Raw genomic sequence first — 57671 nt, forward strand, 5'->3', positions numbered from 1 at the left:
CGCCCGCCATGAACAGGAAATCGGAGCTTGCGACCGCTTGATATGTGCGGGGCAAGGTGCCGGCCCATTGGCCGGATGAAAAGGCCGGCATCACGCGATCATCAGATCCGGCACCATCGAAGGCGAGCGGCGCAATGCAGCGCCGGGCTGCGGCCTCGACCTCGTCAGCCGCATCGACGAATTTGCCGCCGATGCCATGCACATGCATATGGTCGACGCCTGCCAGACGGTACAGTGCCTGATAGGCGTCAAAGGCCATCCCGAGCAGCGGATGCCGCGACATCGCGCCAAAGCCGTTGCGATGGCCGTGGATTGCCAGATCGGTGTGGTCACGAACGGTCTCCATGCCCGACAACCCGCACCAGTTGAGGCTGGCCATGACGCAGGAACCGCCCTCCGCCCTGACCAGGTCGGCATGGCGGCGCATCGCATCGGTTTCATCGGTAATGTTGAAGGCCATCATTACATCTCGGCCGCTGCGATCGCGATAGGCCCGGATCCGCGCCATCACGGCAGGCACCCGCTCGGCAATCGGCGCGTGGTCGGGATTGGCGCAGACCTCGTCATCCTTGATGAAGTCGACCCCGGCTTCGCAGAGCGTTTCCACCAGATCGGCGATCTCGTCGGACCGCAGGCCGACATTGGGCTTGATGATGGTGCCGAACAGCGGCCGGTCCATAACGCCGAGCCGGGCGCGGGTGCCGGCGATCCCCATTGACGGCATCTGATAGCGCGACCGGTAGGCTTGCGGGATACGGAGCGAAAGCAGCTTGAGGCCGGTGATCTCGCCGATGTCATAGAGATTGCCCGCAACGGTGGCTGCCAGGGTCGGCAGGTTGCTGCCGATATTGGCAACAGGAAAGGCGATCCGGACCCGCGCCCGGCGATAGGGCCCGAAGACGGCCTTCCGTTCGAGATAGGCGCTTTCCAGGCTCGGCTCTTCCACCGGATCAAGTTCGGTGACCTCGAGCACTTCGGCAGCGGCACGGCTGCGCAGCTCGTCGGTCTCGCCGGCAACCCGGACAAATGTGCCGCTCGACTGCTCGCCCGCCATCGCGGCCGCGACGCGGGCCGGATCCATCGGCGTCTCGACAATGTAGCTGGCCTCGATGTTCTCGTTGTTCATGCCGGGCTCAGATCGTCGCCAGGTCGGGGAAGGGCCGCACCGGATCGCTGCCATCCCAGTTTTCGGATGCGGCACGAATCAGGTCGAACATCCGCCCTTTCGGTCCCACCACTTCAGACAGCTCAATCACCGTTCCCGGATGCGCCTCCTCGGCGAAATAGGTGAAACGGCCATTCTTGCCGACGCAGCCGCTCATCTTCTCGGTAAAGCCCTCGCCGAGCATGCGCGCCAGATCGGCATCAAAATTTTCGGTCCAATAGGCCACATGCTGCAGCCCGCGATTACCAGCGCGCATGAAGTCGCGATACATTGACGGCGCGTCGTTGCGGGTCTGGATCAGCTCGACCTGGACATAGCCGGAATTGGCCAGCGCCACCGAATTGTGCACATCATAGGACTTGCCTTCGAAACGGTAGTCCTCGATCGGCACCCGCGGATTGTAGAACCAGGGGCCTACGCCCATCACCCGCGACCAGTGATCCATGCCCGCTTCGATGTCGTCGACAACATATCCCAGTTGCCTGATAGGTCCGAGAAACCTGCTCATGTCTGCCTCATTTCAAAAGATAATTGGGAAGCCAGGTTGAAAGGGCCGGAACGGCCGAGACAACAATCAGCGCGAGAAGCAGCGGCACCAGGAAGGGCAGCACGCCGCGAATGACAACCGGCACCGGGATCCTGGTGACGATGGAAACCATGAACAGGCTCATCCCCACCGGCGGCGTCAGCAGGCCGATCATCAGGTTGAGCACGAAGACGATGCCAAGCTGCAGCGGATCGACACCGGCCAGGGTCAGCGCCGGCGCGATGATTGGCGCGATGATCAGGATGGCGGCAATGGATTCCAGCACCATGCCGACAACCAGCAGCAAGATATTGACCAGCAGCAGCAGCATGAAGGGATCATCGGTCAGGCTGAGCAGGATCTGGCTGGCAATCATCGGCACCCGGTCAAGCGTCAGTACCCAGGCAAACAGGGCCGCCGCCGACACGATGAACAGGATATTGGCGGTCGACTCTACGGTTTCCCTGAGACAGGCGATCATCTTGGTCATGGTCAGGCTGCGATAGATGAAGACACCGATCAGGCAGGCATAGGCGACGGTGACGCCCGCCACTTCGGTGGGGCCGAAATAGCCGCTCAGCAAACCGCCGATCAGCAGCACCGGCGCCATCAGCGCGGGGAAGGAAATGACGAACTTGGTGGCAACAGCCTTGACGGTCGGGCGCACGGTGTCGCGCGGCAATCCCTTGACCCGGGCCATGATCGCCACCTGGATCATCAGCAATGCGGTCAGCAGCAGCGCCGGGATGATGCCCGCCACCAGCAGCTTGACCGCGGACACATTGGCGACGCTGGCATAGATGATGATCGGGATCGAGGGCGGAAAAATCGGACCGATGGTGGCCGCGGCAATGGTCAGGCCGGCGGCGAAATCCTCGCGATAGCCCTGCGCCTTCATCTGGTTGATCTGCACCGCGCCCAGCGCCCCGATGTCAGCGAGTGCTGCGCCGGAAATGCCGGAGAAGATCAGGCTGACCAGCACGCTGACCTGCGCCACCGCCCCGCGGATACGGCCAAGCAGCAGCCGCACAAGATCGAACAGATGGGTGGTGACGCCCATGGCGTTGAGGAGATTGGCGGCAAGAATGAACAGTGGCACCGCAAGCAGGGGCGAGCTGTCCAGCGCATTGAGCGCCCGCTGGGCCAGCACCGAAACCGGCAGATTGTTGGTGACAATGACAATCGCCGAGGAAAGCCCCAGCGAGACCGCTACCGGCGCGCCGCACACCAGCAGCGCCAGAAAGATGGCAAGGAGAATGAGGCTCATGGCAGCATGTCCTTGTCGGCCTGATTCGGCCCGTGAAGAATGTCGGCAATGCGGAAGAGGGCCGCGCATGCGATGAGAACCGTCCCGATCAAGGCCGCTGCGTAATAGCCCCAGTTAGGCATGCCCATTGCCGGGGTCAGGAATTTGCCGGCCCGCGGCAGGAATGCGGCAAAGCCCCAAAGCGTGAAACCGGCAAAAGCCAGGGTGGCCAGTTCCTGCGCCACATGCAGGCTGCGGCGGGCGCGACCGCCCAGCATGTCGGGCACCACGGTGACCGCCACCATCTGGTGATTGAGCACCAATGCGGGGATAGCGAGAAACACCAGACCGATGCAGCAGAAACGCGCCAGTTCATCGGCCCAGGGCAGGCCCAGATCGAAGATGTTGCGCGCCACCACCTGCACCGCGATCAGAGCCGCCATCAAGGCGAGCATGGCGATGCCGATTGCAGTACCCGCATCAGCCAGCCGCGCCATTGCGGCGCGGCCACTTTTGGTATGTTGACGGGGCATCCCCGATCCTCCGGCCGCGACGATCAGGCGACCGCGGCAATCTTGGCATAAAGGTCGCCGAATTTCTCGCCGAAGCGTTCATCGACCAGCGCCTTGACCGAGCTGCGGAATTCCTCGAGCTTCAGACCGTCGTCTTCGCCGATCACGGTCATGCCGAGATCCCGCAATTCCTGGGTCTCCGATTCTTCCTTGTCGAGAATGGCATTGGTCGCCTTGATGCGGGTCTCTTCCGCCGCGGTGGTGACGGCCTGTTTCTGCTCGGCCGACAGCCCCTGCCAGACATCCTCATTCATCACCACCATCTCGGCATTGGACATGTGCCCCGTCAGCATCAGGTGCGACTGCACATCATAGAGCTTGACCGAGAGGACGACATTGACCGGGTTTTCCTGACCGGCGACGACACCTGTGGCCAGCGCGGTGGGGACTTCCGACCAGTCGACCGGCACAGCAACCGCGCCCATGCCCTCGACGGCGGTGGTGTAGATCGGAAACGGAACCGCGCGGATTTTCACGCCGGCCAGATCGGCGGGTGCATACACGGCCTTGTTGGCGGTCAGGTTGCGGCGGCCAAAATAATGGGCATAGATCACGCGCACATTGGCAGCGGCAATCAGGCCTTCATTGAGTTCCTGCATCACCGGCGAATTGACATCGGTGACCTTCAGCAGGTGGTCGACATCGCGATAGAGGTAAGGCGTGTCGAGTGCGGCAAACGGCTCGTAAAGCGAGCCGATGCCGCCAGCGGTATTGTGCGACAGCGCGATGCTGCCGAGCGAGACCGCTTCGGCCAGTTCCTGCAGCTTGCCGAGTTGTGACGCCGGAAACACCTCAACCGCGATGTCGCCACCGGAGGACTGGCCCAGCGCTTCGGCGAACCAGTCGGCCTGGGCGCCGGCGACCGATGCGGGCTCGTTGTTGTGGCCGTAGCGCAGCGTCAGCGAGGGTGCTGCCTGCGCCAATCCCGGCATCAGCGCCAGGGCGCCGGCCCCCAGCCCCATGCCAAGTGCTGTGCGACGGGTGATTTCGGTTGAACGGATCAACGATTTGCGTTCTGTCATAGTGACCTCCCATGATTTGTTTTGAGGTGTACGCCACCTCCGAAAAACTTCGTCTCTCCCGAAAACACGAAGCTTGACAGAAGGATAGGAACAGATATTTGGGGCGTCAAACGCGATTAAATGATGGGTTTTGATGTGTTCGAGCAGACTGCACCGAGCAAGCGTGCGCCCCAGATGACCGATGTCGCCGCGGCGGCCAAGGTCTCTATGGCAACGGTGGATCGCGTGCTCAACCGGCGCAAGGGCGTCAAGCAGCGCACCACCGAGCGGGTTCTGCAGGCCGCGCTTGATCTCGGCTTTCTCACGGCTGGCGAATTCGAACTGATCGCCACGCCGCGCCCGCCCAACATCGTGTTCCTGCTGCCCGCAGGCGCCAATCCCTATCTGCGGCTGCTTGGTGAAAAGCTGCGGGTGCGGGCTGCCGCCAAGGGCCGCGATGCGCCGTCAATCCGCTGCATCTTCATCGAAAGTTTCAACGCGCGTGCGCTGGCCGATGCCCTGCGCCACCACGCAGCCTGGGCCGATGGCATCGCCTTCATGGCGATCGACCATCCGGAAGTGCGCGAGGCGGTCGAGGCAGTGACATCGGCGGGCACCCGTGTGGTGACCATCGTTTCCGACCTGCCGCATCCGGCGCGAATGGGCTTTGTCGGACTCGACAACCAGTCGGCCGGACGGACGGCCGCAATGCTTCTGGCCCGCTTCAGCAAGAAGACCAGCGGAAGCCTGGCGCTGGTGGCGGGCTCGCGCAATTACCGCACCCATTCCGAACGCGAGGCCGGGTTTCTGGCGTTGCTCGAGGAGATGTATCCCGACCTGCGCGTGGTCGGGGTGCGCGAGGGTCATGACGATGCCGGCGAGAATTACCGCCACGCCATGTCCCTGCTGCAGCAGCACCCGGATCTGATCGGAATCTACAATGTCGGCGGATCATCCAACGGCATCGCCCGGGCGCTGGTCGAACTGAACCGGGCGGGTGATGTGTTGTTCATCGGCCATGGGCTGACGGCCGACACCCGCAAGTTCCTGATTGACGGCACCATGGATGCCATCATCGACGCCAATCCGGACACCATATTGTCAAATGCCATCAGCCTGCTCTGCGCTCCACCCGGCCAGATGCTGGCCGGCCATGGCCAGAGCGCCTCGCGGATGGACATCTTCTTTCGCGAAAACCTGCCGTCGGGAACCGGCGTCCCGCTGTCCTGACCGTTCTATGGCGGCGTCCTATACGGCGATCAGCACTTCGACGCCGCGTCGCTCGAATTCCTTGGCGTCGGAATCGGATATGCCGTCATCGGTGATGAAGGAATGCACCAGCTCCAGCGCGCCGAGACGGGTGAACGAGGTGCGGTTGATCTTGGTCGAATCCGCCACGAGATAAACATGGCTCGCCGCCTTGATCATCGCTTCCTTCAATTGCAGGTCGGCAAAGCTCGGATAGGTCAGGCCCGCATCCAGCGCCACGCCCGCTGTCGCCAGGAACAGCTTGCCGGCAAAAATGCTGCGGAAATATTCGACCGACTTGTCCCCCGACAGCGACAGCGTCGGCGCCTTGAACTGGCCGCCGGGCATATGTACCGCAAATCCGGGGATGGTGCCGAGGATCACCGCGATGTTGAGCGCATTGGTGATGACGGTGAGATTCTTGCGCGCGCCAAGTCGGGTGGCGATCTCGGTCGTCGTCGTTCCGGCATCGAGAATCAGGGTTTCGCCATCGGCAACCAGATTGGCACCATAGGCGCCGATCTTGCGTTTCTTGTCCATATTGACCTGGTGATGCAGCACGAAGCCCTGCATCTGACCGCGCATGGCATTGAGAAAGGCGCCGCCATGTTCGCGGGTGATATGGCCTTCCTTTTCCAGCCGCTCGAGGTCCTGGCGGATCGTGGCTTCAGAAACCTGGAACGCAGCGGAAAGATCGCGGACGCGGGCCGAACCCTCCTCCTCGATCCATTCGAGAATTCGACGTCGGCGAGGCTCGGACAACAGGCCGGCCATGTTTGCGTTGCGTTCTGTGTCCGGTTGTTCCTGCAAGCTTTAACTCCTTGAAATCGGACTGCCTGACCCGAATGACCAACTCACTTAGATTCTAACGCCTACAAGAGCAACATTTGATCCCGATTTCCGCCCTATCGGCTTTGCGCCATCTCCTGCGCCAGAGCCACCTTCGTCTGCAGTCGGCTCTGTGCCTGGTCAATGACCACCGCCGCGATGATCACCAGACCCTTTACCACCATCTGCCAGAAGGACGACACTCCCATCATGACCAGACCGTCGGACAGGATGCCGATGACGAACGCGCCGATGATGGTGCCGACAATCCGGCCCCGCCCGCCGGACATCGATGTGCCCCCCAGCACCGCGGCGGCAATGGCGTTGAGCTCGAAGAATTCCCCCGTGGCCGGGTGCGCGGCCCTGAGTTGCGATGCGATGATCAGCCCAACCACCGCCGCCATCAGCCCGGCGAACATATAGACGAACATCTTCACCCGGTTGACCCGGACGCCGGACAGCGCAGCACCGCGTTCATTGCCGCCGACCGCATAAATCTGTCGGCCCAGCGGCGTGCGCGTGGCGATATAGGACGCTCCCAGCGTCACCGCGATCAGCATCCAGATCATCACCGGAAGGCCTAAGAAATTGCCGGTGCCGATCAGGGGGAAGGTGTCGGACCCGTATTCGGGATTGCCGTTGAGATTGGGGAAGGTCCGTCCGCCGGAAAACAGCAGCGCCGCGCCGCGGGCGACATACAGCATCCCCAGGGTGGCGATGAACGGCGCAACATTGAGCCTGGTGATCAGGATCCCGTTGATCCATCCGACAAACACGCCGGCCAGGCAGACGATTGCGGCGATCTCGAGCGTGTTGAACTGGATTGACCATCCCATGCCGATATCGATCCCGTTCAGCACCAGCCAGCCGGCGACCATGCTGGTCAGCCCCACCACCGAGCCGACCGACAGGTCGATGCCGCCGGTTATGATGACAAAGGTCATGCCGATGGCCAGAAAGGCATTGATCGCGACATGCTTGGAAATCAGGATGGCGTTGGCCGTGCTGAGGAAGTTGGGCGCCATCAGCGAGAAGAAGGCGAAGACCAGCAACAGCGCGACCAGCGTCCGCGCCTTGAGCAACAGCAAAAGCCAGTCCCGGCCGGATGCGGATTTCGGTCCGGCATGTTCACTCGCTGACATCATGACACTTTCACCTTGTTCTTGCGTGGCGAGGCGGCGGCGATCACATCGGCAGCCCCGGCGCCCTTGTTGAATTCGCCGCTCACACGACCGTCGGCCATGACGATGATGCGGTCGGACAACGCCAGCACCTCCTCGAGGTCCGACGTGACAAAAATGATGCCGATCCCCTCGGCGGCGAGCGCGCGCATCTTCTGGTAGATTTCGGCCTTGGCACCGATATCGATCCCGCGGGAGGGCTCGTCCATCAACAGCACCTTCGGTCCGGTCATCAGCGCCTTGCCGATGACCACCTTCTGCTGGTTGCCGCCCGACAGCGATGAAACCGGATTGGCGGGGCTGGCGACCTTGACGGTCATGCGCTTGATATATTCCGCGGCGCGCGCCGCCTCCTCGCGCAAGCTCAGATGAATACCGTGGGTGAATTGCGCCAGCGACGACAGGGTGATGTTGTCGCGCACCGACATGATCTGGATCAGGCCGTCGCGCTTGCGGTCCTCGGGAACCAGAGCGATGCCGCGCGCGATGCGTCCGGCGACATGTTTTTCGTTCATCTCGACATTGTCGACAAAGAAACGGCCCTTGGAATCGGGATGCTGCGCCATGATGCATTCGAGAAATTCGGAGCGTCCGGCGCCCATCAATCCGTACAGGCCGAGAATTTCACCGGCGCGAACCGACAAAGAGACATGCTCGACCATGAAGCCGCCACCCAGCTTGGGCAGGGTGATGTCCTCGGCGCGAAACACTTCGGCGCCGAATTCCTGGTTGTGCGATTGCGAGAAGTCCTTCGACTTCCCCCCGATCATGGTCTCGACGATCCAGGGAATGTCGACACCCTGCATCGGCCTGGATCCGGTTATTTCGCCGTCCCGCAGCACGGTGATGTAGTCTCCGACCCGGATGAGCTCTTCCAGCCGGTGGGAAATATAGACGATCCCGACGCCTTGCGCCTTGAGCTCGTCAATGATCCGGAACAGCACCTCGACTTCCGCCGCCGACAGTGCCGAAGTGGGCTCATCCAGGATCAGGATCCTGGCGTCCTGCGCCAGGGCTTTGGCGATCTCGACGATTTGCTGCTGGCCGATCCGCAATAGACCCAGCGTGGTGTCGGGATCGATGTCCTGCTCCAGCCGCTGCATCAGCACCCGGGTGCGCTCGGCCACGGCATCGCGGTCGATATCCACCCCGAACCGCACCGGCTCCCTGGCCATGAACACGTTTTCGCTGACACTCATGTCCGGAAACAGGTTGAGCTCCTGAAACACGATGCCGATGCCGTTGGCCACGGCGTCATCCTTGGTGCGGAACACCACCGGACGGCCATCGACCTTGATCTCGCCTTCGGTGAGCGGCTCGACCCCGGCAATGACCTTCATCAAGGTGGATTTGCCCGCGCCGTTTTCACCGACAAGCACATTGACCGCACCCATGCGGATATCGAAATCCACATTCTTGAGCGCCACTGTGCCGGGATAGACCTTGGTGGCGCCGCGGATGGTCAGTCCGACCGGGTGAGCGTGAGGGACTTCCGCCAGCGTCATGGCATAACGTCCAGACGGGTCGGCGTCAGGATCATCGCTTCGTCTGCCTTTTTCAGCGGCACCACACCGATGAAGGCCATCGAGCGCCCGATCAGGTCCCCCTCGGGCAATTCCAGCATGGCGGAGATGCGATCATTGAGCGCCCGGCCGAGCTTGGCGAATTCGATCTGGTCACGGAAATCGTCAAAATTGTAAAAGGGCGCGAAGTCGCGCAAGGCATTGCCCCGGATCACCGGACCGAGCTGCACGGTGATATCGGCAGCGCCGTCGCCGTCAATGTCCAGATCGGCGATACGGGCGCGCGATTCGAGATTGGCGGAAACAACCGTGCCCGTATCAGTGACGGCGAAATTCCAGGCAGCCCCTGCCCCCGATCCGCGGTTCCCATGCGCTTCCCCGGCCGCATCCAGCCCTTGCGCCAGAGCCGCTTTCAGAGCGGCAAAATCCAGCGCCTTGTCCTCTACCCAGGGCAAAAGCTGCGTCTCGAAAGTATCGGCGATGCGCTGTTCGGTCCGGACATTGTCCCCGCTTGCGCCGGCAGACACGGCTTGTTCACCATCGGCCGGGTTCTTGACCAGCTTGCATCCGGACAGAGCAAAAACGGCTACGGCACATAGGGTGAGAAGAGGTGTACGCATCATCATGCTCTCTGTCGTAACGGTGTGAAATGCAGCACGGCAAGCGGTCAGCCGCCGGCATGTCATTTCATGGGCCGACTCATCCACCGGCAGCGCGACAAAACCAAAACCGGAGCGCGGATGCACCGCGCCCCGGCAAAGTATGCTTCGCTTTAGTTGGACAGAGCAAATGTCTCGAGCTGGGCAGCGTTGTCGCCATTGATCAGCACGCAATCCATCAGCTGCTTTTCATCCAGCCCGGTCGAGCCGGTCTTGATGTACTGGTCTGCCTGTTCGACAGCCAGCTGAGCCTGCTGGTAGGCGGGCTGCAGCACGGTGGCCTTGATGCCACCGGCCAGGATCGAATCCCGCACGTCGTTGGAGCCGTCGAAGCCCACCACGATCACGTCGTTCTTGCCGGCGGCCTCAAGCGCTGCGCGCGCGCCCATGGCCATGGTGTCGTTGCCGGAAATCACGCCCTTGATGCCGGGATTGGCCTGCAGCATCGATTCCATCACCGTATAGGCTTCGGTCTGCGACCAGTTGGCCGTCTGACGAGCAACCATCTTCAGATCCGGATACTGGTCGATGACGTCGTGGTAGCCCTGGCTGCGGATACCGGCATTGGTGTCGGATTCCTTGCCGACGAGCTCGGCATATTCGCCTTCTTCACCCATCAGCTTGACGAACTCTTCTGCACCGAGCTGGGCGCCCTGATAATTGTTCGACACGATCTGCGACACGGCAACGCCGGTAGCGGTGATTTCGCGGTCGATCAGGAATGAGGGAATACCCGCATCCTTGGCCTTCTGCACGGCTGCGACGGACGCGTCGGCGCCAGCATTGTCGAGAATGATGGCGGCTACCCCGGCTGCAATCACCGTATCGAACAGTTCCGATTGCTTGTTGGCGTCATCGTCATGCACCAGCACCATGGTGTCATAGCCCAGTTCCTTGGCCTTGGCCGCAGCACCGTCGGCCTCGGCCTTGAAGAACGGGTTGTCATGGCTCGGCGTGATGATGGCGATGGTGGCAGCCGAAGCGGCAAAGCCCGAAGCAGCCCCGAACACGCTCATGGCCATGGCGGTGATAAGCAGACGTCTCTTGATATTCATGATGTAACCTCCCTTGAAAATCGCACCCCCTCCGGGTGCAACTTCTGGACCGGAATTCGGCATCAATTTTTGTTTGTTGTCAATATTTATTTCGTTTGCTGCGGTTTTTATCAAAAACCCAGAACCATTCGAAACCCGGCGGAATCGGGCATCTCTGACATTATGGCATTCTTTTCAAATGGATAACTTGAGTTCAGACGACTTTTGGCGAAGCCATCCGCGTCAGACACCCCGGATGATGGGACAGCAAAATTTACATGCTTGCGTCAAAGCGCGCTATTCGATAGCATTCGAAAACATACGAAAGCCGCCACCATCATGGGCTGATGGCAATCGCGCCGGCATTGTGGTATCGGGAGGACCAGATGATACGGACTGTAAACCGCAAGATTTCGCTTGGCGTTGTGATCGGCAGCCGCGCCTTTTTCAGCCCGGCTCCGTGCATTGATGCACGCACGCAAATCCTGGCGCAACTGGAAAAACTGGGAGTTGATGCAATCATCATGCCCGTCGAGGCGACCGCGAACGGCGCCGTTCAGTCAATCCCGGACGCCAAGCTCTATGCCGAATATTTCAAGAGGCACCGCGATAGCATTGACGGGCTGGTGATCTGCCTGCCCAATTTCGGCGACGAGATCGCGATTGCCGAACTGATCAACCGCACCAAGCTCAACGTGCCGATCCTGCTCCAGGCCTCCAATGACGAACTCGACAAGGTGGATGTGCATTCCCGGCGCGACGCATTCTGCGGCAAGCTCTCGGTTGCCAACAATTTCTGGCAATATGGCGTTCCGTTCACGGAAACGACCAATCACACCTGCGACATCGATGGTGATGAGTTCCTGGGCGACCTCGACCGGTTTGCACGCGTCTGCCGCACCACCTACGGGCTCCGGAACGCGCGCATCGGCGCCATCGGCGCACGCACGGCGCCGTTCCAGACGATGCGGTTTTCGGAAAAACTGCTGCAGCAATCCGGCATCACCGTCATCACCGCCGACCTTTCGGAGCTGATAGGAGCGGCAGAGGCCATCGGCAATGACGACAGCGATCTGGTAACCGGGCTGGAACGCATTCGCAATTACGGCCGCATTCCGGCCCATATCCGGGAAGACCAGGTGCGCAAGCAGGCGAAGTGGACACTGGCCGTCAACCGCTGGATCAACGAGAATGAATGCGATGCCTCGGCAATCCAGTGCTGGCGCTCTCTGCAGGACAATTTCGGCTGCGCCACCTGCCTGACCATGTCGATGATGGGCGAGGACCTGATGCCGTCAGCCTGCGAAGTCGACGTGATGGGAGCGGTGTCGATGTATGCGCTGACGCTGGCCTCCAGCGCGCCGGCCGCCATCCTCGACTGGAACAACAACTACGCCGACCATGTCGACAAATGCGTCTGCACCCATTGCGGCAACTTCCCCAAGAGCTTTCTCGGCGAAACGCCGGAAATCGGCGAACTCGACGTTCTCGGCGAAGTCATCGGCCGCGAGAAATGCTTCGGCGCCGTCAAGGGCAAGGTACAGGCCGGCGACATGACCTATTTCCGGCTCTCCTCGGATGATCGCAACGGCATGCTCAAGGCCTATCTCGGCGAAGGCGAATTCACCGACGATCCCTTCGGCATGGACGGCGGCATTGCAGTGACCCGTGTCAAACGGCTGCGCGAGCTGATGCGGTTCGTCACCCAGAACGGCTTCGAGCACCATGTTGCCATGGTCCGCGGCCACCATGCCGATGTCGTCAACGAGGCCATCACCCGCTATCTCGGCTGGCCCGCTTATCACCACAACGGCACGCCCGAAGCCGAGCTTTTCTTTCCAAACCGCAAGTGAGACAGGCGTATGACCCGCGCACTGAAAACCGACAACTCCCAGACCCTCATCCGCGACAAGGCGCTGTGGATGCGCCAGCATGCCATGAGGATGGTCTATGACAAGCAGCTGGGCCATCTCGGCGGCGATTTCTCCGCCATCGACGTGCTGGCGACGCTCTATTTCGGCGTGCTTCGTTATGACCCGGCGCGTCCGGAATGGACCGAGCGCGACCGCTTCGTAATGTCCAAGGGCCACGCCACCGGCGCGCTCTACACCGCGCTTGCAGCAGCGGGATATTTCCCCCAGGACTGGCTCGACACCTATATGCAGCATCACTCGATGCTCAACGGTCACCCCAACCGCCAATATCTGCCGGGAGTTGAAACCAATACCGGTCCGCTGGGTCATGGCTTTCCGGTGGCTCTGGGCATCGCCATTTCCGGCCAGATCGCCGGGGCCGACTATCGCACCTATGTGCTCACCGGCGACGGGGAACAGCAGGAAGGGTCGAACTGGGAAGCGGCCATGACCGCCGGCAGCCGCAAGGTCAGGAACCTGACGCTGATCATCGACCGCAACCGGCTGCAACAGGGCGCACGCACCGAAGACACCAATGGCCTCGACCCGCTCGACGACAAGTACCGCGCCTTTGGCTGGCATGTCGTCGAGATCGACGGACATGAGTACGGGCAACTGCTCGACACGCTCGGCGCACCGGTGGGAGACCGCCAAAAGCCGCTCTGCGTGATCGCCAATACGGTCAAGGGCAAGGGTGTGTCATTCATGGAAGATCAGGCGAAGTGGCACCACGGCGTTCCCAATGCCGAGCAATTCGCGCAAGCAATGAAGGAACTGGTCTGATGGCCGTCGCTCAAGCAACCACCGCCCCGGGTTTCGATTGCCGCAAGGCCTGGGCCGAAACACTTGAACAGTTGGCCGCGTCTGATGAGCGCATTGTCGTCGTGGTCAATGATTCGGTCGGCTCGTCCAATCTCGGCGGTTTCCAGACGAAATTTCCCGACCGCACCGTCAATGTCGGCATTGCCGAGCAGAACATGGTCGGCGTCGCCGCGGGTCTCGCCAATGGCGGCAGAATTCCGTTCGTCTCGGCTGCGTCGTGCTTTCTCACCGCGCGGGCCATGGAGCAGATCAAGGCGGATGTCGCCTATGCCGGCTTCAACGTCAAACTGGTCGGCCAGTCCTCGGGAATCGCCTATGGCGAACTCGGCGCCACCCATCACTCGATCGAGGACTTCGCCTGGCTGCGTGCGCTTGGCCCGATCACCGTGATTGCACCCTGCGACGCCTGGGAAACGGCCGAAGCGGTCAAATGGGCAGCAGCTCATGACGGACCGGTCTATCTGCGCCTGTCACGGATGAAGGTCCCCACCCTGGATCTGCCGGACCGGACATTCACTCCCGGCCAGGCGGAACTGCAGCGCTCAGGCACCGATGTCACCATCATCGCCAATGGCACGACGGTTCATCTTGCGCTGGAGGCGGCTAAGACCCTGGCCGAAGAAGGCGTCTCCGCCCGCGTGCTCAACATGCACACGATTTCGCCGCTCGACACCGACGCGGTGAGCGCCGCAGCGCTGGAAACCGGTGCGATCGTTACCGTGGAAGAAGCGCTGGATCGCGGCGGACTCGGCGGGGCCGTTGCCGAGCACACCTCGGCCACTGATCCCGTACCGGTTCAGCGCGTCGGATTCCCGGGCTTCATGCCGACAGGGTCGATCGCCAATCTTTTCGAGGAATTCGGCCTGAGCCGGGAAGGTATCGCCAGCGCGGCGCGCATCGCCATCCGCCGCAAGGGAGCCTGACCCGATGCTGGTGCTGGCAATCGATCAGGGAACGACCAACACAAAGGCGCTGATCGTCGACGAGACCGGGCACATCCATGCCCATGCCGCCACGCCGTCACGCACCGACTATCCGCATCCGGGATGGGCCGAACAGTCGGCCACTGCCATTTGGGAAGACACGCGGTCCGTCATGGACGCCGTCGCAGCGCAAGCCGGCGGCCGCAGCATTGACGCCATCGCCATTTCCAACCAGCGCGAAACCATCGTGGCCTGGGACGCGCAGACCGGCAAGCCTGTCGGCCCGGCGATCCTGTGGCAATGCCGCCGCACCGCTCCCGAATGCGCAGCACTGATTGCCGCAGGGCACAATGATGCGGTGGAACTTGCCACCGGGCTCGGCATCAATCCGATGTTTCCCGCGTCAAAACTGGCCTGGATCATCAACAACCGCCCTGGGGCCAGGCAGCTTGCCGAGCAGGGCCGCCTGCGCGCAGGCACGGTCGACAGCTGGCTGCTGTGGAATCTGACCGATGGCGCGGTGTTCGCGACCGACCATTCCAATGCCTCGCGCACGCAATTGTTCGACACCTCAACCCTGGCATGGAGCGAAACCCTTGCCGAAATTTTTGGCACGCCGACCGCCTGTCTGCCGCAACCGCTGGCCTCGGATGCGCGCTTTGGCGAGACCGCAGCCGGGGTGACCGGCCTGCCCGCGGGCATTCCGATCCACGCGATGATGGGCGACAGCCACGCCGCGCTGTACGGCCACGGTGTCCGCGCGCCGGGCACGGTCAAGGCCACCTATGGCACCGGCTCATCCCTGATGACGCTGACGCCGAAGCGGACCGCATCCGCCCACGGGCTGTCGGGCACCATTGCCTGGACGGACACGTCCGGCACCGCCTATGCACTCGAGGGCAATATCCTGGTCTCTGCTCAGGCAGCCTCCTTCATGGCAAACCTGCTCGGCATCGGCGATGCCCGTGCGCTGTCGGACCTGGCCCGGACTGTCGACACGTCAGACGGCGTGACATTCGTGCCGGCCCTGTCCGGTCTGGCCGCGCCGCACTGGAATGACCACGCCACCGGCACCGTGGCAGGCATGACCCACGGCACCACGCCGGCGCATGTTGCCCGGGCGACTTTCGAGGCGATCGCCATGCAGATTGCCGATGTGTTCGAAGCCATGCAATCCGATGTCGGCCTCACGCTGGATGGCTTGCGCACCGACGGCGGGGCCTCGTCAAACGAATTTCTGATGCAGTTGCAGTCGGACCTGCTGCAATGTCCGGTGGAAAGTGCCGTTGTCGAGGAGGTCAGCGCGCTCGGGGCCGCGGCAATGGCCTTCGGTGCGCTCGGCGCCACCTGGCGCGCGGACACGCGCAGCAAGCACTTCGATCCCGCCATGGAACCGGCAGCCGCGGCAGCACTGCGCGCCACATGGCAGGACGCGATTCGGCGCGCCTGCAGCTAGCGCGCTCTCGCAGCGCTGGGCTTGAGAGCCACGCGCCAGGACGGCGCGTGGCTTGATATGACGGTCAGCAATTGGCTGATCAGGCGGCTTCCGCCCTGGCGTCGGCGTCGACGAGCTCGCCATTAAGAGCACCGATCTGAGCCGCGGCATCGGCAGCTTCACGGCCCTTCTGCACGAAATGCGTGGTGAAGAAAGCTTCATGCTCGCCCTTCGGCTGGAAATGATGCGGGGTCAGCGAGACCGAAAACACCGGCACTTCGGTCTTGAGCTGGACTTCCATCAGGCCGGTCACCACTGCCTGGGCAACGAAATCATGCCGGTAGATGCCGCCATCAACGACAAGTGCCGCCGCGACGATGCCGTCATAATCTCCGGTTCTTGCCAGCTTCTGCGCCAGCAACGGCATTTCGAAGGCTCCCGGCACATCGAACGCTACGATATCAGCGTCCAGACCGAGTTCCGTGATGCGCGCCTTGAAGCCGACCAGTGCCTGGTCAACAATATCGGCGTGCCAGCGTGCTTTGATGAAAGCGAATTTCAGGGATTTTGTCATTGCTCGGATCCTTTCATAAATGACAAGATCCCAGAGCGCACGAGCGTTCGGAACAGATCGGAAAACCTGTTGCCGCACGTCCCATTCTCTACCATCCGGACTATACCGTCGGCTCCGGAATTACACCGGATCTGCTGACCTTTCAGACCCCTGAAAGCGCTCGCGGGCTATACCGCCGGTGGGGAATTTCACCCCGCCCTGAGAATGCGGATTTGTTAGCTGATCGGCATCCGCGCGTCAACGCGGTTCTCGCCGGGACGGGACATGGGTTGGGCAGCGGATCTTCGGAACCGCTCTCCATCGAACAGGTTCTGCCATCGTCAGAATCAGCGAAATCCCTGTTGGGAATCACGCTTCAGCGGTAGACAGCTCCGGCAAACATAAATATGAATGATTTAATCATGTATTCTAGACAACCCCGTCCCGCTCAACGGTCGAAAGGGTTGCCAGCACAGGTTTGAGTATCCTTATGCACCTCCCCCAAGTCCGGAAGCACTTCCTTGTCCGGAGTCGGACACGTCAGTCCAGCCACGACAAACCCAGGCCGGATCGGGCGCAACGGACGGGGCGATCGACTCAAGTGCGCTGTTTCGAAATCGCCGGGAAATCGCCATATCCCATGACGGCTCGCTCTACCGGTTGCGCATCACCCGGCAGGGCAAACTCATCCTCAACAAATGATGTCGGATCGTACCACTGCAGCATTGCAGCCGACCCTGCGCGGATATGAAAGCCGGGCGCGCCATGTGCTGAGCACGGACCGGGCCGCCTATTTCTTTGGCGGCGCTGCGGATGAATTGACACTTGAGGCCAATCAGCGCGCCTTTTCGGAGATCGAACTGCTCCCGCGTGCGCTTCGCGACATGCGCGGCGGCTCGGCCGGCCTGACCCTGCTTGGCCAGCCAATGGCGCATCCGGTTCTGGTGGCCCCCGTGGCCTATCAGAAACTGGTTCATCCCGATGGCGAAGCGGCAATGGCAATAGGCGCCGCCGCCCAGGGCACCCATATGGTGCTGAGCACCCAAAGCAGTGTCGATGCAGCCGAGGCCCGCAGGGCCGGTGCCTACTGCACCTGGTTTCAACTCTACTGGCGGCCCACGCGCGAGGACAATCTGCGGCTTGTGCAGCGGATGGCCGATCTGGGGTACACCGCAATCGTGCTGACAATCGACGCGCCGGTGCAAGGAGTGCGCGATCGCGAGACCAGAACCGGCTTCCGCTTGCCTGCTGACATCTCTGCGGTCAATCTGGAGAACATGCGGCCGCCGCAATTTGCGCCGCTGGGAGACGACGAATCGATCCTGTTTGACCGCATCGCCCATATCGCCCCCGAATGGGCCGATGTGGAATGGCTTTGCGAAAATTCGCCGCTGCCGGTGATTCTCAAGGGCATTGTGCATCCGGGGGATGCGCACAAGGCGGTCCTGGCCGGCGCGCGCGCCATCATCGTTTCCAATCATGGCGGCAGGGTTCTCGACACCATACCGGCCAGCATCAGATTGCTGCCTGCGGTGGTCAAGGCCTGTGACGGGGCGATTCCCGTGCTCATGGATGGCGGCGTACGACGCGGCACCGACATCCTGAAGGCGCTGGCTCTCGGGGCGACGGCCGTGCTGGTCGGCCGCCCGGTGATTGCCGGCCTGGCCGTCGCCGGCGCTGCCGGTGTCAGCCATGTCCTGCGTCTGCTGCATGACGAATTCGAGATCGCCATGATGCTGACCGGTTGCCGTACGTTGAACGATATTACCCCCGACATCCTCTACCGGCCGGACCAGCCTTAACCGCCTGATTGCCTATCGGAACGAGTAGCGGATTGGCGCCAGCAGCGTGAAGCTGTCGCCTTCGAGATAGCTCGGCGGTGTCGGCAGCTTGCCGATTTCAGTGAACACCGCGAGGGCCGCCTCGTCGAGCACCGGCCAGCCTGACGAGGTCTCGATCTGCGACGACAGGATCGACCCATACTGATCCAGCGTGAACCGCACCCGGACTTCCCCTTCGATCCGCTTTTGACGCGCCAGCGAAGGATATTTCCGCACCTTGCTGATCCTGAGCACGATATCGCGCTGCCATTCCCGCACTTCGGCCTTTTGTTCGGCGGTCAGCCCCTCGCCCGTGGCCTGGGTGGTTTCGGCGGTTTCTTCGGCAGCAACGGCAGCAACCGAAGCATCCGCCGCATCACTTTCCTGGGCACCGGTGGTGCTGGCCTGCTCGACATCCTCCGGCTTGTATTCGGTGGCGATCTCGTGCGCGAGTTCCTCGGTATCCTCGACCGGTTCCGGACTGGCCACGCCGAATTTGAGGCTTTCATCCTCCACATCATAGGGAATCTGGCTCAGCATCGGCTCTTCCGCCGCCTTGGCTGGATCGACGACTTCCGGGCTTTCGGTGATGGTCGGTGCCTCGGCCGATTCAGTCGCCTCGGCGCTGTCTTCGGCCATATCCGCCGGTGCCGCGATCAGGTCGGAGAGGTCGAACATGATAGCCCCGGTGATGCCGGCATCCACCGGCTGTTCGACAGCCGCAACAGGCTCATCCCGCAGGGCCAAATAGGACAGCCCGCCATGCAGGCCGACACTGACGACCGCCGCGCATGCCCAGAACCAGATGCCGGAAGCCGACCGCTGGTAGATCAGGCTCATGGCTGCGGCCCTGTTGCAGGTGAAGGTTGCGCCGCGCCGGGAGCCGTGCCGGCTTCGTCCGGCACGGCGTTTTCATCCAGCCCCACCAGTCCGATCTTCAAGAACCCGTCGGCCCGCAGGATGTTCATCACCCGGATGAACTCGCCATAGGGCACGGATTTGTCCGCACGTATGTAGATACGGGTGTCCCGCTTCTGCAGTGTGGCGATGCCGACATCGACGTAAAGCCGCTCGAAGGTCGTGCTGGTCTCGCCGACCGAAAGCTGAAGATCCTCGGCGATGGTGATGAACACCGGCTTGAGCGGCCGTTGCGGCGGTTCGGCGACAGCTACCGGAAGCTCGACCGGAATATCCACCGTCGACAGCGGCGCCGCGATCATGAAAATAATCAGGAGCACCAGCATCACGTCGATGAAGGGCGTGATGTTGATGTCGTGGTTTTCCGACAATTCGTCGTCGTCAGCAATCCTGCCAGCCATGGCCTTTACTCCGCAGCCTCGGCAAGGTCGGTGACCTCGGCACTTGGCATCGCGGGTGCAACCGTCCTGACGCCTTGGCCCGCAAGATCGAGATCGCGGGACAGCGTGCGCTCGACCAGCGCCGCCGCATCGGCAAGCATCACCTTGTAGCCGCCAAGCCCGCGCGCAATCAGATTGTAGAAGATCACCGCCGGAATTGCCGCCACCAGCCCGATTGCGGTGGCAAGCAGTGCTTCGGCGATCCCCGGCGCCACGACAGCGAGATTGGTGGTGTTGCTTTCGGAAATCGAAATGAAGGAGTTCATGATGCCCCAGACCGTGCCGAACAGGCCGACAAAGGGCGCGGTCGAGCCGATATTGGCGAGAATGCCGGTGCCCGCCATCATGCTTCGCGCCGCCCCGGCCTCGATGCGTGACAATTCGGAAGACACGCGCTCCTTGACGCCGGCCTTGTCGAGCCCGCCGGCGCTGCTGCGCTCACGCTCGCGCAGGGCGGCATGCACCATGCGGCCGACAATTCCCTTGCCGTTGGCAAAGAGCGCCTGCACCCCGGTCAGGCTGCCATGGGCGTCGAGACGACGAAAATTGCGCTTGAGCGTGGCGCGCTGCCACAGCAGATCAAGCGTCTTGGCAAAGAAGATGATCCAGGTCAGTACCGACGCAAAGGCCAGCGAGATCATCACCGCCTTGACCACCCAGTCGGCGGCCATGAACATGCCGATGGCGCTCAGTTCGTCTTCGCCTGCCTGATGCAGCCAGGCCGAAAGACTTGCAACAATGCCGCCAAGCAAATTGCCCTGGACAGCGCTCTCTGCGGCTTCCTGCGCAACAGCCTGTCCTGCCAGCAGCACGAGTGCGGTCACCACCCCAAATCGGATCAGTTTCGTCTTCATTATTCTCAGGCCTCTGCCCATGTGCGGATCAGGTTGTGATAAATACCGGTCAGCCGGACGACTTCGCTGTCTCCCGTCCCCAGGCGCACGGAAAGAGACTGAATCGTCTGGTCAAGATCGAACAGCATCGTGCGATGCGCGTCCGACCGGATCATGCTCTGCAACCAGAAGAACGAGGCGACCCTCGCGCCGCGGGTGACGGGCACCACCTGGTGCAGGCTCGTCGCCGGATAAAGCACCATGTGGCCGGCTTCCAGCTTGACCTCCTGGGCGCCGTAATGGTCCTCGACGATCAGTTCGCCGCCATCATATTCGTCCGGCTCGCTCAAAAACACCGTCATCGAAAGATCGGTTCTGAGCCGCTCCTGGGTGAGGTGATTGAGGCGGATCGCGTTGTCGACATGGACCCCGAAGGTTTCCTGCGTCTCATAGCGGTTGAACATCGGCGGCAGGATTTTCAGCGGCAGCGCCGCTGACAGAAACAGCGGGGTGGCAGAGAGTTTCTGCAGCAGAAATTGACCAAGCTTGTGGGCAGCATCGCTCGTCACCGGCAATTGCTGGTTCCGCTTGACCTCCTCCGACTGGACGCCGGCGGTCTTTGCGCCTGACTCCCACTCGGCCGCGTCAAGCACCTGCCGGAAGTGCCGCACTTCATCCTTGCTCAGGACGTCGGGGATCGTGATCAACATCTGGCTTATCCCATGATAGGCGTTCCGGACGGTGACCCGCCCGGAACGTTGTGTCGTATCAAGCCTTAGAACTTGGCTTTCAGGTTGAGCGAAAACTCGCGGCCCGGCGCCACATAGGTGAATGGCGAACCGGAGCGGTAGGCGGTGTCGTAGTAGGTTTCATCGGCCACATTGGTGACGTTGAACTGCAATTCCGCATGTTCCGAAAACTCGTACTTCGCCAGCAGGTCGAAGGTCGTGTAGTCAGGCAGGGTATTGCCGTTTGCCGCCACGCTTCCGAGCTTCCGTCCGCCGGCATAGGTTACCCTTGCGCCCAGTGTCAGCTTGTCATTGAACTGGTAGGTTCCCAGAAGACTGAACTGCTGATGAGCGATATTGGCAATGTCCTTGCCGATATCATCGGAGCTGATGCTGTCCACGATCTTGCTGTCCATCAGCACGGCGCCGCCGAACAGGCTGATCCGGTCGGTCAGATTGCCCGACACGCCGACCTCGATGCCCGTCATGCTGTATTTCAGCGTGTCGAGATACTGTGTCGGAGCCGGACCGCCGCGGCCATCGGGATCATAGTCTTCACGGGCATCGGACTTGACCGTGTGGAAGACAGCAGCCGTCAGCAGCAGATTGTCATTGTATTCGTATTTGACGCCGGTCTCGTAGGACATGTTGCGTTCCGGAGCCAGAACCGTGCCACCGTCATCAAGTCCGCCGTAGAAGCTGCCGCCGGCAGCGATTTCCTGCCCGGACGGGTTCGAGGAACTGGCGACTGCAGCGTAGAAGCTGGTGGATTCCCATGGCTTGTAGGTGACGCCGGCATTCCAGTTGAACAGCGTGTCCTTGCGCGCCAGATCGGAGTTTCCGGAGCTGCGCTGGTTGTCATAGAAGTCCACGCGGACCCCGCCATTGATCAGCCACTGCTCGTTCAGCTCGATGGTGTCGAGTGCATAAAGCGATGTCGTGCGCACCCGGGTGGTGGTCACGGAATCGCCCCGCACCGGAGCTTCCCCGGCCCAGCAGCCTTCGGCGATCGGGTTCGGATTGACCGCGGTCACGGTACAGCCGCGCTGTCCGGCCGGCGGCAGATAGTCCTCGCTCTGCAGGTTCTGATAGCTGCTGGCGCTGACCTTCTCATCGCTGTAGCTCAGTCCCGCCACATAGGTATGCGCGACCCCGCCCAGCGAGCTTTCACCCGACAATTCAAGCACATCGGAGAACACGTCGGTTTCCTGGTACTTGCTCTTGAAGCTGAGCGACACCTGCCAGTCATTGATGTTGCTCGACCCGTTGGTGATCAGGCTGCTCGGTGCGGTCAGCACATAGTCATTGACCGACTGGGAGTAGCGCGCCGTATTGCTGAGCTTGAGGCTGTCGGTCAGCTCATACACCGTCTTGATCGTGCCGACGGTCTGGGTCACGTCCTGATAGTCGCGCCCGACCACGCCGTAGAATGTGTTGCGGTCGACACCATATTCGGTCACCGGTCCGCCATTGTCCGACAGATAGGGAATACCCCAGTCCGGTGTCTGCTTGATGACCGTGTGCGCGACATCGGCCTCGATCGTGAACCGGTCAGACGGCTTGATGGTCGCTGCAGCCGCAAAACCGCGGCGATCGTCTTCGACATTGTCCCGGCCGGCAACTTCGCCATCCTGAAGCAGCGCGTTGATGCGGACCTGAACCTGCTCGTTGAGAACATGGTTGAAGTCAATCGTGGCACGCTTGGTGTTGGCGCTGGTGAAGGTCGTGGAGGCTTCGTAGAAGGAAATATCCTTGGCCTTTTTGGTCACGATATCCAGCGCACCACCGGTGGTTCCGCGGCCGCCGATTGTTCCGGCCGGACCCTTGATCACTTCAATCTGCTCGGTGTTGAAGGTCTCGTGCACGCTGATGCCGGAATCGCGGACGCCGTCGACATAAAGGTCGTTATTGGCCTTGAAGCCACGGATATAGATGTTGTCGCCGAACGCGCTGCCGCCTTCGCCGAAGCCCAGCGAGATGCCGGGTGTGGTCCGGGCGATTTCGCGAACCGATGTCATGCCGGTGGTTTCGAGAACCTCCTTGCCGATCGCGGTGACGGTGCGCGGCGTATCGGCGATGCTGCCGGGAAGCCGCGAATTGGCCAGCCGGTCGCTCTTGAACGGGGCATCCGGATCCGCATAGGGGTTGCCCCGTGCGATTTCCTTGGCCTTTGCCGCAGCAGCAGCTGCCGCCTGGGCTTCGGCTTCGGCAAGCTGATTGGCTTCTTCAAGCGCTGCGGCGCGCGCGGCAGCCGCATCTGCCTGGCGCTGGGCCCGGGCTGCAGCGGCACGCTGCTCGGCACGCCGGCGTGCGGCGGCAGCTTCCTGGCGCGCAGCTTCAGTCGCCGCGGTCGGCTCTGTCTGCTGTGTGGTTTCGACTTCCACGGTGGGAAGAACGATGGTCTCGCCGTCCTGCGCCAGCGCGTGATGCGTTCCCGCGGCCACAAAGCAGGCTGCTGCCACAGTGGCGCTCAACATGTCCGTGATCTGCGAGTGCGAATTTTTACGACTACCGGTAACCGGCGCGCCTCTGAGCGAGACTTTCATGTCCCATCCCCCAATTTAGAATGTACAAAGGTTTGTGAGCCTCCCGAACGGATTTTCCGCGGGGAGAGACGGGTTGGCTGGCTCACAATCCTTACCGGGGAACGCTGGCTGGCTACTATGCCTACCCAATAGTTGACCGATTTGGTCAAGTAAAGTGCCTGCCCAATGGAGGGGAGGCAAAAAATCCCCAGCAGCCAGGCCAAGGACGGCGTGACGCTGCCTTAGATCATTGTAATTATAAGGAAATTTTAACATTTTTTAAGCTTCCGGCGAAATCCGCGCGGCGAATAACATGGCGGCAATGTGGCAATTTTGCTACAGGATACGATTGCGCCCGCACCTCAGGCGCACCTTCAGATTGCATGGCCGAAGCCCGCCCGCGTTGTAAAACCTCTTGCAAATTGCAGCCACTGGCCACCGATCCCAAATATCGCTTTCGCTCATTGGGACGAAATCGAACTTGACTGTGTTATCGCTAACACATAACCTTCGCCCGACTTCTGGACATCTATTTGAGCAAGGACTTCGTCATGGCGGACCACGACCTGTTTGACCTGAGCGGCCGCACGGCGCTTATCACCGGCTCTTCCCAGGGCATCGGCTACGCGCTTGCCGCAGGTCTTGCCGGGGCCGGGACGACGCTGGTGCTCAATGGCCGCAACGAGAGCAAACTGGCCGATGCGGCGTCGCGGCTGGCCGAGACGGGTGCAACCATCCATCAGCTCGCCTTCGATGTCACCGATCACGCTGCCGCCCGCGCCGCCGTGGATGGATTCGAAGCCTCCGTCGGGGCCATCGACATCTGCGTCAACAATGCCGGCATGCAGCATCGTGCGCCGCTTGAGGATTTTCCAGCTGATGCCTTCGAGCATCTGCTGCGCACCAATGTCAGCTCGGTTTTCAATGTCGGCCAGGCCGTCGCCCGGCACATGATCGGCCGTGGTGCCGGAAAGATCATCAATATCGCCTCGGTGCAGACCGCACTGGCGCGCCCGGGAATCGCCCCCTACACGGCGACAAAGGGCGCTGTTGCCAATCTGACCAAGGGCATGGCGACCGACTGGGCCAGGCATGGCCTGCAATGCAACGCCATCGCACCGGGCTATTTCGACACGCCGCTCAATGCCGCACTGGTTGCCGATCCGGAATTCAGCGGCTGGCTTGAAAAGCGCACCCCGGCGGGCCGCTGGGGCAATGTCGAGGAACTCGTCGGCGCCTGCATTTTCCTGTCCTCCAGGGCCTCGTCCTTCGTCAATGGCCATACGCTCTATGTCGATGGCGGCATCACGGCCTCGCTCTGAGATGGCACGTCACTTTGTCATCATGGGCGTGGCCGGCTGCGGCAAGACCAGCGTCGGTGAGGGCCTGTCACAGCTGACCGGAACCCGGTTCATCGACGGCGACGCCCTGCACCCGAAAGCCAATGTCGACAAGATGTCGGCCGGCACTCCGCTGACCGACGAGGATCGCTGGCCCTGGCTCGAAGCCATCGGCCGGCAATTCGGTAGCAGCGCCGAGCCTCTAATCATCGGCTGTTCGGCGCTCAAGCGCAGCTATCGCGACAGGATCCGGCATCACTGCGGCGGTGCGGTGACATTCATTCACCTCACCGGAAGCCGGGATGTGATCAGCAGGCGCATGCAGCAACGCAAGAACCATTTCATGCCGCTGACACTGCTCGACAGCCAGTTTGCGGCGCTCGAACCACCCGCAACCGACGAAGCCTCGATATCCATCGACATCGACCAGCCGCTCAAGGCCATCATCGCCGCCGCGGCACGCCATTCTGGAGGACACCAATTTGACTGAAACCATAGCCCTGATCGGGGCCGGCGCCATGGGCAGCGCAATCGGCACGCGGCTGCTGGAGACCGGAAACAGCCTCGCGGTCTTCGATCTCGACGCTGACAAGGTGGCGGACCTGGTTGCCAAGGGCGCCACCGCCGCGGCTTCCGCCGCCGAGGCGGCAGCCCGATCCGACTATGTCGTCACCAGCCTCAACTCCGCCGAAATCGTAAGACGCGCCGTGTTTGGCGCGGCAGGCGTGGCCGAAGGCGCAAGACCCGGCACCATCATCATCGACATGTCCTCGATCGATCCGGTGGCGACACGGCAACTGAGCCAGGACGCCCGCGACAAGGGCCTGCGCTGGGTCGATTCCCCGCTGTCAGGCGGCGCCCCGAAAGCGCGTGTCGGCGAGCTGACCCTGATGGCCGGCGGCGATGCAGATGATGTCCAGCAGGCTCACAAGGTGCTGCGCCATGTCGCCAGCAATTACACCCATATGGGTCCCAGCGGCGCCGGACAGACCACCAAGCTGATCAACCAGGTGCTGTGCGGGCTCGGCTTCCTGGCCGTTGCCGAAGCCACTCAGCTGGCACTGGATGCCGGTGTCGATGCAGCAAAAATTCCGCTGGCGCTCAAGGGCGGCCGCGCCGACAGCGCCATCCTGCAGGAATACATGCCACGTTTCGTCAGCAAGGATTACCGCCGCACCGGCCGGATCGACAACATGGTCAAGGATCTCAACGGCGCGCTGGATCTGGCGCGCACCAGCCACACATCAATGCCGATGACAGCCCTCTGCGCCGAAATTCACCGGATGCTGACGGCTGCCGGCCTGGGCGGCGAAGACCAGGCCGCCGTGATGGAATATTTCAAAGGCCCCAACAAGGAACACTTCACATGATCACCCGCTACGCCCTTTTCGAAGGCTCGGTCAAACCCGGCAAGACTGACGCCTTCCGTTCCGCGGTCATGGACCGTCTCGTGCCATTGTGGAAACAATTTGCCGGCGCGCAGGAAGTCCGCGTCATGTTCGGCGAGGAACGCGACGAAGGCGCCCCGGAATTTCCGCTGATCCTCGCCATCAGTTACCCCGATCGGGCAGCCATGGAGCAGGCCTTGCAAAGCCCTGCCCGGGCACGATCGCGCGAGGTCACCGGGGAAATCGTTGCGGCATGCTTCGACGGCCGCATTCACCACCATGTCACGCTGGCCAATTCCTTCCCGCTCTGAGCCAGGTGCGTGACTGAGAAATCCGGAGCGCAATGCTCCGGATTTTGCGATCCCTCCCGCACGGCTGTGGCTGCGTCACCCTCCGGATCACGAGCATGAAATCAGCAAGAAAACCGCCGACCATGGCCGATGTCGCCCGCGAGGCCGGCGTCTCGCCGATGACCGTGTCACGGGCATTCAAGTCCGACGCCTATGTCAATGACGAAACCCGCAGGGCCATTCTGCTTGCGGCCGACCGGCTCGGCTATGTCATGGACAGCATGGCGTCAGGCCTGTCATCACGCAAGACCGGCTTTGTTGCAGTCACCATCCCTTCCATCAACAATGCCAATTTCGCCGACACGGTGCGGGGACTGACCGACGGCCTGCTCGACAAGGGACTGCAGGTGCTGCTTGGCTACACCAACTACAGTCTGGAGGAAGAAGAACGGCTGGTGCGCCAATTGCTCACCCGCCGTCCCGAGGCCATCGTGGTCACCGGCGGCAAGCACACAGGAAAATGCCGCGCCATGCTCGAAAATGCCGGGATACCGGTCATCGAGACTTGGGACTTGCCGCCGGACCCGATCGATTCGGTTGTCGGCTTTTCCAATGCAGAAGCCTCGGCCATGATTGTCAGACATCTGGTCAGCACGGGCCGCAGCAAGATCGCCTTTCTCGGCGGCGACACCAGCCGCGACACCAGAGGATTTGACCGCCGCCGCGGCTTTGTCCGGACCATGCAGGAGCTGAAGCTCGATGCGACCCGGCTTGCCGAGATCGGTCCGCCACCGATCTCCATGCGCGAGGGGGCAGACGCGCTGGCGCGGCTGATGGCGAAATGGCCCGACACCGAGGCCGTGGTCTGCGTCTCCGATCTCGTCGCCTACGGCGCCCTGACCGAATGCCAGCGCCTCGGCATCGAGGTGCCGGGCGAAATGGCTGTCGCCGGTTTCGGCGCCTATGAAATCTCCGACATCTGCGTCCCCCCGATCACAAGCGTGGATCCGCATTGCTACCAGATCGGCCTTTTGTCGGCCGGGCGCATCCTCGAGCTGTTGTCGGATGAGGAGGATGGGAAGAGCCACCGTCAGACCGTTCTCGACCCCGGCCTGCTCATCCGCGCCTCGACAGTCTCGCCCGAAAAGGCCTGAGCCGGCGCGCATAGATGGACCGGTCGTTCCGCCGATCGAACCCTGGCGAGAGCCCGGCAGGCTCTGGCGGCCGCTTCTCATGCCCCTTGCCTAAGCGGGCGGCTTCATGGCACGATCTGCGCTGACAACGGGCTTGGGAACAGTTCGCATCATGGTCGAACGACCCCTCTAAAATGAGCCAGTTCAACGTGTCTGACACCCTCACCGATTCTCCACATCAGATCGCGGACAGCCCCACGTTGGGTGACCGATCGTGAGCGCCCGCCGGCCGGCAGCGCCCGGGCAAAAACAGCCCGCCGTCCTGCTGTCGCAGAGGCTTCGGCCCCGGACCAAAACCATCGCCACTGCGCTTGGCCTGCGCTTTTCAGGCCGCTGGTCCGTCAGCCGGCCCGAGATCGTGGTCACCTCCGACGACCCCGCCGAGCAGTGGCATGCCGAGCGCTACGCCCGGCGCCGGAACCTTCCGGTGCTGCTGGTTTCACCCCTGCATGACGGAGGTCACCGCGCCGAAACGCCCGGGCAGCCCGTCTCGGCCCTTGCGGTTCGTAACAGCACTGCACCGGACACACTCATCCAGACCATCTGGCTCGATGCCTATGACGGAACGCCAATCGATCAGGACGCGGCACAGGCGCAGCAAGCACTTCTGAAGGACCACCACGCGGCCAACAGCCAAAAGGCCATCTGCCTCGGGGTCCAATGGTGGAATCATCCCTCGATCAGGGCATTTCTCACCGGTGCAGGCGGGACGCCGGATTTTGTCGAAACAGAGACCGACGCAATCCGCCTCGCGCAAACACAGGGCGGCAGGATCTATTCATGGGCAGCCAGAACCACACCGGAATTTGAAACGCTGTGCCGGCAATCAAATCTCTCCCTGACCCGCATCGAGGACGGCTTCCTGCGCTCGGTCGGCCTGGGTGCGGGCCTTGCCCGCGGCGCATCACTGACCTTCGATTCGCGCGGAATCTATTACGATGCCTCGCGCCCCAGTGACATCGAGGTCATGCTCGAAGAGCTCGATCTGGACGAGGCGCAGATCAGGCGCGGCGCTGAGCTGCGCCGGCTGATCGTTGAAGCGCGGCTGTCGAAATACAATGTCGGCCGGATCCGGGCGGAGCGTTTTTTCCCGGCAGGGCGGAAGGCCATTCTGGTGCCCGGACAGGTCGGCGATGACGCGGCCATTCTGAAAACGGTTTCGACAACGGTCGACTGCTCCAGCCACGACACCGTCAACGCATCTCTGCTCCAGGCCGTGCGCGCCCGAAATCCCGATGCCTATATCATCTACAAGCCGCATCCCGATGTCGACAAGCGCCTGCGCAAGGGCGCAGTGCCGGAGCAACTGGCGCTGACCTATGCAAATCGTGTGGTGCGCGATGCCGATATCATTGATCTCATCGATCAGTGCACGAGCATCGAAACGATCTCGTCTCTTTCTGGATTCGAGGCCTTGCTGCGCGGCAAGCATGTCGTCACCCACGGCACCCCGTTCTATGCCGGTTGGGGGCTGACCGAAGACATGGTTTCGCTGGCGCGGCGCACCCGCTCCCGCAGCCTCGACGAACTGGTCTACATCACCCTGGTGGCCTATTGCCGCTATATCGAACCGTTGAGCATGCGTCCCTGCACAGCTGAACGCCTGATCGAGACGCTGGTGCGTCAGCGCGGTGATCGCAGGCATCACTGGGTGACGACCCTTTGGCGCGAGCTCTCCTGGATCGGCAGGAAGCTGGGTATCTGAGCGCTGCGCGGGGAAAACCACCGGTGGCCGGCCTATGAAAGCTTCAGTGTCTTTTTCCAGAATTCGAGCTGTTTCGACCGGCTGGTCAGGTTCAGCTCGCGCGTATAGGCCAGCGTCGAATTGCTGCTGGCCTTGAGACCCGTCCGGTCGATCGCGCCCAGAAAATCCGCCCAGTGCTCAACCGTGTTCTCCAACAGGAATCCGGCCTTGTTGGCCTCAATGTCCTGCGCGAAATTCCAGCTGTCGCTGTAGATTCCGACTCCGCCGGCAACGGCATGCTCGATCAGCTTGTTGAACGAACGGGCTTTGTTGAATGCCGTCGGCAGGCTTGGATAAAGCAGAACGTGAAAGCGCTGCCTGGCGAGCCGTTTCCGGTACAACGGCCATGGCAGGTGCTTTAGGATCTGCAGTTTCGGATGTTTCCTGAGATGGGCCGGCACGTCCGCGGTGCCGATGATCGTCAGCCGCAGATTGAGATCCCGTGCGGCCAGCTCCTCGAACACCTGCAGCACGAAACCGCGATCCGAGGCATGGCTCGAGCTCCCGAGATAGCCCACTTCCAGCGGCGCCCCGTCCGCCAATGGGTCGAAATGGCTGCCGTCGGCCAGGGCTTCCGACCAGAATGGATCAAGTTGTACGACCCTGTGTCCGCGGTCCCGGTAGACATCGGCAAGCACCGAGGACGACACGATGATCGTGTCGGCGCGCTCGGTCAGGCGCCGGTGCTGGCCGTCGCGCAGGGTGATCAGCCGCTGCCGGTAGGCAACCGGCAGGCTGGTGTCGTCATCAAGCGCCCACAGATCGTCGTCGATGATATAGCAGAACTGCCCGCAAGACTTCCGCAGCAGCCGCTCGACCACAGCAGGGCTGTCCCGGCGGCTGACGATGATGGAATCACCGCAGGTGAAGGAATTCGCCCCCACCCGCCTGATCGGCGCGGGATAGAACGGGCGGCTGCCAAGCCAGCGCCGGCAGGCATTGAGGAAATAGAGGTCGGTTGTCGGCAAGGTGCGCGAGGCCGGACCGATCCAGTCGTGAGTTGAGAAATCGCCCGGTCGCATTGCGTTGCCCATTCCTTATAACCAAGCTTGTCGGGCACTTCGGTCATCCGAGTCTGGATCGCGATGAAAGAGCAACGATGTCAATTTTCCGGTAAGGCTTCCTTCCCGGTCGACAGCGGCGGCTCTCAAGGTTGGCAATCAGATCCGGATGCAACCTTGTACTGGAACGGCTGCAGCTTTTCCAGATGGCTTCGTTACTCATTTGCCGCGGCGGGCCCAATCCTTCCGTGGTGGACGGCAGCATTGCGGACGCAAAACGGAATCGCTTTCATCCGATCGTGAAGCACTCTAGGTTCGCGGCAATCCATGATCCCCGACCCTTTGGGCATTTGAGCACTGACATCATGAAAATTGCTTTGGCGACATCGGGACTCTGGCAGTTGCAGGAGGCGATCGAATTGATCACCGGAGGTGAGGCCTGTCGTCTTGGGCTTCTTGGCGGATCGTCGGACGCCATCGCCGGCTGGGGCCACAAGCCGACGGCCGCTCGTGGCCGCAGGATTGCCCGTCTCCGGAAACTGCCCTATCTGGCCTTCGAGGACGGGTTTCTCCGATCCGTTCACCCCGGCAATGCTGAAAAACCGCTGTCGCTGGTGCTGGACCGAAGCGGCATATATTACGACGCCCGGCTGCCGAGCGATCTCGAAGCCCTTGTCCACAAGCGCATGGCGAGCGCCACGCCGGAAGACGAGGCTCGTGCGGCGATCGACCTGCTCAGGCGCAAGCGGCTTTCGAAATACAACAATTCAACCCTCTTCGACATCTCCGCGCTCAAGCTTCAATCGGCAGACCGGAGCGATCGTGTGCTGGTTGTCGATCAGACAGCCGGCGACGCCTCCATTGCCGGCGCCCTTGCGGGAGAGAAGAGTTTTTTGTGCATGCTCAGAAGCGCTGTTGCGGAAAATCCCGGTTCCGAAATCCTCATCCGGGTGCATCCGGAAACCATTGCCGGGCGCAAGGCCGGTCATTTCACGCAGCAGTCCCTTGAGGCCCTTGCGCACTCCGATCCCGGCTGCGCGCAAGCGCTGCAGACCGGCCGGATGCGCCTGACGCCGGAGCCGGTCAATCCCTGGGTGCTGCTGGAAGCCTGCGCAAAGGTCTATTGCGTCTCAAGCCAGCTCGGCTTTGAAGGGCTGATGGCCGGCTGCGAGGTCCACACCTTCGGCGTTCCCTTCTACAGCGGCTGGGGACTGACCAGAGACCGCAATCCGATGGTTACCGGCCGGCGCGCGCCGGCCTCGCTCGAAGCGCTGTCTGCAGCGCTCTATTTCGACTACAGCCATTATATTGACCATCAGAAAATCCGGCGGATAGGCTTCGCCGAAGCCGCCACGGTGCTCGAAGACAGAATCCAACAGTTCGCCCGGACACCGGACCACAACGGTCCCAACGCCTGAGCCGAGCACGGCGCGCCGCTTCGGACCGCAATCTCTCGGGCCTTGCGGCGTGATGCCTTAGGCCTCAGGCAACAATGCTCCGGGATTCATCAATCCGTCAGGATCGAGCGCGGACTTGATGCGTTGCATGACGTCCAGCCGAACCGGGTCGATCAGGCGAGCCATTTCGCTCGTCAGCTTGCGGCCGATTCCGTGTTCGGCCGAGAAGCTGCCGCCATGGGCCGCCGCCACGTCATGGATGGCATGCTCGACCTCCAGTTCCTTGGCCGGCTTGTCGGGATAGGATGCCCAGACCTCGTGCGGGAACATCACGATGTAATGCACATTGCCGTCGGCCAGATGGGCGACGATCGCCCGTTCGGCCTCGGGAAAGCGGTCCGCCGTGATCCGGTCGGCCGCCTCGATGAAGGCCGGAATGGCCGATGGGCGCACCGACGTGTCGAGCACGACACCGATCCCGTTGATCTTGTTCGCCTCGGTGACCGAATGGCGGAAATGCCAGATGTCATGGGCCTGCTGTTCGCTCTGGGCAATCACTGCATCGCTGATCAGGCCCTCTTCCATGGCCGCTGCCAGCACCGCTTCAAGCTGGGGCGTCAGGTCGTCATGGCTGGCCGGAGAGGCAAGTTCAATCATCAGCGAATACAGGGGCACGTCCGACAACGGCATGCGGACGCCCGGGATGTGGCGCAGCACGTAGTTTGCCTCGGCGCGGTCCAGCAGTTCCAGCGCTTCGATCTGGCTGCCAAAAGCCGCGCGCACCCGGTTGCCGACCTCCAGCGCCGCCTCGACGCTTTCCAGCCCGAGCCAGGCATGGGCGCGGCTGTTCATGCGCGGGGCAAGGCGCACCACTGCCGCCGTGACGATGCCCAACGTGCCTTCAGCACCGGCGACAAGTTGGGTCAGCGAATAGCCGGTATTGTTCTTGCGCAGGCCCGACATCTCATTGACCACCTGGCCGTCGGCCAGCACCACTTCCACGCCGGCGATCAGGTCGCGCATCGAGCCGTAGCGCAGCACACCGGTGCCGCCGGCATTGGTCGAGATCAGCCCGCCGATCTGGGCGGTTCCTTCCGAGCCGAGATAGAGCGGAAACTGCATGCCGAGCCGTTCGGCTTCGGCATGCAGTTCGGCAAGTGTCACGCCGGCATCGACACTGATCAGGCCCGAGCGTGCATCGGTTTCCCGCAACGCCCGCATCCGCCTGAGCCCGATCACCACGCCGGATTGCGGCACCGTCCCGTAGCACAGGCCGGTATTGCCGCCTTGCGGGAAGATGGCGATCTTGCGCGCCGTCACCGCCCGCACTGCGGCAGCGGCCTCGGCCGTTGTTGCAGGCAGCAGCACCGCCAGCGCCGAGCCGGTGCGGCGGTTGCGGAAATCGGTCACGAAGGGAGTCATCTCGGCGGGGTCGGTCAGCAGGCCCTTCGGTCCGAGTATCGTCGACAGTTCCTCAAACAGATCCTCGGCGATCATTGTTTCACGCAGCCTCGGTATCGTGAAAACCGGCCAATGCGGTCTGCAGCAGGGCCGTGGTTTCATCCGAAGGGTCGGTCAGCGGCAGGCGAACGCCGCCCATCTCCATTCCGGCCAGTGACATGAAATGCTTGAGCGGACCGGGATTGGTTTCCCGGTAGATCGCCTTGAGCACAGGGTCGATCCGGTTCTGCATGGCCAGCGCCGCCTTCAGATCGCCGCTGGAGGCAAGCTGGAACACCTTGATCCAGAATTCGGGATAAATCGTCGCGGAGGCGAGAACGCCGCCGACGGCGCCAAGGCCGACATGGGCGGCAAAAAGCGGCTCTTCCCCGGACAAGACGGCCAGCTTGTCGCCGACCTCGCGCAGCACGGCAATGAATTCCGGCATGTCGTAATTCGAATATTTCATCCCGATGATGGCCCCGTCATCGGCGAGCTTGGCATAGGTCTCGGCCGAAATCGATGCATTGGTGCGGCGCGGGATCTCATAGGCCAGGATCGGCAGGTCAATCTGGCCACGGTAGTCGTTGAAATAGCGGCGCATGCCTTCCTGCGGGCCCACCGCATAATAGGGCGTGACCAGCATGACGCCGGCAGCCCCGGCTGCCTTGAAATCATGGCCGGCGTCGAGCGCGTCGTGATAGCCCGTGGCCAGGATGCCGGGCAGTACCGGCGCACTGCCGGCAGCTTCGACACAGGCCGCAACGATGTCGGCGCGTTCCTTGCGCGACAACGCCGTGTATTCGCCGGTTCCGCCGATCGGCACGATGCCCGTCGCACCGGCCTTGAGCTGGCGCTTGACCAGATCCTTGAGCACGGTGAAATCAACCGAATTGTCTGCACCGAATGGCGTGACGATTGCGGTGAAAAGGCCCGAGATATCGGCTTTGGTGAGAGACATCTGAGTAGTCCTTGTTTGATAGGTGTAGAAAATTAGAGGAAGCCGAAAAGCCGCGGCAGCGTGAGCGAAATCGCCGGAACATAGGTCACCAGCAGCAGAACGATCAGGTTGGAGGCGAGGAACGGAAGCGATGCCACCACGATCCGCCCCAGCGGCACCCCGGATATGGTCGAGCCGAGATAGAGCGCGAGCCCGTAGGGCGGCGTCATCAGGCCGATCATCACATTGAGAACCATCACCACGCCGAAATGCACCGGGTCGACGCCCATTGCCGCCAGGATCGGTGTGAACAGCGGTGCAAACAGCAGCAATTGCACCGAGTCCCCGATCCACAGACCATTGAGCAGGAAGAACAGGTTGAGGCACAAGAGCAGCAACCAGGGCTGAAGCTGGTAATACGTCACCAGATCGAAAAGCTGGGTGGGCAGGCGTTCATTGGCGAGGATCCACGAAATGATCGTGGCGAATCCGACGATGAGATAGACCGAGGCCGAAGTCCGCGCCGACCGGTCGAGAATCTCCCACAGCGCCTTGAGCGTGAGATTGCGATAAGCGAGAACGCCGACCAGCAGCGCATAGGCGACGGCAACCGAGGCTGCTTCCGTTGCGGTGAAGACGCCCGAAATGATCCCGCCGATGATGATCAGCGGCATGAAGATGGCAAAGAACGCATTGTAGAAAATGCCCAGCGCCATTCTCAGATTGAGGCCGGCGATCGGATTGGCATGGTATCCGCGCACCCGGGCAAGGACGAAGATCATCGCCATCTGCCCCAGCCCGAGCATCAGGCCCGGCACCGCGCCGGCCAGAAACAGGGCCGCCACCGAGGTGTTGGTCAGCGCCGAAAACATGATCAGCGGAATTGACGGCGGGATGATCGGGCCCTGGATTGCCGAGCTCACCGTCAGGGCTGCGGCGAAATCCTTGTCATAGCCGTCCTGCTCCATCATCTTCATTTCGACCGGGCCGAGCGCCGAGATATCGGCAAGCGCCGATCCCGAAACACCCGAAAACAGCATCGAGCCGACAACATTCACATAGGCGAGGCCGCCACGCAGGCGCCCCACCAGCAGGCGCGAGAGATTGACAAGCCGCTCGGTCATGCCGATGGCGCTCATGATCTCGCCGGCAATGATGAACAGCGGAATCGAGAGCCAGATGAACACATCCATGCCGGTGAAGAACTTGTGGGCATAGATATCGAGCATGCCGGTCATGCCCGGCTTGATGAAGAAATAGGAAAGCGCTGCAAAGCCGATCGCAAAGATGACCGGACTGCCCAGCAGCATCAGGAACAGCAGCAGACCGATGATGACGAGGAGAGGTTGATCCAAGGCTCAGATCTCCGAATTCAGGATTGAAGGGCCACTATTGACGGGGCCGTGGATCGCCTCGCGAATGGCGAGGACCAGCATCTGGAACATCATCAGGCCCGCCCCGACGGGGATTGCCAGGTAAATCCAGAAGAATGAAATGCCGATGGTGACCGACTGGCGGCGCATGCCGAAAAGCGCATTGTCCAGGCCCTTCCAGACGAGAATGCCCAGAAGGCCGACGAGCAGCAGCCGAAAAAAGGCGTTGCGGTAGCCGATCAGCCGCTGGGGCCAGAATCCGTCGAAGAAATCGACCCGGACGAGCTGATCATCCTTGACCAGCAGGCTGCCGGCCAGCATGACGACCCAGATCATCAGATAGCGGGCCGCTTCTTCGGGCCAGGGCAGCGAGAATCCGAAGCCGTAGCGCAGCACGACCTGCACGAACAGCACGGCCGCGATGATGATGAGCAGAAGGCGGGCAATGGTTGAGGCCAACCACGCCAGCGAGTTGGCAATCCGTCCGAGCACAATCAGCATGGTAACCCCGCGAGGCAGTGAGCAAGAGGACAGGCCCCCCGTAAGGGGCCTGTATCCAGTTCCAGCGGTAAGCCGCTGATCACTTCGCCTGGGTGGCGGCGACGGCTGCCTTCAGCTCGTCAATGATTTCCTGCCCGACCTGCTCGGCCAGAATATCGGCCACCGGCTTTTGCGCAGCATCAACGAACTGCTGGAACTCCGCCGCTGTGGGCTGGTAGATTTCCACGCCGGCAGCCCGGATCTTGGCAAGATCCTGCGACTCCTTGGCCGTGATCACACCAAGCATGGCGAATGTCGCTTCCGAAGCCGCATATTCAAAGGCCTGCTTGTCTTCGTCCGAGAGACCCTGCCAGTATTCCTCGTTGATGGTGATCAGCGGCATGTTGATCAGGTGGTGATCGAGTGTGTAGAATTTCTGCACTTCCTGCAGGTTCGCCATCAGCATCGTGTAGGGCGCATTTTCCTGTCCATCGACAACGCCGGTCTGCAGCGCACTGTAGAGTTCGGCCCATGCGATCGGGGTCGGCGAAGCGCCCAGCGCCTTGACCATTTCAACGTGAATAGGGATCTGCTGCGTGCGCATTTTCATCCCGACCATGTCCGCCGGCGACTTGATCATCTTGGTCGAGCTTGAGAAGTTGCGGAAGGCGGACGGCAGGTAGGACAGGATGCGGACGCCGGATTTCTCGGCGATCTTGTCGGACAGCGAGGCGCCGAACGAGCCATTCATGACTTCGCGGGCCTGGGCTGTCGACGAGAATGTGTAGGGCATCTCGAGCACGGAAGCGATCGGCGCATAGGCTGCGATGTGACCGGCACTCAGGCCGCCGACCATCTGCAGCGATCCGCGCACATTCTGTTCGGCAAGCGATTCGAGATCGCCCATCTGGCCGCTCGGGAAAACCTCGACTTCGAATTTTCCGGCGGTCTGCGCGCCGAGCACGGACGAAAACACTTCCGACCAGGTCCAGTAGGTGTTGTTGAGCAGGTCGCCTTCGCCATCGACGTGAGCCAGACGGACGGTATCGGCCTGTGCGGTTGCCGCACCAAGCATCAGGGCGATGGAAGCCACGGCGCCAAAGCGCATCTTACGCAAGAAGGTCATGATATTTCCCCAGTTTTTATCGCCCAACGACATGCCGGACTGTCACATGAGATTGAGGGAAACATCCATATTCGTCAACAATTTTTATTATACGAAAAATTTCTTCCCATAATACGCGTCGTGTATTACCCTCTCAAAGGTGGAAAACACAGACGCTGTCGCTTACCTTGCGCTGTCGGCGCAATCGGATGACAGTCATCGGAGCGGCCTGTAGAGTATCGGCTCCTGTGCCGGATTTTCCAACGGATTTTGGATGCGCGCTTGAGTATGGGGAAACATGATGAATGAGCAGGCAACGCTGCTGAGTGGCCAGGTCCTGATGAGCCAGAAAGAGGCTCTTGTCAGTTCGCCCGAATCCGGCAGTGCATCTGTTGCGGACCGCATCGTCGAGTTGCGCAAGGCCCGCAAGCTGACCTTGCAGGAATGCGCCCGGCTGTCCGGCGTCGCCGCCTCGACCCTGTCCAAGATCGAGCGGCGGGAACTTTCGCCGACGATTTCGACGCTGCAGAAGATTGCCGAAGGGTTTTCCGTCGAACTCACCGAACTGATCACCCAGACCCGGCCGGCCTATGCACCTGGCCGGCGCGCGGTCAGCCGTGCCGATTCGGGCAAGGCGCACACATCTCTGTCCTGCGCCAATTTCCTGCTCTGCGGCGAGCTGAAGGACAAGCGCATGATTCCGGTGCGCACCCGCATCACCGCCCGCGGTGTCGAGGATTATCCGGTCTGGGCCCGCAGCGACACCGAGATCTTTCTCTGGGTCGTCTCCGGCCGCATGCTGCTGCATTCCAAGGTCTATGAGCCGCTGGAGCTGGGGCCGGGCGATTCGGTGTATTACGACGGCAATGGCGAACATTGCTGGACGTCGGTCAGCGAAGAAGATGCAGAGGTCGTCTGGGTCCTGAGCGCCTGATGTGAGCGGCTTTCTCTCCTTCGAAGAGGCCCGGCGCAGCGCGCGCCGCCGTCTGCCGCGCGGCCTGTTCGACTATATCGACCGCGGCGTCGGCGAAGAGGCCTCGCTGCGGGCTTTGCGCACCCGGCTGGACGCGGCCGGAATCACACCGCGGATGCTGACCGGCGCCGATGCGTCCGACACCGGTGTCACGCTCTTTGGCGAGCAGCATCAAGCCCCGTTCATCATTGCCCCGACAGCAATGGCCGGCCTGGTCCATCGCGGCGGCGAAGAAGCGCTGGCGCGTGGCGCCGCGCGCTGCGGCGTGCCCTTCTGTCTCTCCACCCAATCACTGAGCAGTGTCGAGCAGATTGCCGGGGCCGCGCCCGGCCTCGACATCTGGATGCAGATCTATCTGTGGCAGGATCTCGCCCTGTCGGAAGCCTTGCTGAGCCGGGCCTGGGACACCGGCGTCCGGGTTGCCGTCATGACCATCGACACCCCGGCAGGCTCCCGCAAGGAATGGAACCTGCGCAGCGGCTTCGACATGCCCTTCAGACTGTCCCCGCGCAGCCTGTGCGATCTTGCGCTGCGCCCGAACTGGCTTTTCGGCGCCGTCCTGCCCAGAGCCATCCGCCACGGCCTTCCCGCCATGAACAACTATCCCGAAGCCCTGCGGCCGCGCCTGATCGGGGCGCCCGTCGACCCAAGGGTCACCTTGATGAAGGGGCTCAACTGGGACCATGTGCGTTGGCTGCGCGATCGCTGGGCCGGCAAGCTGGTGCTCAAGGGAATTCTCTCCTGCGCGGACGCCGAGACGGCAATCGGCATCGGCGCCGACGGCATCGTGGTATCCTCCCATGGCGCGCGTAATTTCGACGCTTCGCCCGCCCCCATCGATGTCCTGCAGGATATCGCTTCTGCATGCGAGGGCCGCCTGACGGTCATGGCCGACAGCGGCGTTCGCCGCGGTCTCGATGTGCTGCGCTACCGGCGCCGTGGCGCCGAGGCCGTCATGCTCGGCCGCCTGCCGCTCTGGGCCCTGGCCGCGGAGGGAGAGACCGGCGTCGTCAAGGCCCTGTCAATCCTGAGGGAAGAATATGCCGAAAGCCTGCGCTACAGCGCATGACTGTGCCGGCGCAGGTGCAGTTTTCAAAGCCGCGTTTTCACCCCTTCAGTACTTGCCCACCAGATTGACGAACACGCCCTGATTGTTGTCGCTCAGATCCGTCAGATCATCGGTGAAACGGCCGAAATTGTAGCCCAGGCCGGCTTTGGCATTGTCTCCGATATGGCGGTAGACGGCTGTGACCGCGCCATAATCCGTGGTGTTGGCGCTGGGCGAGCGCAGTATTCTGCCCTCGACCAGCACATCCCAGCGATGAATGACATGAAGATCGGCCCGCAGGATGCCCAGATGCGCCGAATTGTCTGTGTAGATGCCCGCCCCGCGGGTGGTCTCGACATCGCCGATGCGAAAGCCGTATTTTGCTCCGACATCGACATACTGGTTGACCTCATAGGTGCCATCGACACTGAGCACGTGGCTGCGCTGGCGCGGTCCGGCCGCCTGGTTGGCGGAATTGACCTGGTCGACACCGGGCAGATCGAACAGGAACCCGTATTTGAACAGGAGATTGAGCCTGTCATTGTCCACCGGCCGGTAGGCGTAGCCGAGGCTGCCTTCGACATAATCGCCATCAAGAATGGAGGATTGGTCCGATCGCGAGACCACTGCATCAAGACTGGCCAGCAGGCGCCAGTCCTGATTGGTCTTCCAGCTCAGCGCGCCGCTGACCAGATAGGAATCGCGATCCCGGCTGCCGTCCTCTGAGTCCTCAAAGCCCAGCGCGCCGCGCAGGCGGCCGCTGAGCCTGTCCTCGTCCTTGTAGGAAAGCCCCACGGACACCGCCTGCCGATCAAAATCGGAATTGTCGGGATCCCGGATCTCGCCGGTTTCGAGCGCGGCCTGGTAGGTCCATTCGGTATCCGGTGCATAGGACACGCCATAGGCGCTGGTCAGCGACCGCCGTCGGCCGAACATGTCATAATTGTTTTCAGAGGTGAGCGAGAGCGCGTCATTGTATTTGCGCTTGGCTCCGACGACGATGCCGCCACGGTCATTGCCGATGGCTCCGGTGCCATCAAGTTCACGATCCGGGTCAAGCCGGTAGCCGACATGATACTCCGCGACATCGGTCGGATTGAAATTGAGCGCGGCCATGGCGCCGATCCCGCTGGTTCCCTCCGACACTTCGCCGCTGACACCAACCGTTTCGGTCAGCCGCAATTCCGTGCCGACACCCGCCCGGTCATTGCGCTCGATCCCCTCCGAAGGCGCCAGGGTGGCCTGACCGAAGACATAGTAGTTTCGACCCTCGCGCGGCGCATAGGCCAGCCGCACGCCGCCATCGGTGCGGCGGCCATTGTCCCCGGCAACCCCGGTGGGATTGGCAAGTTCGGTGTGCTTGAGGCCGAAGGATGTCCTCAATGTCTTGTTGAGATCGACCACCACATCGCCGGACGCCTCCGCCTTCTTCTTTCCCGCCGCATCACTGTAATCGTCATAGCCGAGCCGCAGTTGCATGCGATCGGTCAGCGCGAACTCGCCAAACCCGCCGATCACCCTCTGATCGACGCTGGTCTGGTCATCGAGCGTCGAAAACCCGGCCTGCTTGCTGTCGTAATGGGCGCCAAGGCGACCCTTGGGCATTCCCGCACCCAGATCCGCCAGGTCAAGTTCGCCGCGCACCCGCCAGGCATTGGCGACCTGACCGATCCTGCCGGCACTGCCTTTGCCGACGATCGTCAAGCCGCCATCGGTCGAGGTCGAGCGGCCGAAACCGGGTCCCTCGGAACGCGCATATTCGCCTTCGATAAAGGTGGTGTCGCTGTGTCGGATGCGGAAGTCGGCGCCAACCAGTTGCTGATCGGCGTCAAGATCGCCATTGCCTGTTTCCTCGCTCAGGCCGGTCACGCCGAGGCGAAGCTTGTCCTCGAGCCAGGTCTGGGCGCGGCCGCCATAGGAATAGCCATCCACCTCCGACGTGGCCGGGGTGTATTCATACTGCACCACCAGATTGACCGGATCCGATCCCAACGCCCCGTCGCGCACGACGGCATCCGCGCCGGCGGTCGAGGACAACGGCTTGGTGAGGATGATCACGCCCTGCATGTAGTCGATCGTGTAGTCTTCGCTGGCACTGAGCTGGCGCCGGGTCTTGACCAGGCCTGTCACCGAATCGCGGATTTCGATCGAAACGGTTTCCGAGCCGGTGCTGATGTCCTGGCGCTTGAGGAAATAGGCGGAGCCGCCGGTGCCGCGATAGACATCGCGCTGCGGCAGGGTGCCGGGCTGGGCGGCATAGAGCGCGGCCTCGGTCCGGCGTTCGCCGAAGCTGGTCATGTCTTCCGACCGGTAAACCGCGCTGGCGCCGTAAAGCGCCCGCTCGTTGCGCAGATATTCCGAGCCATTGACCGCGGCCTTGAAATTTCCCCACATCACATGGCTGTCGCCGCGCTCGAGCCGGATATAGAACTTTCCGCTTGTCGGAGCATCCTCGACCGCCGTCGAATCATCGCCATAGATCGGGTAGTATTTTTCAGGATCCAGCCGCCGCAGCAATTGCCGCGGATTCTTGGAATCCAGCCCCTTGAAAAGGGTGTCCAGATCGTCCTCGCCGGTGTCGGCCGATGCCGTGAGCAGGTATTTTCCCTTGATCTTGCCCTTGAGATAAAACGCAGCCCGGCCTTTCGAATAGACCCCGTCATATTCCGATGGATCAGCGGCAACGACCCTGTCGCTGCCGAAGCGTTTGCCGATGGTCAGATCGGCGAGGCCGACATAGAACCAGTCATCGGCGGGAATGTTGACATCGCGCGAGAAGCTCAGCCCCTTGCCCGAGGCATTGCCGAGCGCGACATCCACCCTGTGCTCGCCCGGCGGCAATATCCGCTGGACAACGAATTCGCCCTCGGCGTCGACCGGCACATGTTCACCGATCGCAGTCACCGCATAGCCCGCCGGCACATCGCGGCCATAGACGGTGACGGCGCCGCCATGAACGGGAATATTGCGGATGGCGGCGTGATCAAGCCCGTCCTCAGATGGCCGATCGCGCGGCAATTCCGTCGAAGTGGCCGAACGGATCAGCGATTGCGGATGCGTCTCGTCGAAATGGCCCTGGGCATCATAGACGCGCAGCACATAGGCAAATTTGTCCGATCCCTCCGTCGGCATCACCCAGACCGCATGTCCGGACCGGTCGACCGGAATGATGACGTCCTCGCGGCTCGACAGGGATCCGTGCGTGGCCCCGGCGCGGACACGGATCTCCGAATGGGCGATCCAGGCCGGATAATTGCTCGCAGCCACAAAGCCCACGGCGTCGCCGGCCCGGTAGGCGCTGCCGCCCTCTGAAGTCGTGACGCTGAGAACTGGGCGGACGTCAAAGCCGTCGAACTTCACCTGGATATCTGCGTCCTGCAGACCGGCGCCTGTCGCGGATGTTTCGGCAATGCCGGCCGGCGCCCCGATCAGCTGCTCGCCGTCGACCGACACCGAGATGCCGAGATCCGCGCTATCTGAAAGCTGCCGGAATTGTCCGTCTGAATTGGAAGGCATACGGACAGAGTCCGCCAGGACCGGACTTGCCAGCACGACGGCAACGGCGGCGCCTTGCAGGAGCCGACCGCTCAATCCGGAAAAGATGCTGTCAGATTTCATGGAGATTGCCCGGCGGGAATTGCGCGATGGTGAGGGTCCGACGGTCGTCAAGGTTTTGCGGGGCACGGGCTAGTTCCCTTCCATGATGCGTCGTTCAACCGATAGCCGCTGGCTGCTGTACAGCCTCCAGCGTGCGCGGATGAGTTGCTCGATGCTGGAAAGGCGGCTTTCGGCCAGCCGCGCGTCACCATGGATATGGTAGATCAGTTTCAATCCACCCTGCCGTTCGACCAGTTGCGCGGTGATCTGGTCCAGAACCGGTTCGACCGAGGCAAGCGGCTGAGCGCTGCCCTGATAAAACGCCCTGCCGACCAGATCGACGCTCACCACCTGCGCGGTTGTCACGCCGAAATTCATCTTCGTGGTCTTTCCGCGTGTCAGCCGCACCACGCGCGGATTTTCGGTGGTCAGACCGAAGCCTGCCGGCAATGTCCGGGTGTCCAGCTTGAGGATGAAGTTCGATCCGCTGGCCGCGTCCGGCAAGGCGGCGCAAGGCACATTGTAGCGGCCATGCCTGTCGGTGGTGATCAGCATGCCGCCGACCGTGGCCAGGCGAACCCCGGGAAGGCCGCGCTCGTCTGTATCCTGGGCGCCATTGCGGTTGCGGTCTTCAAACACCTTGCCGATGACATCGCCGCAATCGAAGACGTGATCGACCTCGATGCGCACCGTCGCCTTGCCTGCAGGCGCCAGCGCATTGCCGGTGGCCGGGTCTGTCAGATCGGCCTGATTGACATAGTCACCCGGCTCGGCACTGGCGGGCACGCGGCTGTTGAGCGTGATCGTTATGTTGCCGAAGGCCGGTATGGTCAAGCCCTCGAACCGGACGTCACGGCCGTCGGCAACCGGCGTTGCCGCAGCGCCGTCGATGGTTGCCGAACCGGGCTCCAGCCTGAAGCCGATCGGCAACCGGTCGACCAGGTTCACAAGCCCGACCCCGAACGGATTGATGTTGCGAAGCACGATTGTATAGGCCGCCAGGCCGCCACGCTCGACCACCGGCCGCGCCGCGGTCTTGACCACGCTCAGCCCCGTAGAGGTAATGGCCACCGCCGGATCCAGGGGAATGTGGTTGTTGGTCACATCCGGATCACCGGGCTGCAGCAGGAATGCGAGATAATAGGGTGTGGGCGAACCGGCGGGCGGCGCTGCGGAACTTGCCGAAAGTTGGCAGTCGCCGCCCGGCACGGCATCGCCCGGACAGCTTGTTGCGTCGAGCGCGCCCGCTTGCGGCGGCGCCACGAGCGACGGGCGGGGTTCATAGCCGGAATAGCCGGTGATCGCGATCCGGTATTCGGCTTCCGCCGCCGGGCATTCGACCGACGCACCGCTGACGATGTCGAACCGGTAGGCACCATCGGCACCGGTCGACTGAGGCTGTTGCCCCGGCAAAAGACAGATGGCGGGCAACGGCACACCGGCCGACGTGGTCACCTGCAATTCGACGCCGGCAATCGGCAGTCCGGTCGCGGAACTGTAGATGACGCCGCGCGGATCGATGGGCTGGTCCTGCTGGGTCAGCGCGGTGGTCGGACCGAAGGTCAGGTCGCGGATGGCTCCGACCGCAATTCCCGTTTCGGCATCGCTGAACACCAGCATATAGCCCGATCCCGGAGCGAAACCGCGCAGCTCATAGGTCCCGTCCGCGGCCGATACCGTCGACTTGACCACCGTATTGTCGAGAATGAGCTCGACCACATAGCCCGGCTGAGCCGGATCGCTGCCGGGATTGTAGCTGTTGTCGCTGTTCTGATCGAAATAGACCGTCCCGGAGATCGCCGGCACGCTCGCATCAACCGGCACGGTGACCGTAGCCGTGTCGCAATTGGCCGGATTGGCGATTTCGCAGATGCGGTAGATGATCGCGTAGGTTCCGGCCGGCACGCCGGACGAGACGCTCACATAGCCATCGATGGGATTGAGCACCGGGACTTCGGCCCCCGTCGTTGCCGGAACCGCTGGCGTGACCACTGTCAGGGTGACCGACACCGCCGACGCTGCCGCTCCATTCAGGGTATCATTGCCGAGCACGTCGACGATATTGAGCGATTCGACGCCATTGGGGACCATCGGTGGATTGTCATCATTGGCAATGACCGGCGCGGCGGCAAAGGGCGTGGCAGTCGGATCGTCATTGCCCGTGCCCGGGCCGGGCGTCGCAGTGCCATTGCCGTCGGCCGGGTTGGTGCTGTCGGACAGGTCGCTGACCGAGGCTCCGCCTGGCGTATAACCCGTGGCTGTCGCCTGGTTGGAGATCGAGCCCGCGGCAAGATCGGCTGCCACCAGCGTGTAGCTCGCGGTGTAGATCCAGCTTTCGGACAGATCGAGCAATGAATTGGAATTGGTGTCGCCGCTTTGCAGCGCAGGTACCGGCATGGTTCCCGTCCCGGTAAATCCGGTTTCGGTCAGAGCGACGCCGGACAGCGCGACACTGCCGATATTGGTGACGGTATAGCTGTAGGCAACGGTTTCGCCGGCCTGGACAACGCCGTCGCTGTTTTCATCATTGAGCAAGGCGGACTTGATCACGCCGATTCCGCCGGCTCCGACCGTCAGGGAAACAGTGGCGGTGCTGCAATTGGTCGGGTTCAGCGTCTCGCAGATCTGATAGTCGAAACTGTAGGCCCCTGATGCGATGGTCGCGGTGATATCCACCGTGCCGTCGGTATTGACGGTGAAACCGGTTGGAATCGTGCCGGACGGGGTGGCCGTCACCGTTGCCGATGTCGCAGCCACGCTGTTGAGCGTGTCGGGGCCATTGCCATTGCCGGCCAACAGGTCGATGGCTCCGGTCTGGTTGACCGTGCCGTCGACCGGATCGGCAATCGTGTCGTCTCTGGCGAGGATGGGCGCGTCGCTCAATGACGTCGAAGTGGGGTCGTTGTTGTCCGGCCCCGGGCCGGGCGTGCCGGTTCCGTCGCCATCGGCGGGATTGGTGCTGTCGGAGAGATCGCTGACCGACGTTGCCGACGGAGTCTGGGCGGCCGCTGTCGCCTGGTTGGACACCGAACCCGCGGCAAGGTCGCCGTCCACCAGCGTATAGTCGGCGCTGAAGATCCATGTTTCGGTAAGATCGAGCCTGGAATCTGCGTTGGTATCGCCGCTTTGATAGGCCGGCACCGGCAATGTGCCGCTACCGCTGAATCCGGTCTCGGTCAAAGTGACATTTTCCAGCGCGGCACGTCCATAGGCGGTGAGCGCATATTGATAGGTGATGGTCTCGCCTGCCTGGGCGAAACCATCACCGCTTTCGTCATTGAAGCTGGCGCTCTTGACCGCGCCGATGGCCGGATACCAGACGGTGACCGTGGCCGAATTGGAGACCTGGTCCAGCGCATTGGTGTAGACGTAACTCAGGGTCGCGGCATAGCCCTTGAAGGCGGTATCGGGCGTGAAAGTCAGCTTGCCGGTTCCCTCATCATAGGACCAGGCCCCCTCGCCCGGCACCACGAAGGAGGCAACATCGCCCTGCCCGTCCAGAACGATGCTGGTCGCCCCGGCTGGCGGTGTCAGATCGACGGAAAGCTTGCCATATTCGGATGGCAGCAGGCCGTTATTGTTGGGCGGATTGTCGTTCGCGGTGGCGTTGGCATCATTGTCGAGAATGCTCAGCACCGTGGCCACACCCGGCGTGCCTTCCTTCTCGTCATCATTGGCGACCGGAGGCACGAAATCACCGCAGATAAAGTCATAGGTCGTGAAACTGGAATAGGTCGGATTGTCGAGCCGGATGTAAAATCCATTGTCGGCGGTCCGGCCCATGAGGAAATTGGAGGTGTTGGGATAATTGATCTCGACGCCGGATTCGGGTTCCTGGCTGTAATTGTCGTCACCGATCAGCGTGAACACTTCCGGATTGGACCCGACGGTACTGAAAGCCCGCCCGGTGGTGGCGCTGGTTTCGATGCGCACCCATTCCACATTGCCCGCACAGACTGGTACGAAGATGCGCTCATTGTTGGGCCCGTCCACGTCGTTGAACTGGACATGCACATCCGCGACCACGGGAACGCCGCCGGAATTGCTGGCGAGATTGTAGGTGCCCGCCTGGTACAGATACCATCGGACCCAGATGTCGTCCTGGCCGACAGATGTGATTGCGGGGCGGCCGTTCTCGGTCGACGGATTGTGGTCGAGGGTGGCTGTTTCCAGGACGGCGACGATATCGACCGTCGTGGCGCCGACGGAGCCTGCATTGGTCCATATCGCACGCTTGCCCTGCCCGGTGCCGGTCACCGTCGGGGCGCCGACATTGTTGATCACCAATTGCTGGGCATGGGCACCGCCTGGCGCGAGCCAGACAAGCCCCGAGAAACTCAGCACAAGACACGCCAGGAACCGCAGCAAGCAATATGCCATGTTATGAAAATGTCCGCGCGCTGCCTGAGCCATAAAGCTCTCCCCGGTCGAAGTGGTTTGCTGGCTTATGAATGGCCTGACTTCGCACTGACGGTTTTTTCAACCTTTTTGCCGAGCACGATGACGTCCACTACGACCGTCCAATCTGGACCGGCGCTACCCCCACGCCAAAATAGTGAAATCATGTTTAATATTGGGTTAATGCAGCACGCCTGCCGACCAATGCGCTGCCGGCAAAGGATTCGAAGCCTGTAGACGGCATTTGTTGATCAACGATTCGGGACGTTTATGCCGGCCGCGGGTTCCTGTCTGGAGCCACGCACGCAGCGCGGTGAAAATCCAAATCTCGGGACCGGATCATCATCCATTATCCAGATCGTGGGGAGCGTGGTGGCTAGGTGTCTGCGGCGGTTCCGGCAGTCATCGCCGCCTTGGCGGCCAGCTCGACAAACAGCCGGTATTCCTCCTCGTCGAGTCCGGGCAGGATTTCCTGCTGAAGCCGTTCGACAACCGGGCGAATTGCATGGAGCAATGCCGCTCCCTCATCGGTCAGCGACAGCTCGCGCGCCCGCTTGTCGCGCCGATTGACCTTCCGGCTGACCAGCCCCTTCTGCTCAAGCCGATCGGCGACCGCGCCGATGGTGGCCCGGTCTTTTGCCACCGCATCGGAAAGTCGGGCCTGATCCATCCCCGGGCTCTGCCCGATCGCATCAAGAGCGGCAAATTGCACCGGCGTGAGGTCGAAACCCGCTTCCCTGGTGCGCAGCATGAAGACATGGGTCGAAATCTGGTGCAGCCGCCGGATCAGGTGTCCGGGCATGTGTGAAACCTGTGTCATCGCGCCTCGCAGTTTTGCACAACCATTGCCTGCCGCCACGGGAAGGACGCGGTCCGACCGCAGTCTAAGCGCAAGACTGATATCTGTACATATCATTTGAAATCCTGACCGCTCTGCGGTATTGGTATGTAGGCATATTATATTGGGAGCCTGGCCATGCAGTATCATCTCGACGGTTTTCGCCCCGGCGATCCCGAGGTTTTCGATGCAGCAGTCGATCGTCCGCTGCAGGATCCGGATTTTTGCGATTCGGTGGATGTGCTGATTGTCGGCAGCGGTCCCGCCGGCCTGACGCTCGCCGCCCAGCTTGCGGCATTCCCGGAAATCAGGACCCGGATTGTCGAGCGCAGGCCATCGGCCCTGGAAAAGGGCCAGGCTGACGGCATTTCCTGCCGTTCAATGGAAATGTTCAACGCCTTCGGCTTTGCCGAAAAAGTCCTCAAACAGGGCTATTGGGTCAACGAAACAACCTTCTGGAAGCCAGACCCCGAGACACCGGAGCACATTGCCCGCAACGGACGCGTTCAGGATGTCGAGGACGGGCTCTCGGAAATGCCGCACATGATCCTCAATCAGGCGCGTGTGCACGACATGTATCTCGAGCTGATGCGCAATTCACCCTCGCGGCTGGAACCCGACTACGCGCTCGAGCTCGCGCAGCTTTCCGTCGACCCGGCGGGCGGCGCCTATCCGGTAACCGCCACGCTCGCGAGGCTGGATCCCGGCCGCGAAGGTGAGACGGTCACACTCAAGGCGCGCTATGTGGTCGGATGTGACGGTGCCCGCAGCGCGGTGCGCAAGGCCATCGGGCGGGAACTGTCGGGCGATTCCGCCAACCAGGCTTGGGGCGTCATGGATGTGCTCGCCAGCACGGATTTTCCCGACATCCGTTGCAAGACCCTGATCCAATCGGCAAGCCAGGGCAACATCATCATCATTCCGCGCGAGGGCGGCTATCTGACCCGGCTCTATATCGAGCTCGACAAGCTGGATTCGGGAGAACGGGTCGCGACCCGCAACCTGACCATCGACCATCTTGTTGCGGCAGCTCAGCGCATTTTCCGCCCTTTTTCGCTCGACGTCAGGGAGGTGGCGTGGTGGTCAGTCTATGAAATCGGTCAGCGCCTGACCGACAAGTTCGACGATGTTCCCGCCGGCGATATCGAATCCCGGCTGCCCCGCGTCTTCATTTGCGGCGACGCCTGTCACACCCACAGTCCCAAGGCCGGTCAGGGCATGAATGTGTCGATGGGAGACGCGTTCAATCTCGGCTGGAAACTGGTGAGCGTGCTCAAGGGGCAGTGCCGGCCTGCGGTCCTGCACAGCTACTCCGCCGAGCGGCAGGCTGTCGCAAGGGATCTCATTGCCTTCGACCGGGAATGGTCGCGCATCATGAGCGCTCCGCCCGAAGCCATCGAAGGCGGCGAGGACGGCGAGATTCCGGTCTTCCAGCGCTATTTCATCCAGCACGGCCGCTACACGGCCGGCATGTCGGTCAAATACCAGAGCTCTGAACTGACCGGCACGCAGCAATGGCCAGCGCTCGCCCCGGGGTTCGAAATCGGCACGCGGTTCCATTCCGCTCCGGTGGTGCGCCTGGCCGACGCCAAGCCTTTGCACCTTGGTCATGTCGTGCAGGCCGACACACGCTGGCGGCTTTTTGCCTTCTGTCCGGATCAGGATCCCTCAAGCAAGGACTCGGCGATTGCCAGGCTCTGCCGCTTTCTGGCGGAGGACCCGGCCTCGCCCGTCCGCCGTTTCACAGCACCCGGCCAGGACATCGATGCCGTATTCGATGTCCGCGCGATCTTCCAGCAGGGCACGCGTGAACTGGCGCTGGAAACCCTGCCCGGGCTCCTCAAACCGCAAAAGGGCCGGCTCGGGCTCGTCGATTACGAAAAGATGTTCTGCCCCGACCCCAAACATGCTCCCGACATCTTTGATGCGCGCGGCATCGACAGGACACGGGGATGCCTGGTGATCGTGCGCCCGGACCAGTATATCGGCCATGTCCTGCCGCTTGATGCCCATGAGGAACTGGCCGCATTCTTCGGCGCCATCATGCTGGAGCCGGCACCGCCATCTTGAGACTGTGCCGGTCCCGGATTTCCTGCAGGCGGGAGATCATTCAGCCGCAAGCATCTCCTTGGTGTCGACCAGGGTGCGCCAGTCGACATCCTTGGGATAAACACCTTCGCGCGACGCGATCCGGGACTGGACGACACGTGGTTCCTTCGTGCCGATCGCGGGGCCGCCATCGGCAACCTGCCGCGCCGCATCCACCATCAGACGCCGGAACTCGACAATGGCAAGGTCCGAGGCGCCCAGCACGTCATTGGTGCGATCGACGATCGGTCCCATGCTGACCCACATGATGATGTCCTGATTGGGAATGCCCGGCACGCCGGTGAAGCTGCCATTCTTCATCGCCTCGCGGTCCTGAAGGAAGTCATTCTCCAGTGTGCGCTTGGAGCGCCATTTGTGATCGACATCCTCACCCGGAACACTGTGATTGAACCGCCGCCATTCTTCGGTGCTCGGCACGTTCGGCCCGCCCCAGGCGATGAAGTGAAACGCCGTCTCCTCATCGCTTATCGGAACGATGACACTGGCGACCTTGTAATTGTTGTTGGGCGGAATCAGCGAATAATAGGGTGCGACGAATTCGGTGATGCGCAGATAGTGGTGGGTCTGCGCGTTCTTGATCGGCTTGCGGATCGCGGCATAGTGAAAACCGTAACTCGTCGTTTCGGTCTGCATTCTCGGCGCCTTGTCGGTGGACGGACGGTACCAGGCCTTCTCATCCGCCGATGCGCCCTCCACCCGTGCCGGCTTCATGTCGGACGAATGCAGCGACGACGAATGCGCACTGTCAATCTGCCCTTCGTGGATCTGGGCCCAGTTTGCCGGAACCCGGATCTTGAGGATCGAAACCCGGGTATCCTCTGTCGGAGCAAAGGCGGGTGGATCGAAGGCGGGAACCTGCTCCTTTTCGCCCAGCCAGGCCCAGACAAAGCCGCCCCACTCGCGGGTCGGATAGGCGCGGTGGGTGACCTTGTTCATCAATGGGCTGCCTTCCGGCTCTGACGACATCGCCACGATGTTGCCGTCAACATCCATTTTCCAGCCGTGATAGAGACAGCGCAGACCACATTCCTCGTTGCGGCCATAGACAAGCGACGCCCTTCGATGCGGACACAGCTCGTCGAGCAGGCCAACCTTTCCGTCGCTGTCGCGAAAGGCCACGTAACGCTCGCCAAGAACCTCGACCAGCAGCGGCTTGCCATCCTTTTCCAGCACCTCTTCGATGAGGCAGACGGGCGTCCAGTGCTGGCGCATCAGCTGCCCCATTGGCTTGTCGCTGCCGACACGCGTGAGAATGTCGTTCTCTTCTGGCGTGAGCATGGAACCTCCTTGGGGATTTCGTTAGATAGCTTAGGATTTTTATAACACCTTTCCGCTCCCGTCCAGCTATTGACACAAAATAGTTAGCTTTCTAAGTACATACCGGAAAGCCAGTGGGAGGAGCCCATAAGATGAGCGATAGGAACGATACGATCAGAATGGCAGTGGCTGCCCGCCGCTCACTGACGCCATCCATCATGGAGTTTGTTCTCACACCTGCCGAAGTCACGACCCTGCCCGGCTATGGGCCCGGAGCGCATGTAACCGTGCAGACACCGTCAGGCGCCATGCGGCGTTACTCGCTGACCGGTGCTGGCGACGATCCGAAGCAATATGTCATTGCCGTCAAGCGCGAGCCCGCATCCCGCGGTGGCTCGCAATCCATGCACGACGACGCCACCGAGGGGACCGAACTCCTGGTCCAACCGCCGGAGAATGATTTCTCGCTGAAAAAGGCGCCGAAATACCTGCTGATCGCCGGCGGCATCGGCATCACCCCGATCTTCGCCATGGCCCGCCAGCTCGAAAGCACCGGTGACGATTTCAGCATCATTTACTGCACCAGGAATGCGGAAGAGACCGCCTATCTCGATGAGCTGACCGAAGCCTATGGCGCGCGGGTCCTGCTGCATCATGACGACGGAGATCCCGAAAGGATCTACGACTTCTGGGACCATTTTGCCGAGCCGCAGAACATGCATGTCTATTGCTGCGGGCCGAAACCGCTGATGGAGGAGATCAAGGCGATCTCCGGACACTGGCCGGAAGGCCGCGTCAATTTCGAGGACTTCAAACCGGTCGAGGTGATCCGCCCCGACGATACCGCCTTCGATGTCGAGCTGGCGCGATCTGGCAAGACCGTCACCGTGCAAGGCGACCGGTCCATTCTCGAAGCGGTGCGCGAGGCCGGCGTCAAAACCGTGAGTTCCTGCGAAAGCGGAACCTGCGGCACCTGCAAGACAAGACTGATCTCCGGAGATGTCGACCATCGCGACATGGTGCTGATGGACGAGGAGCGGCAGGACCGCATCATGATTTGCGTCTCGCGCGCCCGCAGCGGAGGCCTGGTCATTGACCTCTGAGGCTGCACCTGTGGGCATTGGCGTGATCGGGCTGGGGCGGGGCTTCGTGCTGATGCTGCCCGCATTCCGCAATGACCCCCGGGTGAAGCTGGTTGCCGCCTGTGCGCCGCGGCAGTCCTCGCGCACCGCGTTCCAGTATGAGTTTGGCGGCAATACCTATGAGGATGCAGACAGCCTCTGCGCCGATCCGGCCGTGGAAATCGTCTATGTCGCCACGCCGCACCAGTTGCATTGCGAGCATGTCATTGCCGCAGCCATGGCCGGCAAGCATGTGCTCGTCGACAAGCCGCTCGCCGTCACGCTCGACCATGCAGATCGCATGATTGCCGCTTGTCGCGATGCCGGAGTCCATCTCCTCGTCGGGCCAAGCCACAGTTTCGATGCGCCGGTGCGGATTGCCGGGGAGCTGATCGAAGCCGGCGAACTGGGCAAGGTGCGCATGATCAATGCCTTCAACTACACCGATTTTCTCTATCGGCCGCGCCGGCCCGAGGAACTCGACACCGGCAAGGGCGGCGGCGTGCTGTTTTCGCAGGGCGTGCACCAGATCGACATCGTCCGCCTGCTGGCCGGCGGCCTCGGCGAAACCGTGACGGCCCTGACCGGAAACTGGGACCCGGCGCGCCCGACCGAAGGCGCCTACAGCGCGCTTGTTTCCTTTGCGGGAGGCGCATTCGCCTCGCTGACTTATTCCGGCTATGCCCATTTCGACAGCGATGAATGGATGGGCTGGACCGGCGAACTGGGAGCGGAGAAGGATCCGCAGACCTATGGTGACGCGCGCCGCAAGCTCGCCGCAGCACGTTCCGCCGACGAGGAAATCAGGCTCAAATCGGCGCGGACCTACGGCTCGGGCGACATGCCGAAACCGGCGACCCGGCACGAGCATTTCGGTCCCATCATCGTCTCGCTGGATCACGCCGATCTCCGCCTCACGCCCGAGGGCGTTCATGTCTATGGCGACACAAGGCGCGAATTTCTGCCGGCGCCGCCACTGCGCACCCCGCGTACGGAAGTGATCGACGCGGTCGTCGGCGCCGCTCGCGACGAAACCCCGCCGGCGCAGACCGGCGCCTGGGGCCGCGCCAGCCTCGAAATTTGCCTGGCGATCCTGGAGTCGGCGAAATCCCGCTCCACGGTAACGCTGAAACACCAGACCGGGATATAGGGAAACAGCACATGGGCGCCTTGGAACTTTCAATCGCAATGGGCGATTACGACCGCACACGCGCAATCTCCGACGGGCGGATCGGCATTGACGGGGTCAGCCCCAATTGCATGCTGCTGTCACCCGAAGAGATGTTTTTCCGCGCCTTCAGGCACAAGGCCTTCGACGTCAGCGAACTCTCGCTGTCTTCCTATTCGATCTCCGTGGCGCGCGGCGATCCGCATTATGTCGCGGTTCCGGTGTTCCTCTCGCGCGCCTTCCGCCACACCTCGATCTATGTCCGCAAGGATCGCGGCATCGATCGGCCGGCCGACCTGCGCGGCAGGCGGATCGGCATCGCCGAATACCAGCTGTCTGCCAATGTCTGGTTTCGCGGCATCCTCGAGGACGAATATGGTGTCAGGCCCTCCGAGATCGAATGGGTCCGCGGCGGCATGAACACCGCCGGCCGGCCGGAAAAGATCAAGGTCGAGCTTCCCGCCGATATCCGCGTCAGTGAAGCGCCCCAGGGCGCGACCTTGAACCAGATGCTGGTGGATGGCGAGATTGACGGCTTCGTCGGCCCGCGCGCGCCGCTGTGCTTCGACCAGGGCCACCCCGATGTCGGACGGTTGTTTGACGACACCGTGGCGGAAGCCGAAAGCTATTTCCGCAAGACCGGCATCTTCCCGATCATGCATGTGCTTGGCGTGCGCCGATCGCTGGCCGATCAGCACCCCTGGCTTCCCGGCGCCCTGCTCAAGGCCTTTACCCGTGCCAAGATCATGGCCGAGGAAGCCCTTGCCGACACGTCTGCCACCAAGGTCACCATGCCGTTTGTCGAGGACAATCTCGCCCGTGCAAAGGCGCTGATGGGCAACGACATCTGGCCCTACGGCCTGGCCCCCAACCGCAAGGTGCTCGAGACCTTCCTTGGCTATCATCACGCCCAGGGGCTCTCGCCGCGCAAGGTCGGGGTCGACGAGCTCTTCCATCCCGCGACCGTCGAGGCGTTCAGCCTGTGACCGGCGCCGCAGCCCACAGGATCAAGGCATGAAATACTCTCCCGGCGACATTGTCGAAATCGAAACCGGCAAAGGCCTTGCCTATGTGCAGGTGACCCATAACCACAGCTCCTATCCCGAGGTGGTCCGGGCGCTGCGCGGCACCCATGCCAGCCGGCCCGATGACCTCCAGGCGCTTGCCCGGTCTCAAACAGACTTTTCAGCGATGATTGCCCTGGCAAGCGCCGTCGAAGCCGGACGCATCACCGGGTCGAGAATCGGCAGTGCGGCCATTCCGGAAGAGGACGCCAAATTCCCGACCTTCCGCATGCCGATCCGCGACAAGCAGGGTGGCATTGCCTATTGGTGGCTGTGGGATGGCCAGGGGCTTAGCTATGAGACGGAGCTCACGCCCGAAGCCGAGCAGTTCCCCATGCGGGAGGTGATGGCCGCGGAAACGCTGCTGCGCCGGCTTGCCCGGTAGGCCTGCTTCCGGCCCGGGGACGGCGTCAGGCGGAAGCATCCTTGTGGTCCGAAATTCCGGCCAGCAGATTGACCTGGATGGCCTTGAGATATTCGAGCAGTGCAGACCGCTCCCGATCAGAAAAACCGTGCACGGAACCGTCAACCACGTCCTTGGCCAGCGGCATCAGTTCCGATCTCAGGGCCTTGCCCCGCTCGGTCAGGTAGATGTTGATCTTGCGCCGGTCGTCCTCGTTCTTGACCCTGCGAACCAGCCCGGTCTTTTCCATCGACTTGATCGCGGTCAGTGTCGTCGGCTCCATGGTGCCCACGACCAGTGACAATTCACGCTGGGTCATGCCGTCCTCGTGCCACAGCGCCCGCAGGAAATACCACATCCCGAGCGTCACGCCATGCGGCTCGATCTTCTGCTGCAGGCTCCGCTGGAACAGGCGCGACGTCTGGCGGATCTGGTATCCGACACTTTCCTCGAACGGAAGGACGGGGTCCTTCCCGGATGCTTCCGGATCCTTGTCTGAGAACGCATCCATGCCTAGAGCTCCACGCCTATGGTCCGAGTCCGGCCTTCGCAATCCTCAGCCGGACGAATTCCCTGCTTCCGATTTCGTCCGTACCTGCCCGACATTACCTTGAATCCGCAGCAGGATGGTGCCTGCGGCAAGCGCTGTCAACGCCAATGCCACGGTGAAATATCCGGCCGCAAGAAACAGCAACCCGGAGGCCGCAAAGATCAACCGGACAAACCACGGCAGCGGCGCGTTCCAGTATCCTTCCGCAGCAACCGCGATCATCAGCAGGCCGCAGACCGCGCTGGCTGTGGTGAAGACGATCTCCCAGAGACTGCCCTGCATCAGCAGGCCCTGATTGTAGACAAAACAGAACGGGATCAAAAAGGCGCCGATCGCGATCTTGACCGATTGCGCCGCGATCCTGAGCGGGTTGGCATCGGCAATGGCGCTGGCCGCATAGGCCGCAACTGCCACCGGCGGCGTCAGCGCCGACATCACCGCGAAATACAGCAGGAAAAGATGCCCGGGTAGGTCTTCCACGCCAAGCGCCCGCATCACCGGCGAGATCAGCACCGCGGCCAGAATATAGGCGCTTGGCGTCGGCATGCCCATGCCGAGAAGCGTCGTCAGTGTCGCCGCGATCACCAGGGACGAAAACAGGTCAGCGCCCGAAAGCAGAAAGACCAGGGTCGAGAATTTCGACGCAAGGCCGGTCATGGTGATGCCGCCGATCACCAGACCCGCGGCCGCACAGGCGCCGGCAACCGGCACCGTCCGCAGGCTCGTTTCGGCAAGAATGTCGTAGATCGCCCGCGGGCCCAGGCGTGTCGACTTGCGAAACAGCGAGACGATGAACACCGCGATCACCCCGTAGACCGCCGCATAGGTCGGCGTATAGCCTTCCACCAGCGCCCAGGTGATGGCGATCAGCGGCACCACGAAGAGCCCGCCTTCCCTCAATGTCACTCCGAGCGTCGGGATCAGCGACCGGTCGACCGGCGCCAGGTTCTCGCGCTTGGCGCGCAAATGGACCTGAAGATAGATCGGCACGTAATAGAGCAGGGCCGGGATCAGCGCCGCAAAGGCGATGTCGATATAATCGATGCCGGTATATTCGGCCATGATGAACGCGGCAGCCCCCATTACCGGCGGAAGCAGGCTGCCGCCGGTCGACGCGGCAACCTCGACGGCGCCGGCAAATGTCGCCTTGTAGCCCATCCGCTTCATCATCGGGATGGTGATGGCGCCGGTGGTTACGACATCGGAGGTCGGGCTGCCGGAAATCGTGCCGTAAAGACCCGAGGAGATGACCGCGATCTTGGCCGGGCCGCCGGGCGAGCGTCCGGTCAGATAGGACGCGATATTGAAGAAGAAGGCGGAGCCGCCGGCCTTGGCAAGCGTGGTCCCGAAGAACACGAACAAAAAGGCATAGGTCGCAGCGACCCGCAACGGCACTCCGAACAGTCCGTCCGTGGTGAAAATGGTGATGTCGAGAAAATGCTCATAGGTGATCAGGCCATGGCCGAGGACGCCCCCCAACTGGTCGCCAAACAGGTTATAGGCCAGGAATATCAGCACGATCAGCGTCAGCCCGACCCCGACGGTCCGGCGCATTGCCTCG

The 57671-nt window shown here is 62.1% G+C and carries 48 protein-coding genes, 1 pseudogene and 1 riboswitch (2 of these 50 only partly in view); of the genes and pseudogenes, 21 read left to right on the top strand and 28 right to left on the bottom strand.

Annotated elements, in window-relative coordinates; translation table 11 throughout:
- The 5 genes in view from OEG82_RS23085 to OEG82_RS23105 are tightly spaced (at most 23 nt apart) and all read right to left on the bottom strand, a layout consistent with a single transcriptional unit that may run on beyond the window.
- On the bottom strand, positions 1 to 1126 hold the 5' portion of the coding sequence (locus tag OEG82_RS23085; RefSeq protein WP_267614700.1) for a ribulose-bisphosphate carboxylase large subunit family protein. 149 nt of this gene lie to the left of the window's left edge; the window shows 1126 of its 1275 coding nt (coding positions 1-1126); it begins with the start codon at positions 1124 to 1126; its stop codon lies beyond the left edge, outside the window.
- A gap of 7 nt (positions 1127 to 1133) precedes the next feature.
- Positions 1134 to 1673 carry a VOC family protein gene (locus OEG82_RS23090; RefSeq protein WP_267614701.1) on the bottom strand — a complete coding sequence of 180 codons (540 nt, stop codon included), beginning with the start codon at positions 1671 to 1673 and terminating at the stop codon, positions 1134 to 1136.
- A gap of 7 nt (positions 1674 to 1680) precedes the next feature.
- Positions 1681 to 2958: a TRAP transporter large permease gene (locus OEG82_RS23095; protein WP_267614702.1), complete on the bottom strand. Its 1278-nt coding sequence runs from the start codon at positions 2956 to 2958 to the stop codon at positions 1681 to 1683.
- Positions 2955 to 3470: a TRAP transporter small permease gene (locus OEG82_RS23100; RefSeq protein ID WP_267614703.1), complete on the bottom strand. Its 516-nt coding sequence runs from the start codon at positions 3468 to 3470 to the stop codon at positions 2955 to 2957. The genes OEG82_RS23095 and OEG82_RS23100 overlap by 4 nt, the downstream gene beginning before the upstream one ends.
- Positions 3471 to 3493: 23 nt before the next feature.
- A complete protein-coding gene (locus OEG82_RS23105) occupies positions 3494 to 4531 on the bottom strand; it encodes a TRAP transporter substrate-binding protein (protein WP_267614704.1) in 1038 nt (345 codons plus the stop codon).
- Between the two features lie 120 nt (positions 4532 to 4651).
- On the opposite strand from OEG82_RS23105, the gene OEG82_RS23110 reads away from it, so the two are divergent.
- On the top strand, positions 4652 to 5740 hold the full coding sequence (locus OEG82_RS23110) for a LacI family DNA-binding transcriptional regulator (RefSeq protein ID WP_267614705.1): 1089 nt from the start codon (positions 4652 to 4654) through the stop codon (positions 5738 to 5740).
- Positions 5741 to 5758: 18 nt separating this feature from the next.
- On the opposite strand, the gene OEG82_RS23115 is transcribed toward OEG82_RS23110, so the two are convergent.
- The 5 genes from OEG82_RS23115 to OEG82_RS23135 all read right to left on the bottom strand — a co-directional run bounded on the left by OEG82_RS23115 (position 5759) and on the right by OEG82_RS23135 (position 11004).
- Positions 5759 to 6568 (bottom strand): DeoR/GlpR family DNA-binding transcription regulator, encoded by an 810-nt coding sequence (locus OEG82_RS23115; RefSeq protein ID WP_267614706.1) that lies wholly within the window; start codon positions 6566 to 6568, stop codon positions 5759 to 5761.
- A 95-nt stretch (positions 6569 to 6663) separates the two neighbouring features.
- Positions 6664 to 7731: an ABC transporter permease gene (locus OEG82_RS23120; protein ID WP_267614707.1), complete on the bottom strand. Its 1068-nt coding sequence runs from the start codon at positions 7729 to 7731 to the stop codon at positions 6664 to 6666.
- The gene (locus OEG82_RS23125; RefSeq protein ID WP_267614708.1) at positions 7728 to 9272 is read right to left on the bottom strand and encodes a sugar ABC transporter ATP-binding protein; all 1545 of its coding nucleotides are present in this window, start codon (positions 9270 to 9272) and stop codon (positions 7728 to 7730) included. The genes OEG82_RS23120 and OEG82_RS23125 overlap by 4 nt, the downstream gene beginning before the upstream one ends.
- Positions 9269 to 10123: a DUF2291 family protein gene (locus OEG82_RS23130; RefSeq protein ID WP_267614709.1), complete on the bottom strand. Its 855-nt coding sequence runs from the start codon at positions 10121 to 10123 to the stop codon at positions 9269 to 9271. The genes OEG82_RS23125 and OEG82_RS23130 overlap by 4 nt, the downstream gene beginning before the upstream one ends.
- Positions 10063 to 11004 (bottom strand): D-ribose ABC transporter substrate-binding protein, encoded by a 942-nt coding sequence (locus OEG82_RS23135; protein WP_267614710.1) that lies wholly within the window; start codon positions 11002 to 11004, stop codon positions 10063 to 10065. Before OEG82_RS23135 ends, OEG82_RS23130 begins: the two co-directional genes overlap by 61 nt.
- A 365-nt stretch (positions 11005 to 11369) precedes the next feature.
- Here OEG82_RS23135 and OEG82_RS23140 point away from each other — a divergent pair, with 365 nt between their 5' ends.
- From OEG82_RS23140 to OEG82_RS23155, 4 genes are read left to right on the top strand one after another with little or no spacing between them, the layout of a single operon-like run.
- Positions 11370 to 12836, top strand: a complete 1467-nt coding sequence (locus tag OEG82_RS23140) for an L-fucose/L-arabinose isomerase family protein (protein ID WP_267614711.1) — start codon at positions 11370 to 11372, stop codon at positions 12834 to 12836.
- Between the two features lie 9 nt (positions 12837 to 12845).
- Positions 12846 to 13679: a transketolase gene (locus OEG82_RS23145; protein WP_267614712.1), complete on the top strand. Its 834-nt coding sequence runs from the start codon at positions 12846 to 12848 to the stop codon at positions 13677 to 13679.
- Positions 13679 to 14641 carry a transketolase family protein gene (locus OEG82_RS23150; protein ID WP_267614713.1) on the top strand — a complete coding sequence of 321 codons (963 nt, stop codon included), beginning with the start codon at positions 13679 to 13681 and terminating at the stop codon, positions 14639 to 14641. Before OEG82_RS23145 ends, OEG82_RS23150 begins: the two co-directional genes overlap by 1 nt.
- 4 nt (positions 14642 to 14645) lie before the next feature.
- Positions 14646 to 16097 (top strand): FGGY-family carbohydrate kinase, encoded by a 1452-nt coding sequence (locus tag OEG82_RS23155; protein WP_267614714.1) that lies wholly within the window; start codon positions 14646 to 14648, stop codon positions 16095 to 16097.
- A gap of 79 nt (positions 16098 to 16176) precedes the next feature.
- Here OEG82_RS23155 and OEG82_RS23160 read toward each other — a convergent pair whose 3' ends face one another.
- Complete coding sequence (locus OEG82_RS23160) at positions 16177 to 16650, bottom strand: 6,7-dimethyl-8-ribityllumazine synthase (protein WP_267614715.1); 474 nt, start codon at positions 16648 to 16650, stop codon at positions 16177 to 16179.
- Between the two features lie 79 nt (positions 16651 to 16729).
- Positions 16730 to 16860: riboswitch (FMN riboswitch) on the bottom strand.
- Between the two features lie 366 nt (positions 16861 to 17226).
- On the opposite strand from OEG82_RS23160, the pseudogene hemP reads away from it, so the two are divergent.
- Both hemP and OEG82_RS23170 read left to right on the top strand, forming a co-directional pair.
- A pseudogene (hemP, locus tag OEG82_RS23165) lies at positions 17227 to 17331 on the top strand (hemin uptake protein HemP); the annotation flags it as partial.
- Complete coding sequence (locus tag OEG82_RS23170; RefSeq protein ID WP_267614716.1) at positions 17331 to 18431, top strand: alpha-hydroxy acid oxidase; 1101 nt, start codon at positions 17331 to 17333, stop codon at positions 18429 to 18431. The pseudogene hemP and the gene OEG82_RS23170, both read left to right, overlap by 1 nt.
- 12 nt (positions 18432 to 18443) lie before the next feature.
- Here OEG82_RS23170 and OEG82_RS23175 read toward each other — a convergent pair whose 3' ends face one another.
- The 5 genes from OEG82_RS23175 to OEG82_RS23195 all read right to left on the bottom strand — a co-directional run bounded on the left by OEG82_RS23175 (position 18444) and on the right by OEG82_RS23195 (position 23845).
- Positions 18444 to 19289, bottom strand: coding sequence for an energy transducer TonB (locus OEG82_RS23175; protein ID WP_267614717.1), 846 nt, complete (start codon positions 19287 to 19289; stop codon positions 18444 to 18446).
- A complete protein-coding gene (gene exbD, locus OEG82_RS23180; RefSeq protein ID WP_267614718.1) occupies positions 19286 to 19768 on the bottom strand; it encodes a TonB system transport protein ExbD in 483 nt (160 codons plus the stop codon). The genes OEG82_RS23175 and exbD overlap by 4 nt, the downstream gene beginning before the upstream one ends.
- A gap of 5 nt (positions 19769 to 19773) precedes the next feature.
- On the bottom strand, positions 19774 to 20661 hold the full coding sequence (exbB, locus tag OEG82_RS23185; protein WP_267614720.1) for a tonB-system energizer ExbB: 888 nt from the start codon (positions 20659 to 20661) through the stop codon (positions 19774 to 19776).
- 5 nt (positions 20662 to 20666) lie between these two features.
- Positions 20667 to 21350 (bottom strand): Fe2+-dependent dioxygenase, encoded by a 684-nt coding sequence (locus tag OEG82_RS23190; RefSeq protein ID WP_267614721.1) that lies wholly within the window; start codon positions 21348 to 21350, stop codon positions 20667 to 20669.
- A 65-nt stretch (positions 21351 to 21415) separates the two neighbouring features.
- Positions 21416 to 23845, bottom strand: coding sequence for a TonB-dependent receptor (locus OEG82_RS23195; RefSeq protein ID WP_267614723.1), 2430 nt, complete (start codon positions 23843 to 23845; stop codon positions 21416 to 21418).
- Positions 23846 to 24444: 599 nt separating this feature from the next.
- Here OEG82_RS23195 and OEG82_RS23200 point away from each other — a divergent pair.
- The 6 genes from OEG82_RS23200 to OEG82_RS23225 all read left to right on the top strand — a co-directional run bounded on the left by OEG82_RS23200 (position 24445) and on the right by OEG82_RS23225 (position 29809).
- The gene (locus tag OEG82_RS23200; RefSeq protein WP_267614724.1) at positions 24445 to 25215 is read left to right on the top strand and encodes an SDR family oxidoreductase; all 771 of its coding nucleotides are present in this window, start codon (positions 24445 to 24447) and stop codon (positions 25213 to 25215) included.
- A 1-nt stretch (position 25216) separates the two neighbouring features.
- Complete coding sequence (locus tag OEG82_RS23205) at positions 25217 to 25723, top strand: gluconokinase (RefSeq protein WP_267614725.1); 507 nt, start codon at positions 25217 to 25219, stop codon at positions 25721 to 25723.
- Entirely contained in the window at positions 25716 to 26603 is an 888-nt protein-coding gene (locus OEG82_RS23210) for an NAD(P)-dependent oxidoreductase (RefSeq protein ID WP_267614726.1), read from the top strand. The genes OEG82_RS23205 and OEG82_RS23210 overlap by 8 nt, the downstream gene beginning before the upstream one ends.
- A complete protein-coding gene (locus OEG82_RS23215; protein WP_267614727.1) occupies positions 26600 to 26932 on the top strand; it encodes a hypothetical protein in 333 nt (110 codons plus the stop codon). The genes OEG82_RS23210 and OEG82_RS23215 overlap by 4 nt, the downstream gene beginning before the upstream one ends.
- A 95-nt stretch (positions 26933 to 27027) precedes the next feature.
- On the top strand, positions 27028 to 28065 hold the full coding sequence (locus OEG82_RS23220) for a LacI family DNA-binding transcriptional regulator (protein ID WP_267614728.1): 1038 nt from the start codon (positions 27028 to 27030) through the stop codon (positions 28063 to 28065).
- Between the two features lie 253 nt (positions 28066 to 28318).
- Entirely contained in the window at positions 28319 to 29809 is a 1491-nt protein-coding gene (locus OEG82_RS23225) for a capsular polysaccharide export protein, LipB/KpsS family (RefSeq protein WP_267614729.1), read from the top strand.
- 32 nt (positions 29810 to 29841) lie between these two features.
- Here the strand turns inward: OEG82_RS23225 and OEG82_RS23230 are convergent, their stop codons facing one another.
- Positions 29842 to 30870 carry a glycosyltransferase family protein gene (locus OEG82_RS23230; RefSeq protein ID WP_267614730.1) on the bottom strand — a complete coding sequence of 343 codons (1029 nt, stop codon included), beginning with the start codon at positions 30868 to 30870 and terminating at the stop codon, positions 29842 to 29844.
- A 344-nt stretch (positions 30871 to 31214) separates the two neighbouring features.
- Here OEG82_RS23230 and OEG82_RS23235 point away from each other — a divergent pair, with 344 nt between their 5' ends.
- Positions 31215 to 32267 (top strand): capsular polysaccharide export protein, LipB/KpsS family, encoded by a 1053-nt coding sequence (locus OEG82_RS23235; protein ID WP_267614731.1) that lies wholly within the window; start codon positions 31215 to 31217, stop codon positions 32265 to 32267.
- 57 nt (positions 32268 to 32324) lie between these two features.
- On the opposite strand, the gene OEG82_RS23240 is transcribed toward OEG82_RS23235, so the two are convergent.
- From OEG82_RS23240 to OEG82_RS23260, 5 genes are all read right to left on the bottom strand, one after another.
- Positions 32325 to 33743, bottom strand: a complete 1419-nt coding sequence (locus OEG82_RS23240) for an FAD-binding oxidoreductase (RefSeq protein WP_267614732.1) — start codon at positions 33741 to 33743, stop codon at positions 32325 to 32327.
- Positions 33744 to 33747: 4 nt separating this feature from the next.
- Positions 33748 to 34647, bottom strand: a complete 900-nt coding sequence (dapA, locus tag OEG82_RS23245; protein ID WP_267614734.1) for a 4-hydroxy-tetrahydrodipicolinate synthase — start codon at positions 34645 to 34647, stop codon at positions 33748 to 33750.
- A 32-nt stretch (positions 34648 to 34679) separates the two neighbouring features.
- Positions 34680 to 35981, bottom strand: coding sequence for a TRAP transporter large permease (locus OEG82_RS23250; protein ID WP_267614736.1), 1302 nt, complete (start codon positions 35979 to 35981; stop codon positions 34680 to 34682).
- A gap of 3 nt (positions 35982 to 35984) precedes the next feature.
- Positions 35985 to 36500 carry a TRAP transporter small permease gene (locus OEG82_RS23255; RefSeq protein ID WP_267614737.1) on the bottom strand — a complete coding sequence of 172 codons (516 nt, stop codon included), beginning with the start codon at positions 36498 to 36500 and terminating at the stop codon, positions 35985 to 35987.
- Positions 36501 to 36579: 79 nt separating this feature from the next.
- A complete protein-coding gene (locus tag OEG82_RS23260) occupies positions 36580 to 37605 on the bottom strand; it encodes a TRAP transporter substrate-binding protein (RefSeq protein WP_267614739.1) in 1026 nt (341 codons plus the stop codon).
- Positions 37606 to 37885: 280 nt separating this feature from the next.
- Here OEG82_RS23260 and OEG82_RS23265 point away from each other — a divergent pair, with 280 nt between their 5' ends.
- Positions 37886 to 38518, top strand: coding sequence for a helix-turn-helix domain-containing protein (locus tag OEG82_RS23265; RefSeq protein WP_267614740.1), 633 nt, complete (start codon positions 37886 to 37888; stop codon positions 38516 to 38518).
- A 1-nt stretch (position 38519) separates the two neighbouring features.
- The gene (locus OEG82_RS23270; RefSeq protein WP_267614741.1) at positions 38520 to 39626 is read left to right on the top strand and encodes an alpha-hydroxy acid oxidase; all 1107 of its coding nucleotides are present in this window, start codon (positions 38520 to 38522) and stop codon (positions 39624 to 39626) included.
- A gap of 45 nt (positions 39627 to 39671) precedes the next feature.
- Here OEG82_RS23270 and OEG82_RS23275 read toward each other — a convergent pair whose 3' ends face one another.
- The 3 genes from OEG82_RS23275 to OEG82_RS23285 all read right to left on the bottom strand — a co-directional run bounded on the left by OEG82_RS23275 (position 39672) and on the right by OEG82_RS23285 (position 48402).
- The gene (locus OEG82_RS23275) at positions 39672 to 43121 is read right to left on the bottom strand and encodes a BamA/TamA family outer membrane protein (RefSeq protein WP_267614742.1); all 3450 of its coding nucleotides are present in this window, start codon (positions 43119 to 43121) and stop codon (positions 39672 to 39674) included.
- Between the two features lie 171 nt (positions 43122 to 43292).
- Positions 43293 to 47582 (bottom strand): DUF7507 domain-containing protein, encoded by a 4290-nt coding sequence (locus OEG82_RS23280; protein ID WP_267614743.1) that lies wholly within the window; start codon positions 47580 to 47582, stop codon positions 43293 to 43295.
- Between the two features lie 394 nt (positions 47583 to 47976).
- Positions 47977 to 48402, bottom strand: a complete 426-nt coding sequence (locus OEG82_RS23285) for a MarR family winged helix-turn-helix transcriptional regulator (RefSeq protein WP_267614744.1) — start codon at positions 48400 to 48402, stop codon at positions 47977 to 47979.
- Between the two features lie 174 nt (positions 48403 to 48576).
- Here OEG82_RS23285 and OEG82_RS23290 point away from each other — a divergent pair, with 174 nt between their 5' ends.
- Entirely contained in the window at positions 48577 to 50508 is a 1932-nt protein-coding gene (locus OEG82_RS23290; protein ID WP_267614745.1) for an FAD-binding monooxygenase, read from the top strand.
- A gap of 36 nt (positions 50509 to 50544) precedes the next feature.
- Here the strand turns inward: OEG82_RS23290 and OEG82_RS23295 are convergent, their stop codons facing one another.
- On the bottom strand, positions 50545 to 51825 hold the full coding sequence (locus OEG82_RS23295) for a Rieske 2Fe-2S domain-containing protein (protein ID WP_267614746.1): 1281 nt from the start codon (positions 51823 to 51825) through the stop codon (positions 50545 to 50547).
- A gap of 131 nt (positions 51826 to 51956) precedes the next feature.
- Here OEG82_RS23295 and OEG82_RS23300 point away from each other — a divergent pair, with 131 nt between their 5' ends.
- The 4 genes from OEG82_RS23300 to OEG82_RS23315 are packed head-to-tail and all read left to right on the top strand — an operon-like array spanning position 51957 to position 55542.
- Complete coding sequence (locus tag OEG82_RS23300) at positions 51957 to 52907, top strand: PDR/VanB family oxidoreductase (protein ID WP_267614747.1); 951 nt, start codon at positions 51957 to 51959, stop codon at positions 52905 to 52907.
- Complete coding sequence (locus tag OEG82_RS23305) at positions 52897 to 54075, top strand: Gfo/Idh/MocA family oxidoreductase (RefSeq protein ID WP_267614749.1); 1179 nt, start codon at positions 52897 to 52899, stop codon at positions 54073 to 54075. Before OEG82_RS23300 ends, OEG82_RS23305 begins: the two co-directional genes overlap by 11 nt.
- 11 nt (positions 54076 to 54086) lie before the next feature.
- A complete protein-coding gene (locus OEG82_RS23310) occupies positions 54087 to 55079 on the top strand; it encodes an ABC transporter substrate-binding protein (RefSeq protein WP_267614750.1) in 993 nt (330 codons plus the stop codon).
- A gap of 28 nt (positions 55080 to 55107) precedes the next feature.
- Positions 55108 to 55542: a plant Invertase/pectin methylesterase inhibitor family protein gene (locus OEG82_RS23315; protein ID WP_267614751.1), complete on the top strand. Its 435-nt coding sequence runs from the start codon at positions 55108 to 55110 to the stop codon at positions 55540 to 55542.
- A gap of 25 nt (positions 55543 to 55567) precedes the next feature.
- Here the strand turns inward: OEG82_RS23315 and OEG82_RS23320 are convergent, their stop codons facing one another.
- Entirely contained in the window at positions 55568 to 56071 is a 504-nt protein-coding gene (locus OEG82_RS23320) for a MarR family winged helix-turn-helix transcriptional regulator (protein WP_267614752.1), read from the bottom strand.
- Positions 56072 to 56116: 45 nt separating this feature from the next.
- Positions 56117 to 57671, bottom strand: the 3' portion of a protein-coding gene (locus tag OEG82_RS23325; RefSeq protein WP_267614753.1) for a TRAP transporter permease. 374 nt of this gene lie beyond the right edge of the window; 1555 of the gene's 1929 nt are visible here — the last part of the coding sequence; the start codon falls outside the window, past its right edge — the gene reads right to left on this strand; the stop codon is at positions 56117 to 56119.

Origin of the sequence: Hoeflea ulvae, assembly GCF_026619435.1 — a bacterium.
Lineage (GTDB): Bacteria > Pseudomonadota > Alphaproteobacteria > Rhizobiales > Rhizobiaceae > Hoeflea > Hoeflea ulvae.

Bases quoted from the DNA above. Each gene is read 5' to 3' on its own strand.
- OEG82_RS23090 (WP_267614701.1), bottom strand. From the start codon at position 1,673: ATGAGCAGGTTTCTCGGACCTATCAGGCAACTGGGATATGTTGTCGAC.
- OEG82_RS23095 (WP_267614702.1), bottom strand. From the start codon at position 2,958: ATGAGCCTCATTCTCCTTGCCATCTTTCTGGCGCTGCTGGTGTGCGGC.
- OEG82_RS23100 (WP_267614703.1), bottom strand. From the start codon at position 3,470: ATGCCCCGTCAACATACCAAAAGTGGCCGCGCCGCAATGGCGCGGCTG.
- OEG82_RS23105 (WP_267614704.1), bottom strand. From the start codon at position 4,531: ATGACAGAACGCAAATCGTTGATCCGTTCAACCGAAATCACCCGTCGC.
- OEG82_RS23110 (WP_267614705.1), top strand. From the start codon at position 4,652: ATGATGGGTTTTGATGTGTTCGAGCAGACTGCACCGAGCAAGCGTGCG.
- OEG82_RS23120 (WP_267614707.1), bottom strand. From the start codon at position 7,731: ATGATGTCAGCGAGTGAACATGCCGGACCGAAATCCGCATCCGGCCGG.
- OEG82_RS23125 (WP_267614708.1), bottom strand. From the start codon at position 9,272: ATGACGCTGGCGGAAGTCCCTCACGCTCACCCGGTCGGACTGACCATC.
- OEG82_RS23135 (WP_267614710.1), bottom strand. From the start codon at position 11,004: ATGAATATCAAGAGACGTCTGCTTATCACCGCCATGGCCATGAGCGTG.
- OEG82_RS23140 (WP_267614711.1), top strand. From the start codon at position 11,370: ATGATACGGACTGTAAACCGCAAGATTTCGCTTGGCGTTGTGATCGGC.
- OEG82_RS23145 (WP_267614712.1), top strand. From the start codon at position 12,846: ATGACCCGCGCACTGAAAACCGACAACTCCCAGACCCTCATCCGCGAC.
- OEG82_RS23150 (WP_267614713.1), top strand. From the start codon at position 13,679: ATGGCCGTCGCTCAAGCAACCACCGCCCCGGGTTTCGATTGCCGCAAG.
- OEG82_RS23155 (WP_267614714.1), top strand. From the start codon at position 14,646: ATGCTGGTGCTGGCAATCGATCAGGGAACGACCAACACAAAGGCGCTG.
- OEG82_RS23160 (WP_267614715.1), bottom strand. From the start codon at position 16,650: ATGACAAAATCCCTGAAATTCGCTTTCATCAAAGCACGCTGGCACGCC.
- OEG82_RS23170 (WP_267614716.1), top strand. From the start codon at position 17,331: ATGTCGGATCGTACCACTGCAGCATTGCAGCCGACCCTGCGCGGATAT.
- OEG82_RS23175 (WP_267614717.1), bottom strand. From the start codon at position 19,289: ATGAGCCTGATCTACCAGCGGTCGGCTTCCGGCATCTGGTTCTGGGCA.
- exbD (WP_267614718.1), bottom strand. From the start codon at position 19,768: ATGGCTGGCAGGATTGCTGACGACGACGAATTGTCGGAAAACCACGAC.
- exbB (WP_267614720.1), bottom strand. From the start codon at position 20,661: ATGAAGACGAAACTGATCCGATTTGGGGTGGTGACCGCACTCGTGCTG.
- OEG82_RS23190 (WP_267614721.1), bottom strand. From the start codon at position 21,350: ATGTTGATCACGATCCCCGACGTCCTGAGCAAGGATGAAGTGCGGCAC.
- OEG82_RS23195 (WP_267614723.1), bottom strand. From the start codon at position 23,845: ATGTTGAGCGCCACTGTGGCAGCAGCCTGCTTTGTGGCCGCGGGAACG.
- OEG82_RS23200 (WP_267614724.1), top strand. From the start codon at position 24,445: ATGGCGGACCACGACCTGTTTGACCTGAGCGGCCGCACGGCGCTTATC.
- OEG82_RS23205 (WP_267614725.1), top strand. From the start codon at position 25,217: ATGGCACGTCACTTTGTCATCATGGGCGTGGCCGGCTGCGGCAAGACC.
- OEG82_RS23215 (WP_267614727.1), top strand. From the start codon at position 26,600: ATGATCACCCGCTACGCCCTTTTCGAAGGCTCGGTCAAACCCGGCAAG.
- OEG82_RS23220 (WP_267614728.1), top strand. From the start codon at position 27,028: ATGAAATCAGCAAGAAAACCGCCGACCATGGCCGATGTCGCCCGCGAG.
- OEG82_RS23230 (WP_267614730.1), bottom strand. From the start codon at position 30,870: ATGCGACCGGGCGATTTCTCAACTCACGACTGGATCGGTCCGGCCTCG.
- OEG82_RS23235 (WP_267614731.1), top strand. From the start codon at position 31,215: ATGAAAATTGCTTTGGCGACATCGGGACTCTGGCAGTTGCAGGAGGCG.
- OEG82_RS23240 (WP_267614732.1), bottom strand. From the start codon at position 33,743: ATGATCGCCGAGGATCTGTTTGAGGAACTGTCGACGATACTCGGACCG.
- dapA (WP_267614734.1), bottom strand. From the start codon at position 34,647: ATGTCTCTCACCAAAGCCGATATCTCGGGCCTTTTCACCGCAATCGTC.
- OEG82_RS23255 (WP_267614737.1), bottom strand. From the start codon at position 36,500: ATGCTGATTGTGCTCGGACGGATTGCCAACTCGCTGGCGTGGTTGGCC.
- OEG82_RS23260 (WP_267614739.1), bottom strand. From the start codon at position 37,605: ATGACCTTCTTGCGTAAGATGCGCTTTGGCGCCGTGGCTTCCATCGCC.
- OEG82_RS23265 (WP_267614740.1), top strand. From the start codon at position 37,886: ATGAATGAGCAGGCAACGCTGCTGAGTGGCCAGGTCCTGATGAGCCAG.
- OEG82_RS23275 (WP_267614742.1), bottom strand. From the start codon at position 43,121: ATGCCTTCCAATTCAGACGGACAATTCCGGCAGCTTTCAGATAGCGCG.
- OEG82_RS23280 (WP_267614743.1), bottom strand. From the start codon at position 47,582: ATGGCATATTGCTTGCTGCGGTTCCTGGCGTGTCTTGTGCTGAGTTTC.
- OEG82_RS23285 (WP_267614744.1), bottom strand. From the start codon at position 48,402: ATGCCCGGACACCTGATCCGGCGGCTGCACCAGATTTCGACCCATGTC.
- OEG82_RS23290 (WP_267614745.1), top strand. From the start codon at position 48,577: ATGCAGTATCATCTCGACGGTTTTCGCCCCGGCGATCCCGAGGTTTTC.
- OEG82_RS23295 (WP_267614746.1), bottom strand. From the start codon at position 51,825: ATGCTCACGCCAGAAGAGAACGACATTCTCACGCGTGTCGGCAGCGAC.
- OEG82_RS23300 (WP_267614747.1), top strand. From the start codon at position 51,957: ATGAGCGATAGGAACGATACGATCAGAATGGCAGTGGCTGCCCGCCGC.
- OEG82_RS23310 (WP_267614750.1), top strand. From the start codon at position 54,087: ATGGGCGCCTTGGAACTTTCAATCGCAATGGGCGATTACGACCGCACA.
- OEG82_RS23315 (WP_267614751.1), top strand. From the start codon at position 55,108: ATGAAATACTCTCCCGGCGACATTGTCGAAATCGAAACCGGCAAAGGC.
- OEG82_RS23320 (WP_267614752.1), bottom strand. From the start codon at position 56,071: ATGGATGCGTTCTCAGACAAGGATCCGGAAGCATCCGGGAAGGACCCC.